48 protein-coding genes and 1 tRNA gene (2 of these 49 cut by a window edge) are annotated in these 57671 nt (G+C 29.6%); 25 read left to right on the top strand and 24 right to left on the bottom strand.

Features of this window, described 5'->3' with window-relative positions:
- The 11 genes from VJY38_RS04745 to amrB (VJY38_RS04695) form a co-directional block, all read left to right on the top strand.
- A protein-coding gene (locus VJY38_RS04745) for a fibronectin type III domain-containing protein (protein WP_353679521.1) crosses the window boundary here: on the top strand, positions 1-376 show its 3' end. It extends 2714 nt beyond the left edge of the window; only the last 376 of its 3090 coding nucleotides appear in the window; the start codon falls outside the window, past its left edge; the stop codon is at positions 374-376.
- Positions 377-389: 13 nt separating this feature from the next.
- A complete protein-coding gene (locus VJY38_RS04740; RefSeq protein WP_353679520.1) occupies positions 390-1433 on the top strand; it encodes a PorV/PorQ family protein in 1044 nt (347 codons plus the stop codon).
- Positions 1434-1810: 377 nt separating this feature from the next.
- On the top strand, positions 1811-2782 hold the full coding sequence (locus VJY38_RS04735) for an ROK family protein (protein ID WP_353679519.1): 972 nt from the start codon (positions 1811-1813) through the stop codon (positions 2780-2782).
- Positions 2775-4583, top strand: coding sequence for a glycoside hydrolase family 3 protein (locus VJY38_RS04730; RefSeq protein ID WP_353679518.1), 1809 nt, complete (start codon positions 2775-2777; stop codon positions 4581-4583). Before VJY38_RS04735 ends, VJY38_RS04730 begins: the two co-directional genes overlap by 8 nt.
- 17 nt (positions 4584-4600) lie before the next feature.
- On the top strand, positions 4601-6808 hold the full coding sequence (bglX, locus tag VJY38_RS04725) for a beta-glucosidase BglX (RefSeq protein ID WP_353679517.1): 2208 nt from the start codon (positions 4601-4603) through the stop codon (positions 6806-6808).
- Positions 6809-6815: 7 nt separating this feature from the next.
- Positions 6816-7550: a carboxylesterase family protein gene (locus VJY38_RS04720; protein WP_353679516.1), complete on the top strand. Its 735-nt coding sequence runs from the start codon at positions 6816-6818 to the stop codon at positions 7548-7550.
- Positions 7551-7598: 48 nt separating this feature from the next.
- Positions 7599-8816 carry a glycoside hydrolase family 5 protein gene (locus VJY38_RS04715; RefSeq protein ID WP_353679515.1) on the top strand — a complete coding sequence of 406 codons (1218 nt, stop codon included), beginning with the start codon at positions 7599-7601 and terminating at the stop codon, positions 8814-8816.
- 24 nt (positions 8817-8840) lie between these two features.
- Complete coding sequence (locus VJY38_RS04710) at positions 8841-11318, top strand: glycoside hydrolase family 3 C-terminal domain-containing protein (protein ID WP_353679514.1); 2478 nt, start codon at positions 8841-8843, stop codon at positions 11316-11318.
- Between the two features lie 41 nt (positions 11319-11359).
- On the top strand, positions 11360-12385 hold the full coding sequence (locus tag VJY38_RS04705) for a glycoside hydrolase family 5 protein (RefSeq protein ID WP_353679513.1): 1026 nt from the start codon (positions 11360-11362) through the stop codon (positions 12383-12385).
- A gap of 36 nt (positions 12386-12421) precedes the next feature.
- On the top strand, positions 12422-15367 hold the full coding sequence (locus tag VJY38_RS04700) for a T9SS type A sorting domain-containing protein (protein WP_353679512.1): 2946 nt from the start codon (positions 12422-12424) through the stop codon (positions 15365-15367).
- Positions 15368-15393: 26 nt separating this feature from the next.
- Positions 15394-16446, top strand: coding sequence for an AmmeMemoRadiSam system protein B (amrB, locus tag VJY38_RS04695; protein ID WP_353679511.1), 1053 nt, complete (start codon positions 15394-15396; stop codon positions 16444-16446).
- A 99-nt stretch (positions 16447-16545) separates the two neighbouring features.
- Here amrB (VJY38_RS04695) and VJY38_RS04690 read toward each other — a convergent pair whose 3' ends face one another.
- Positions 16546-17799, bottom strand: coding sequence for a hypothetical protein (locus VJY38_RS04690; protein ID WP_353679510.1), 1254 nt, complete (start codon positions 17797-17799; stop codon positions 16546-16548).
- A gap of 5 nt (positions 17800-17804) precedes the next feature.
- A complete protein-coding gene (locus VJY38_RS04685; RefSeq protein WP_353679509.1) occupies positions 17805-18254 on the bottom strand; it encodes a hypothetical protein in 450 nt (149 codons plus the stop codon).
- A gap of 137 nt (positions 18255-18391) precedes the next feature.
- On the opposite strand from VJY38_RS04685, the gene VJY38_RS04680 reads away from it, so the two are divergent.
- Positions 18392-19042, top strand: coding sequence for a cation efflux transmembrane domain-containing protein (locus VJY38_RS04680; protein ID WP_353679508.1), 651 nt, complete (start codon positions 18392-18394; stop codon positions 19040-19042).
- A gap of 6 nt (positions 19043-19048) precedes the next feature.
- On the opposite strand, the gene VJY38_RS04675 is transcribed toward VJY38_RS04680, so the two are convergent.
- A complete protein-coding gene (locus VJY38_RS04675; RefSeq protein WP_353679507.1) occupies positions 19049-19756 on the bottom strand; it encodes a hypothetical protein in 708 nt (235 codons plus the stop codon).
- A 207-nt stretch (positions 19757-19963) separates the two neighbouring features.
- Here VJY38_RS04675 and VJY38_RS04670 point away from each other — a divergent pair, with 207 nt between their 5' ends.
- From VJY38_RS04670 to VJY38_RS04660, 3 genes are all read left to right on the top strand, one after another.
- Complete coding sequence (locus VJY38_RS04670) at positions 19964-20482, top strand: hypothetical protein (protein ID WP_353679506.1); 519 nt, start codon at positions 19964-19966, stop codon at positions 20480-20482.
- Between the two features lie 29 nt (positions 20483-20511).
- Positions 20512-22698, top strand: a complete 2187-nt coding sequence (locus VJY38_RS04665; RefSeq protein ID WP_353679505.1) for a TonB-dependent receptor — start codon at positions 20512-20514, stop codon at positions 22696-22698.
- A 77-nt stretch (positions 22699-22775) separates the two neighbouring features.
- Positions 22776-22949, top strand: a complete 174-nt coding sequence (locus VJY38_RS04660; RefSeq protein ID WP_353679504.1) for a hypothetical protein — start codon at positions 22776-22778, stop codon at positions 22947-22949.
- A 67-nt stretch (positions 22950-23016) separates the two neighbouring features.
- Here the strand turns inward: VJY38_RS04660 and VJY38_RS04655 are convergent.
- Positions 23017-23088 (bottom strand) — tRNA-Arg (locus VJY38_RS04655).
- Positions 23089-23254: 166 nt separating this feature from the next.
- Here VJY38_RS04655 and VJY38_RS04650 point away from each other — a divergent pair.
- The 3 genes from VJY38_RS04650 (at position 23255) to VJY38_RS04640 (ending at position 25274) form a co-directional block, all read left to right on the top strand.
- A complete protein-coding gene (locus VJY38_RS04650; protein WP_353679503.1) occupies positions 23255-23770 on the top strand; it encodes a hypothetical protein in 516 nt (171 codons plus the stop codon).
- Complete coding sequence (locus VJY38_RS04645; protein ID WP_353679502.1) at positions 23748-24161, top strand: hypothetical protein; 414 nt, start codon at positions 23748-23750, stop codon at positions 24159-24161. Before VJY38_RS04650 ends, VJY38_RS04645 begins: the two co-directional genes overlap by 23 nt.
- 69 nt (positions 24162-24230) lie before the next feature.
- The gene (locus VJY38_RS04640) at positions 24231-25274 is read left to right on the top strand and encodes a hypothetical protein (RefSeq protein ID WP_353679501.1); all 1044 of its coding nucleotides are present in this window, start codon (positions 24231-24233) and stop codon (positions 25272-25274) included.
- 30 nt (positions 25275-25304) lie between these two features.
- Here VJY38_RS04640 and VJY38_RS04635 read toward each other — a convergent pair whose 3' ends face one another.
- From VJY38_RS04635 to VJY38_RS04605, 7 genes are all read right to left on the bottom strand, one after another.
- Positions 25305-25862 carry a DUF1579 domain-containing protein gene (locus tag VJY38_RS04635; RefSeq protein ID WP_353679500.1) on the bottom strand — a complete coding sequence of 186 codons (558 nt, stop codon included), beginning with the start codon at positions 25860-25862 and terminating at the stop codon, positions 25305-25307.
- Positions 25863-25993: 131 nt separating this feature from the next.
- The gene (locus VJY38_RS04630; RefSeq protein ID WP_353679499.1) at positions 25994-26419 is read right to left on the bottom strand and encodes a DUF5362 domain-containing protein; all 426 of its coding nucleotides are present in this window, start codon (positions 26417-26419) and stop codon (positions 25994-25996) included.
- A 3-nt stretch (positions 26420-26422) separates the two neighbouring features.
- The gene (gene can, locus VJY38_RS04625; RefSeq protein WP_353679498.1) at positions 26423-27052 is read right to left on the bottom strand and encodes a carbonate dehydratase; all 630 of its coding nucleotides are present in this window, start codon (positions 27050-27052) and stop codon (positions 26423-26425) included.
- Positions 27053-27082: 30 nt separating this feature from the next.
- The gene (amrB, locus tag VJY38_RS04620) at positions 27083-27901 is read right to left on the bottom strand and encodes an AmmeMemoRadiSam system protein B (RefSeq protein ID WP_353679497.1); all 819 of its coding nucleotides are present in this window, start codon (positions 27899-27901) and stop codon (positions 27083-27085) included.
- Entirely contained in the window at positions 27898-28461 is a 564-nt protein-coding gene (gene amrA, locus VJY38_RS04615; RefSeq protein ID WP_353679496.1) for an AmmeMemoRadiSam system protein A, read from the bottom strand. The genes amrB (VJY38_RS04620) and amrA overlap by 4 nt, the downstream gene beginning before the upstream one ends.
- Positions 28462-28465: 4 nt before the next feature.
- A complete protein-coding gene (locus VJY38_RS04610) occupies positions 28466-29278 on the bottom strand; it encodes a DUF4905 domain-containing protein (protein ID WP_353679495.1) in 813 nt (270 codons plus the stop codon).
- 11 nt (positions 29279-29289) lie between these two features.
- Positions 29290-30663: a tryptophanase gene (locus tag VJY38_RS04605; RefSeq protein ID WP_353679494.1), complete on the bottom strand. Its 1374-nt coding sequence runs from the start codon at positions 30661-30663 to the stop codon at positions 29290-29292.
- Positions 30664-30927: 264 nt separating this feature from the next.
- On the opposite strand from VJY38_RS04605, the gene VJY38_RS04600 reads away from it, so the two are divergent.
- The 4 genes from VJY38_RS04600 to VJY38_RS04585 are packed head-to-tail and all read left to right on the top strand — an operon-like array spanning position 30928 to position 35070.
- Positions 30928-33270: a TonB-dependent receptor gene (locus VJY38_RS04600; protein ID WP_353679493.1), complete on the top strand. Its 2343-nt coding sequence runs from the start codon at positions 30928-30930 to the stop codon at positions 33268-33270.
- A gap of 10 nt (positions 33271-33280) precedes the next feature.
- A complete protein-coding gene (locus VJY38_RS04595) occupies positions 33281-34174 on the top strand; it encodes a DUF4249 family protein (RefSeq protein WP_353679492.1) in 894 nt (297 codons plus the stop codon).
- Between the two features lie 33 nt (positions 34175-34207).
- Positions 34208-34528: a DMT family transporter gene (locus VJY38_RS04590; protein WP_353679491.1), complete on the top strand. Its 321-nt coding sequence runs from the start codon at positions 34208-34210 to the stop codon at positions 34526-34528.
- Positions 34529-34533: 5 nt separating this feature from the next.
- Positions 34534-35070, top strand: coding sequence for an RNA methyltransferase (locus tag VJY38_RS04585; protein WP_353679490.1), 537 nt, complete (start codon positions 34534-34536; stop codon positions 35068-35070).
- Here the strand turns inward: VJY38_RS04585 and VJY38_RS04580 are convergent.
- The 4 genes from VJY38_RS04580 to secA are packed head-to-tail and all read right to left on the bottom strand — an operon-like array spanning position 35067 to position 41411.
- Positions 35067-35705 carry an AlbA family DNA-binding domain-containing protein gene (locus VJY38_RS04580; protein WP_353679489.1) on the bottom strand — a complete coding sequence of 213 codons (639 nt, stop codon included), beginning with the start codon at positions 35703-35705 and terminating at the stop codon, positions 35067-35069. The two genes, VJY38_RS04585 and VJY38_RS04580, sit on opposite strands and share 4 nt — an antisense overlap.
- Positions 35706-35740: 35 nt before the next feature.
- Positions 35741-38011 (bottom strand): tetratricopeptide repeat protein, encoded by a 2271-nt coding sequence (locus VJY38_RS04575; RefSeq protein WP_353679488.1) that lies wholly within the window; start codon positions 38009-38011, stop codon positions 35741-35743.
- Positions 38008-38346 (bottom strand): P-II family nitrogen regulator, encoded by a 339-nt coding sequence (locus VJY38_RS04570; RefSeq protein ID WP_353679487.1) that lies wholly within the window; start codon positions 38344-38346, stop codon positions 38008-38010. The genes VJY38_RS04575 and VJY38_RS04570 overlap by 4 nt, the downstream gene beginning before the upstream one ends.
- A gap of 8 nt (positions 38347-38354) precedes the next feature.
- Positions 38355-41411, bottom strand: coding sequence for a preprotein translocase subunit SecA (gene secA, locus VJY38_RS04565; RefSeq protein ID WP_353679486.1), 3057 nt, complete (start codon positions 41409-41411; stop codon positions 38355-38357).
- A 207-nt stretch (positions 41412-41618) separates the two neighbouring features.
- Between secA and VJY38_RS04560 the strand changes: the two genes are divergently transcribed.
- Together VJY38_RS04560 and VJY38_RS04555 are read left to right on the top strand one after the other, a co-directional pair.
- Positions 41619-44390 carry a [protein-PII] uridylyltransferase family protein gene (locus tag VJY38_RS04560; protein ID WP_353679485.1) on the top strand — a complete coding sequence of 924 codons (2772 nt, stop codon included), beginning with the start codon at positions 41619-41621 and terminating at the stop codon, positions 44388-44390.
- Entirely contained in the window at positions 44374-46272 is a 1899-nt protein-coding gene (locus VJY38_RS04555) for a protein O-mannosyl-transferase family (protein WP_353679484.1), read from the top strand. The genes VJY38_RS04560 and VJY38_RS04555 overlap by 17 nt, the downstream gene beginning before the upstream one ends.
- On the opposite strand, the gene VJY38_RS04550 is transcribed toward VJY38_RS04555, so the two are convergent.
- The 7 genes from VJY38_RS04550 to greA are packed head-to-tail and all read right to left on the bottom strand — an operon-like array spanning position 46273 to position 53673.
- A complete protein-coding gene (locus VJY38_RS04550) occupies positions 46273-47367 on the bottom strand; it encodes a DUF4837 family protein (RefSeq protein WP_353679483.1) in 1095 nt (364 codons plus the stop codon).
- 53 nt (positions 47368-47420) lie between these two features.
- On the bottom strand, positions 47421-48089 hold the full coding sequence (locus VJY38_RS04545) for a diacylglycerol/polyprenol kinase family protein (protein WP_353679482.1): 669 nt from the start codon (positions 48087-48089) through the stop codon (positions 47421-47423).
- Entirely contained in the window at positions 48079-50151 is a 2073-nt protein-coding gene (ftsH, locus tag VJY38_RS04540) for an ATP-dependent zinc metalloprotease FtsH (RefSeq protein ID WP_353679481.1), read from the bottom strand. The genes VJY38_RS04545 and ftsH overlap by 11 nt, the downstream gene beginning before the upstream one ends.
- A 21-nt stretch (positions 50152-50172) precedes the next feature.
- Positions 50173-50736, bottom strand: coding sequence for a hypoxanthine phosphoribosyltransferase (hpt, locus tag VJY38_RS04535; RefSeq protein WP_353679480.1), 564 nt, complete (start codon positions 50734-50736; stop codon positions 50173-50175).
- Complete coding sequence (gene tilS / locus VJY38_RS04530; protein WP_353679479.1) at positions 50724-52082, bottom strand: tRNA lysidine(34) synthetase TilS; 1359 nt, start codon at positions 52080-52082, stop codon at positions 50724-50726. Before tilS ends, hpt begins: the two co-directional genes overlap by 13 nt.
- A gap of 27 nt (positions 52083-52109) precedes the next feature.
- Positions 52110-53210 carry a bifunctional diaminohydroxyphosphoribosylaminopyrimidine deaminase/5-amino-6-(5-phosphoribosylamino)uracil reductase RibD gene (ribD, locus tag VJY38_RS04525; protein WP_353679478.1) on the bottom strand — a complete coding sequence of 367 codons (1101 nt, stop codon included), beginning with the start codon at positions 53208-53210 and terminating at the stop codon, positions 52110-52112.
- Positions 53203-53673, bottom strand: a complete 471-nt coding sequence (greA, locus tag VJY38_RS04520; protein WP_353679477.1) for a transcription elongation factor GreA — start codon at positions 53671-53673, stop codon at positions 53203-53205. Before greA ends, ribD begins: the two co-directional genes overlap by 8 nt.
- A gap of 155 nt (positions 53674-53828) precedes the next feature.
- On the opposite strand from greA, the gene VJY38_RS04515 reads away from it, so the two are divergent.
- Positions 53829-54476 (top strand): hypothetical protein, encoded by a 648-nt coding sequence (locus tag VJY38_RS04515; protein WP_353679476.1) that lies wholly within the window; start codon positions 53829-53831, stop codon positions 54474-54476.
- A gap of 715 nt (positions 54477-55191) precedes the next feature.
- On the opposite strand, the gene VJY38_RS04510 is transcribed toward VJY38_RS04515, so the two are convergent.
- Complete coding sequence (locus VJY38_RS04510; RefSeq protein WP_353679475.1) at positions 55192-55977, bottom strand: response regulator transcription factor; 786 nt, start codon at positions 55975-55977, stop codon at positions 55192-55194.
- 169 nt (positions 55978-56146) lie between these two features.
- Positions 56147-57671: the 3' end of a PD-(D/E)XK nuclease family protein gene (locus VJY38_RS04505; protein WP_353679474.1), read on the bottom strand. 1604 nt of this gene lie beyond the right edge of the window; only the last 1525 of its 3129 coding nucleotides appear in the window; its start codon lies off the right edge, out of view; it ends in the stop codon at positions 56147-56149.

Genomic DNA, 57671 nt, shown 5'->3' with positions numbered 1-57671 from the left:
TGATTATTTTTCATTTAAAACAAAAGCAGCCACTGTTGATAAATCACTTGCAAATTCTCAGCTAAGTAAAATTCAAGTTGTACCAAATCCTTACATAAGTGCTAACATATGGGAAAGAAGAAATCTTAATCAAACAGGAAGAGGAGAACGAAGAATAGATTTCATTCATTTACCTGCAGAATGCACTATTAGAATTTATACCGTAAGTGGTGCACTTGTAAAAACCCTTTATAAAAATTCAGGTCCAGAAGATGGTTCACTTTCCTGGAATTTGATTTCCGAGGATGGTATGGAGATAGCTTATGGATTATATATTTATCATGTGGATGCACCTGGAATTGGTGAGTATATTGGCAAATTTGCGGTAATTAAATAGGTGGAGAAAAGATATGAAAAAGAATATAAAATTAATTTCGTGTTTAATAATTCTACTTTTCTTTGCAGATTTTATAATAATAAATGGGCAGAGATTTGTATCAAATGTTTCTAAAAGAGGAACAAGTGCTGCACCATTTCTTTCAATAAGTCAGGGAGCTAGAGCATCTGGAATGGGAAGTGCATTTGTTGCTCTGGCCGATGATCAAAGTGCAATTTACTGGAATCCTGCTGGACTTGCTAAATTACCCGGTGTTGGTATTCTATTCGATCATACAAGATGGATTGCAGATATCAATTACAATTTCTTCGCAGCTTCTTATAACCTTGGAAATTTTGGTACAGTTGGAGTAAGCTTTATTACTTCAGCTATGGATGAAATGAAAGTAACTACGATTGAAGAACCTGAAGGAACAGGAGAAACTTTTAGTGTTTCTGATGCGATGTTTAGTCTTGCTTATGCAATTAATCTTACAGATAACTTTGCAATTGGTTTTAATCCAAAATTTGTAATGCAAAAAATTTGGAAGATGACAGCAACTGCAATCGCAATTGATATGGGCGTTCAATATGTTACTCCATTCGATGGAGCAATTTTAGCAATGTCAATTTCAAATTTTGGTACTAAAATGAAGTTAGATGGAAATACTGCGCTTGTACTTGTTGATCTTGATCCATATAGTACTGGCAATAATGGACAAATTCCTGCTTATCTTCAAACTGAAGGATGGGAATTACCTTTAAACTTCAGAGTTGGTATAGCATATAAACCAATTGATTCTCAAATGCATAAGCTTAATCTTGCTATTGATGCAATGCATCCAAGTGATAATTATGAAAGTGTAAATGCTGGTATTGAATACATTTTCAATGATATGTTTTCTTTAAGATGTGGTTATAAATCACTTTTCCTAAAAGATTCTGAAGAATCACTAACTTTTGGATTTGGATTAAAACAATTATTTCTTGGTAATGTTGCTATAAAGGTTGATTATTCCTACGGTAGTTTTGGAAGATTAACTAATGTCCAAAAATTTTCACTCGGTATAACTTTCTAATTCAATACTCTTTTTAAAACAATTTATTAAAGAGGCAGAATTTTTTTCTGCCTCATTTTTTAATTAAGAATAATAAGTATTATTGTAATTTCTAAATTTTATTTCTATTAAATGAACTTAGTAGTAATAAGAGAAGATTAGACTTTTTTAAGTTTACATTAAAAGTGTTTTTTGTACACATAGAATTATTAATATGTCTTATTATTTTAATAACACTATTTATCAAAATAATAATCTTAAGTAGCTGATCTATCGTTTTAATTTTGTATCAATCATAAATTTTTCTGTTTTTAAATCATTGTTTATCCAATGTATAAAGGCATACTTTTTGCCTTAAAAGTTTGATTTAAAAACTGAAAATATTGCGGAGTAATCTAATGTCTAAAATTACTACAGTAGTAGGAATTGATATAGGTGGAACAAACACTGTATTTGGATTTATTGACAAACGTGGAAAATGTTATTATGAAAAATCAATTCCTACAAAAGCAGAAGAAAAAGCAGAGTTATTATTTCAAAGATTGTTTTTAGAAATAAATAAAGCACAAAAAAAATTAGAAAAAAAAATAGAAGTAGCTGGAATTGGTATTGGAGCTCCTAATGCAAATTATTACAAAGGCACAGTTGAAAACCCACCTAATTTAAAATGGGGAACGGTTGACATATTAAAACTAATTAAAAAACATACCACACTTCCTTCTGTAATAACAAATGATGCAAATGCAGCTGCTTTGGGTGAAATGTTATTCGGAACTGCAAAAGGAATGAAAAATTTTATTGTCATTACATTAGGTACAGGTTTGGGAAGTGGGATCGTTGTCGATGGCAAATTAGTTTATGGTGCGGATGGTTTTGCGGGAGAACTTGGTCATACAATTGTAGATCCAGATGGTCGTCAATGTGGATGCGGAAGAAAAGGTTGCCTTGAAACTTATGCATCGGCAAGTGGAATTAAAAGAACTGCTTTTGAATTAATGGCATCAACTTTAACTCCAAGCAGACTTAGAAAAATTCCTTTTGATAAATTATGCTCAAAAGATATTTATGATGCTGCACGTAAAGGTGATAAACTCGCTCTTGAATGTTTTGATATTACTGCACGTATTCTGGGTTATAAACTTGCAGATACTGTTGCTCACTTAAGTCCAGAAGCAATAATACTCTTTGGAGGCTTGGTCTCTGCAGGTGAATTATTAATTAAACCTGTTAAAAAGTATATGGAAGAAAATTTATTGAATATCTTTAAAAACAAAGTCAAAATCTTACCATCAGCTTTAATGGGAAAAAATGCAGCAGTATTAGGAGCTGCAGCTTTAATCTGGAACGAATTGGAGAAAAAGTATGAGTAAAAAAAATTTCTATCTCGTAATAATTTTTCTTGCATTACTTTCATGTAGAAATAGTACTATCAATTCTTTTGAAGAAGACAAATTAAAAGATATCAATAAAAGAGTTGATGAATTAATTTCTAAGATGACTATTGATGAAAAGATTGGACAGATGATTCAAGTAGATAGAAGTGCTGTAATAAATAATCCACAGGATATTAAAAATTATTATATAGGTTCAATCTTAAGTGGAGGTGGTTCTGCTCCAGCTACTAATACACCCGAAGCATGGGCAGATATGTATGATCAATTTCAATCATATGCACTTCAAACAAGATTGAAAATACCATTGATATATGGAATTGATGCTGTACATGGACATAATAATGTATATGGTGCTGTAATTTTTCCACACAATATTGGGTTGGGTTGTACCCGTAATCCAGAATTGGTGGAAAAAGTTGCAAGGGCTGCTGCCGAAGAAGTAGCTGCAACTGGAATAGATTGGACTTTTGCACCCTGCATTGCTGTTCCTCAAGATGAAAGATGGGGACGAACTTATGAAGGTTTTGGTGAAACTCCAGAATTGGCAGTTATGATGGCAGCACCAGCAGTTCGTGGATTTCAAACTGAAATTCTGGGAAGTAGTAACTCTTCAATACTTGCCTGTGCAAAACATTTTCTTGGTGATGGTGGAACTAAAGGTGGTAAAGATCAAGGAGATACACAACTTGATGAAGCAACAATTAGAAAAATTCATCTCCCTGGTTATATCTCTGCAATTAATGCTGGTGTTGGATCTATAATGGCTTCATACAGTAGCATCAACGGCTTGAAAATGCATGGAAGTAAGTATTGGCTTACAGATGTTCTAAAAGGTGAACTGAAATTTCAGGGTTTTATTGTTAGCGATTGGGGTGGAGTTGATCAATTGCCAGGTGATTATAAATCAAAACTCGAAACAGCAATTAATGCTGGTATTGATATGGTTATGTTACCTTATGATTATAAAAATTTTTTCATTACCATGAAACAACTCATTAATGAAAAAAGAATTCCTGTAAGTAGAATAGACGATGCTGTTCGAAGAATTCTGAAAGTAAAGTTTCAACTTGGTTTGTTTGAAAAACCTTATACAGATCGCTCACTTCTGTCAAAATTTGGAAGTCAGGAACACAGAATGATTGCAAGAGAAGCAGTAAGACAATCTTTAGTTTTATTGAAAAACGAAAATAAAATTTTACCATTATCTAAAAATGCAAAAAGAATTCTTGTTGCTGGAAAAGCTGCAAATGATCTTGGCATTCAATGTGGTGGATGGACAATCTCATGGCAGGGCTCATCGGGTAATATTACAATAGGAACAACTATCCTTGAAGCTATAAAGAAAGCTGTATCACCAAATACATTGGTTTCATATTCAGTTGATGGAAATGAAATTGATAATGCAGATGTAGCTATAGTTGTAATTGGAGAAGAACCTTATGCAGAAGGTCAGGGAGATCGCAGTGATCTAAATTTATCTACAAAAGATATAAACTTAATTACGAATATAAAATCAAAAGGGATTCCTGTAGTTGCAATTTTGATATCAGGAAGACCAATGATAATAACAAATCTTCTTGATTATTGTGATGCTTTTATAGCTGCATGGCTTCCAGGTTCAGAAGGAGATGGAATTGCAGATGTATTATTTGGTGATTATAAACCCACCGGAAAATTATCTCTTTCATGGCCAAAAAGTATGAATCAAGTACCAATTAACATTGGCGATGAAAATTATGACCCACTATTTCCATATGGATATGGACTAACATATTAAACACTAAAGAGGATGTAATGAAAATATTTTTATCCCTTATATTATTTTCTGTTGTTATTCACGCACAGGAAAAATCTTTAATTCCGAAAGTTGATTCTCTTCTTTCTTTAATGACGCTCGAAGAAAAAGTTGGTCAACTTGTTCAATATACTTCAGGGAGTGAGACAGGAACTAAAACTCTAAAACCTAAAGGTCACGAAGAATTAATTCGACAGGGAAAGATTGGTTCTTTTTTGAATATCTTTGGTGCAGAAGAGACAAAAAGATTACAGAAAATTGCAATCGAAGAATCAAGATTAAAAATTCCACTAATATTTGGACTCGATGTAATTCATGGATTTAAATCTACTTTTCCAGTTCCTATTGCCGAAGCAAGTTCATGGAATCCTGAATTGGTTGAATTTTCTGCAAGAATGCAGGCTATAGAAGCATCTTCTTCAGGGATTCACTGGACTTTCAGTCCAATGGTTGATATTGCAAGAGATCCACGATGGGGAAGAATTGTTGAAGGTAGTGGTGAAGATCCATATCTTGGTTCAGTAATGGCTGCTGCTCGTGTTAAAGGTTATCAAGGAAATGATTTATCTGCTGGAAATACAATTCTTGCATGTGCTAAACACTTTGCTGCATATGGTGCTGCCGAAGGTGGAAGAGATTATAATACTGTTGATATTTCAGAAAGAACTTTAAGAGAAATTTATTTGCGACCATTTAAAGCTGCAGTCGATGCTGGTGTGGGCTCTCTTATGGCTTCGTTTAATGAACTCGGTGGAATTACTTCTTCGGCTAATAAATTTTTATTAACTCAAATTTTACGAGATGAATGGAACTCCGATGCTTTTGTTGTTAGCGATTGGAATTCTATTGGTGAACTTGTGATTCATGGATTGGCTAAGGATTTGAAAGAATCAGCATATCGTGCTATTAATGCTACAGTTGATATGGATATGGAAGGCAATGCATATTTCAATCATTTAGTTGAACTTGTTAATGAAGGAAAAGTAGATTTAAAATTAGTAGATGATGCTGTTAGAAGAGTTTTGCTTGCAAAGTTTAAGCTGGGCCTATTTGATAATCCATATAAATATTGTAATTCAGAAAGAGAAAAAAATACTGTGCTCAGTAAAGAAATGATTGATGCTACTAAAAAAGTAGCTCTCGAATCAATTGTGTTATTGAAAAATCAAAATAATCTTTTGCCATTAAATAAAAATATAAAATCAATTGCAGTTGTTGGTCCACTTGCAAATTCAAAAGATGATCCACTTGGTCCATGGGCTCAAGATGGTAAACCAGAAAATGTTGTTACTGTTCTTGAAGGAATTAAAAATAAACTTGGTAATAATGTAAAAATAAATTTTGCAGAAGGTTGTTCAGTGAAGGGCAATGATAAAAGTGGTTTTACCAAAGCAATGGAATCAGTAAAGAATTCTGAAGTTGCTATTGTAGTTCTCGGTGAATCTCGAGATATGAGTGGCGAAGCTCAATCACGTGCAACACTTGATTTACCCGGTGTTCAGGAAGATCTAATTAAAGAACTTCATAAGACTGGTAAACCAATAGTAGTTGTTTTGATGAATGGTAGACCACTTACAATTAATTGGATTAATGAGAATATTCCTGCTATTCTTGAAACATGGTATTTAGGTATTCAAGCTGGAAATGCAATAGCCGATGTTTTATTTGGTGACTATAATCCAGGTGGTAAACTTCCGGTTACTTTTCCAAAACATGTTGGACAGATTCCTTATTACTACAATCATAAAAACACAGGAAGACCATACAATCCTTCTAATCCAAGATATACTTCTTTTTATAATGATTTTTCTAATGAACCATTATATCCTTTTGGTTATGGATTGAGTTATACAACATTTGAATATTCTAACTTATCTATTGATAAAAAACAAATTAGAATGAATGAGTCAATTAAAATAAGCGTTGATGTAAAAAACACTGGCAAGTATGAAGGAGCCGAAGTTGTTCAGCTCTACATAAGAGATCTTGTTGGTAGTGTTACAAGACCTGTAAAAGAATTAAAAGATTTTGTGAAAATTAATCTTAAACCCGGTGAGACTAAAAGAGTTGAATTTACATTGACCACAGATAAATTGAAATTCTATGATATCAATATGAATTATGTTGTAGAACCAGGTGATTTTAAAGTTTTCGTAGGAAAAAATTCTGTTGAGCTACTTGAAGAATCATTTACATTAATAGATTGAGGCATTAATGGAAAAATTTATAGCTATCTTATTTTCATTAATCTTTGCATTTGCATGCTCATCACAAATGGTTGTAAAAAACAAATCTGATGGACAAACACAGCACTCACTTAAAACAGAGTTCCGAAAAATTGTTAATATTAATTATCTACTTTATTTACCTGATGATTATGATTCTAAAGATAAAGTTCCTTTACTTCTTTTTCTTCATGGTGCTGGAGAACGAGGTAACGATTTACAGCTTGTAAAAAAACATGGACCACCTAAATTAATTGACGAAGGTAAAAAATTTCCTTTTATGGTTGTTAGTCCTCAATGCCCTTTAAATCAAAGATGGGATACAGACGATTTAATTGCTCTTCTTGATTACATTGTCAATAACTATAAAGTTGATAAGAATAGGATTTATGTTACAGGTTTAAGCATGGGTGGAAATGGTACATGGAGATTGGCTGCAAAAATTCCAGAAAGACTTGCTGCTATAATACCAATTTGTGGCTGGGGTGATTTATTCGAAGTTTGCATGATTGGAAAATTGCCAGTATGGGCTTTTCACGGAGCTAAAGATCCAGTAGTTCCAGTTAAGGCATCCGAAGATTTAGTTGAAAGATTAAAAGCATGTGGTGGTAATGCAAAATTAACAATTTATCCCGATGCTGAACACGATGCGTGGACAGAGACTTATAATAATCCCGAAATTTATGAATGGCTTTTAAAACAATCACTTGAAGATAGAAAGTAAAATATATAATGCTTTAATTTAATCTGGATTTATTGTGAGAGATTTTAAATGAAATTATATAGGTTGATTTATTTACTATTAATGATTGTATTTAATACTCATGTTCAATCACAAAATTTTGTAAGAGTAGAAGGTAAAAATTTTGTTGATAACAATGGTAACGAAATTTTACTTAAAGGAATTAATCTTGGTAACTGGCTTAACTCTGAAGGTTATATGTTTCATTTTAAAAATGTGAATTCTTATAGATTGATTGATGAAGTAATTAAAGAACTAATTGGACCTGAAGAAACAAAAAAATTCTGGAAATCATTTCGTGATAATTACATAACACGTGAAGATATCGCGTTTATTAAAAATTCTGGATTTAATCATATTAGAGTTCCATTCAACTTCAAATTATTTTTAATTGAAGATGAACCAGATCTTTTTCTTGAAGAAGGGTTTAAAAGATTAGATGATGTAATTTCCTGGTGTAAGGAATTTGGTTTATATGTAATTCTTGATATGCATGCTGCACCTGGTGGACAAACAGGTGATAATATTGATGATAGCTGGGGATATCCATTTTTATTTGAAAGCCATGAAGCTCAGAGAGCAACAATAAATCTCTGGAAGAAAATTGCCGAAAGATATAAAGATGAAACAATTGTTATAGGATATGATTTATTAAACGAACCAATTCCTCATTTCCTGGAGAATAAAGAAGAATTGAATAAACTATTAGAACCATTATATAAAAAAATTACAGAGACGATTCGTTCTGTAGATAAAAATCATATTATCTTTTTGGGCGGAGCTCAATGGAATACAAACTTCCAAGTATTTGGTGAACCATTTGATTCAAATCTTGCATATACTTTTCATAAATACTGGATGCCTGTAGAACAAAAGCAGATTCAAGAATATATCGATTTTAGAGATAAATATGATGTACCCATCTGGCTGGGAGAATCTGGTGAGAATGATAATGACTGGATAAAATCATTTAGAGAACTACTTGAAAAAAATAATATTGGCTGGTGTTTCTGGCCATACAAAAAAATGGAATCTACACGAGGTGTTGTATCTTTTACAAAAACAAAAGAGTGGGATGAGATAATAAAATATGCAGAAGGCTCAAGAAAAAATTTCGAAGAAATAAGAAAAAATAAACCTCCAAAAGAAATTGTAAAAAAAGCTTTGAATGATTTACTGGAAAATATAAAATTTAAGAATTGTACGATTAATGCCGATTACTTGAAAGCTCTGGGATTAATAAATTGAAGTAAAGTTATTATTGGAGGGTATATGAAATACTTTTTAATTTTATTAATGGTATCAAGTATGATAGCTCAAACAAAACTGTCTTATCAGGATGTAAATCAACCAATTGAAAAGCGTGTAGAAGATTTACTTTCACGAATGACCCTGGATGAAAAAATTGATTTACTTGGCGGTACTGGTTTTGCAACCAAACCTATCCCTCGTCTCGGTATTCCAGAATTAAGAATGACAGATGGTCCAGTAGGAGTAAGATGGGGGGCTTCTACTGCATTTCCATCTTCTATCGCAATGGCTGCAACCTGGGATCCAGAGCTAATTAGTGGTATTGGTAGTGCAATTGCAAGAGAAGTCAAAGGGAAAGGACGCCATGTAATTTTAGGTCCATGTGTAAATATTGCACGATTACCAATGTGGGGAAGAAATTTTGAAGGTTTTGGTGAAGATCCATTTCTTGCATCACGTATGACAGTTGAATATATCAAAGGTGTTCAGAAAGAAGGCGTGGCTGCTACTGTAAAACATTTTGCTGCAAATAATCAAGAACATGAAAGAATGTTTGTTGATGTTTTAGTAAGTGAAAGAGCATTGAATGAAATTTATTTTCCAGCATTTAAAGCTGCAGTAACCGAAGCAGATGTTTTATGTGTAATGAGTGCTTACAATAAAGTTAATCAATATTTCTCAAGTGAAAATAATTATCTTTTGATCGATAAATTGAAAAAAGAATGGGGATTTAAAGGATTGGTAATGAGTGATTGGGGTGCAGTTCATTCATCACTTCCTACTGCCAAAGGTGGATGCGATTTAGAAATGCCAACTGGAATTTTCATGAATAAAGAAAATCTATTACCAGCAATAGAATCAGGTGAATTATCAATTGATAAGATCGATGAAAAGGTAAGAAGAATTTTAAAAGTGATATTCAAACTTGGCTTATTTGATACACCTGAATGGAAAGAGAATCCCGCACTTGTTAATAGTGCTGAAAATAGAAAAATAGCATACGAAACTGCACTGGCATCAATTGTTTTATTAAAAAATGATAATGGTCTTTTACCATTAAATAAAAATAAACTAAAATCAATTGCTGTTATTGGTCCTTCTGCTGAAATACCAAGAACAAGTGGTGGTGGAAGTGCTTATGTTACTCCAATTAATCCTGTTTCCCCACTTACAGCATTAAAAAATAAATTACCCAAAAACATAAAAATAAATTATGCACCAGGAGTTATACTTCCTGGAGACGCAAAAGCAATTCCAGAAGAGTTTTTATTTACAGATGAAACTCAAAAAACTAATGGTGTAAATGCTGAATATTTTGATAATATTGATTTATCTGGAGAACCCAAAGTTAGAAGAATCGATAAAAATATTTCTTTCATTTGGAGTGATAATAAACCTGTAGAAGGAATAGGCAATAATTATTTTTCAATAAGATGGACTGGTTATCTCAAAGCTCCTGAAAGTGGAGAATTTATAATTAATACTTCAACAGATGATGGTGTAAGATTGTGGTTTAATGATGAATTAATTATAGATGATTGGACAGACCATGCTGTAATGACTATTTCGAGAAAAGTAAACCTTGAGAAAAATAAACTTTACAAAATTAAAATGGAATTTTATGAAAAGACCGGTAATGCTGCTGCTATTTTAGGCTGGCAAACTCCATCAGAGAATTTAATGAAAGAGGCTATTAATATTGCTAAACAATCAGATGTGGTTTTGTTATTTGTAGGGACATCAGATAAAATAGAAACAGAAGGAATGGATAGACCCGATTTAATTTTGCCAGGCGAACAGGAAGAATTAATACAAAAAATTTCAGAAGTTAATAGAAAAACAATTGTTATTTTAACAAGTGGTGCTCCAATTTTAATGGATAAATGGATTAACCAAGTTAATTCTGTAATCGAAATGTGGTTTGCTGGTACAGAAGGAGGTAATGCTATTGTTGATGTTTTATTTGGTAACTATAATCCATCTGGGAAATTACCAGTTACTTTTCCAAAGAGATGGGAAGATTGCTCTGCCTTCGATTCTTATAAAAAATATCCTGCAAGAACTTATTACACAGATGATATTTATGTAGGTTATCGTCATTTTGATAAAAATAATATTGAACCATTATTTCCATTTGGTTTTGGATTATCTTATACTACTTTTGAATATTCAAATATTATGGTTGAAGATAAAGGGGATAAATTTCAAGTAACTATCGATTTGAAAAATACAGGTACACTCGAAGGAGCAGAAGTTGTTCAACTTTATGTAAGTCAAAAAAATCCGAAGGTTGATAGACCTTTTAAAGAATTAAAAGCCTTTAAAAAAGTTTTTCTAAAACCTGGTGAAACTCAAAAAGTTTCTTTGGAACTTAAAAAAGAATCTCTGTCATACTATAATGAAAAATCTCGATCATGGCAGCTTGATAAAGATGATTATGAAATTTTAGTTGGAAGTTCTTCAAGAGATATTAAATTAAAATATTCAGTTTCTTTATAAATTAAATCCCTGCAGATTTAAAATCTGCAGGGTATAACAATATGATAACAATTAAAACTCATCAAATTATTTTTTTAGCTATTATAATTTTTGCCTTATCGTGTAATAACGATAGTGAAATAGTTTCCTCAGACTCTACACCCAAAACAGTAGTTGAATTATATGGTAATCTTCAGGTTAAGGGGAATAAAATTTATTGTAAAGATGATAGCGTTGTTGTTTTGCGGGGAATGAGTTTATTCTGGAGTCAATGGGGTGGACATTTTTATAATGAAAATGTAATTAAATGGTTAAGAGATGATTGGAAATGTACAATAGTTCGTGCTGCTATTGGAGTTGAAAGCGGTGGTTATTTAAATAATCCTCAACTTGAATTACAAAAAGCTGAGACTGTAATTAATGCTGCTATTAAATATGGCATTTATGTTATAGTTGATTGGCACGATCATAATGCACAAAATCACAAAGAGCAAGCAAAGGAATTCTTTAAAACTATTGCACAAAAATATGGCGATAAACCCAATTTAATTTATGAAATATTTAATGAACCACTTCAGGTATCGTGGACAAATGTAATTAAACCTTATGCAGAAGAAGTAATTAAAACAATTCGCCAGTATGATCCCGACAATTTAATTGTTGTAGGAACTCCCACCTGGTCACAGGATGTGGATGTTGCGGCAAATAATCCAATCAATGATAACAATGTTGCTTATGCTCTGCATTTTTATTCCAGTACACATAAACAATTTTTAAGGAATAAAGCAACAATAGCATTAAATAAAGGGATTCCTTTATTTGTTACTGAATATGGAATTAGTGAAGCAAGTGGAAATGGAAATATTGATTTGAACGAAGCAAATATCTGGATGAATTTTATGGAGATGAATAAGCTATCAAATTGTAACTGGTCAATTATGGATAAGAATGAAAGTTCAGCAGCATTAAAACCAGGTGCAAATACTCAGGGAAACTGGAAAGAAGATGAATTAACTTTATCTGGTAAAACAATAAGAAGTTATATTATTTCAAAAAACACAATTATTTTTGAACAACTCAATAAGTAATGAACAAAAATTTATTTAATAAATTGTTGATTCGAAATGATTTGCAAAAAATTACTTTTATTTATTTTCTTACTTATAATCAATTTAAATGCACAAAATTTTACTGAATATTTTAATTTTTATCTTCCTTCAAGTGATACAAGTACTCAGAAATTTCTTCCACAGTTTCCAGTTAATCGAATTAATGATAATGAATTTGTTTCAATTGATTCAGAAGGAAAATTTTCAGTTGCTGGTAAAAGAATAAGATTCTGGGGAACGAACTTTGGTGCTGATAATGCTTTCCCGCCACGCGATAAAGCTGGTTTATTAGCTGGAAGACTTCGAAAGTTTGGTTTTAATCTGGTACGTATGCATCACTTAGATAATCCCTGGTCAAGAAGAAGTCTTGTTGGTAAAAGTGATACAAGAATGATTGATCCTGCTTATCTCGATACTCTCGAATATATAATAGCAAGATTAAAAGAAAATGGAATTTATGTTAATATGAATCTCCATGTGTCGAGAACTTTTAGAATTTTTGATGGTGTTGTTGATTATGATTCACTTCCAGAGTTTGGAAAAGGTGTAAATTTTTTTGATCCATATATAAAAAAATTACATAAAGAATATGCACAACAACTTTTAAAACATATAAATCCATATACAGGCAAACCACTTGTTGATGATCCTGTAATGGCAATGGTTGAAATTACTAATGAAAATTCTTTGTATAAATTCTGGAGAGATAATCAACTAAAACCAATATCAAAAGGTGGTGTGCTTCCTTATTATTATTCTAAAATGCTTGATAGTTTATGGAATGAATTTTTATTTGATAAATATAAATCAACTCAGAATTTACAGAATGCATGGAATAAAGGAATAATTCCATTTGGTCAAAATGAACAAATTAAAAATGGTGGATTTGAAAATCCCAATCCAAGAAATTACTGGGCATTGGAAGAACATAATGGAGCAGATGCAGATACAGCACGAGACAATTCTGTTGCATTTAAAGGAGCTTATAGTTTCAAAGTTTTTGTTAATAAAGCTACTGGTACAGATTGGCATATTCAATTCAAAATGCCATCTGCAACAATTATTAAAGATTCATCTTACACTCTTTCTTTTGCTGCACGTTCAGATTCTCTAAGAGAAATTAATGTGAGTATAATGAATGATAATAGTCCATGGAATTCTTATGGCTGGTATTCAATAAATTTGAATACAAACTGGCAAACATTTTCATTTAGTATTAAAGCTCCTGAAAATAATGCTGGACATACAAGACTCTCTTTCAGTTTAGGAAAAGAAACAGGAACATTCTGGTTTGATGAAATTAGTTTTACAAAAGCAGGTGTTATTGGATTAGAAGAGAATGAATCTCTCGAATTAAAAAATATCGCAAGGATTGATTATGCAAAATGTGTTCAGTATTCTGATCAGAGAGTAAAGGATATGTCCGAATTTTATATTACACTTGAAAGAAATTATTTCAAAGAAATGATATCGTATTTAAAAGATACACTGGGAGTTAAAGTACCAGTAGTTGGTACAAACTGGAATGTTGGTGCAGCAGATTTAGCTTCGATGTCGGATGCAGATTATGTTGATAATCATGCATACTGGGATCATCCTCAATTTCCTGGTGAACCCTGGTCATCTACAAACTGGTTAATCAATAATACTCCAATGGTAAAAGATGTTAATGGTGGAACAATACCTTATCTCTATGCAGGTGTCCCTATAGCAGGAAAACCTTTTACAGTAAGCGAATATAATCATCCATTCCCAAATCGTTATCAAGTAGAATCAATTTTATTTAGTGCTGGTTATTCATCTTTTAATGATGCAGATGCATTTATGTATTTCGATTACAGTGAAGCATTTGAATGGGAAAAAGATTTCATTGGCGGATTCTTTGGTATAAATAGAAATTCTGTATTAATGTCTTTCTTTCCCACAATTTCTTATGTTTTTAGAAATGGCTTGATTAAACCTTCTGCTAATCCAATTAAAATTAACTACACAATTGATACTTTATATGTACTTCCAAAGAACGATGCATCAAACTGGTATGGTCCTTCATTTTATGATAGAAAAATTTCTCTTGTTCACTCAATCAAAACCGAAAATTATTTTTCTACAAATACAACTGATTTTAAACAGCTTCCTCAAGTTGCAGGAAATTTATATAAAACAGATACCGATGAAATTGTGTGGAACATGAGTGATGGAACACTAACTATTGCCACTCAAAAATTTAATGGAATAACAGGATATCTTTCTAAATTAAAAGGGAAAAGAATTGGCGAGATGTATATTGAAGATATTTTATCTCAGGATGATTTTGCAACTTTAACATGGCTTTCGCTCGATAATTATAATCTCTCTTCATCTAAAAAATCTTTGATTACATTAGGGACAAAAATTCAAAATACTGAAATGATATGGAATGGAACTACAACTTTGAATAATAATTGGGGACATTCACCAACTCGAATTTATCCATTTAAAATAAAACTCGATTTGATGATTTATGCAGATTCAATCAAGATTTATCCACTTGATAATAAAGGAAAAGAGATTTCATCTCAAGCATTTGTTTTAAAACCATATACAATTAATCACTTTCTATTAAATTTAGATCAAACAGTTTATAAAACATTGTGGTTTGGAATTGAATGTTATGGTGAAGGAATAAGAACAGAGCTTAAAGAGAGTCGTGCTATTCCACAAGAATATAAACTTGAACAAAATTTTCCTAATCCATTTAATAGCAGTACTGTTATAAGATATCAAATTCCAGATGAGTCAAATGTTACAATTAAACTTTATGATGTGCTTGGTAGAGAGGTGCAAACACTTGTAAATGAATTTAAACCTGCAGGCTTTTATGAATATAAACTTAATGCAGAAAATATCACAAGCGGAATATATTTTTATACATTAAATGCTGGTAATCATATAACAACTAAAAAATTAATTTTGATGAAATAAAACTCAAGTTAAGATTAATTGTAAGTATGATTAAGAAAATAATAACATTTAGTTTATTGATTCTAAGTAATTCATTTGCTCAGGATTTACGTCCAGTTCGAGATAATATTGGATTTTGCTGGGATTACAATGAAATGAAAAATTTTATTTCTTATCTGGATAGTATTTATGAAAATCCAGAGTTTGAAAAAGAAAATCTTATTGCTGCAATTTCTGTTCACGATGATTATTTGTATGCTGGAAAAGTTTATTATCCTCTTTTTAAGTTAATAAATGCAAAAGAAGTAATAATATTTGGTGTTACTCATGGAACAGTTAGAAAGGAATTAAATCCTCCTACTGATGTTCTTATATTTGATGAGTATAAAGCATGGAAAGGAATTTATAATGATGTTAAGATATCGCCGCTTAGAGACATTATAAAATCAAAACTCAATAAAAAATATTTTGTAATTAATAACAAAGCACATGAAATTGAACATTCTATCGAAGCTCTAATTCCATTTCTTCAATTTTATAATCCTGAAGTAAAAATTACTCCAATTATGGTAACACAGATGTCAATGGAAAATGTAGAAAAAATTTCTCGTGATTTATCACTGATAATTTCAGATTATATAAAAACAAACAAACTTAAATTAGGTAAAGATATTTTTATTTTAATGTCGAATGATGCTAATCACTATGGAGAAGATTTTAATAATTCACCTTATGGATTAGATTTATCTGCACATCAAAAAGCAACCGAACAGGATAAAGAGATTATTAATAATTATCTTGTTGGAATATTAAACAAAACAAAAATACAGGGTCTGGCTTCGGAAATTATTCCTGATGATAAAAATGAAAAGGCTATTCCTTTATGGTGTGGAAGATATCCAATAATTTTTGGTTTAATAACTTTAATGAATATAAATGATCATCTTAATTTAGGAAGAATTAAGGGGAGATTGTTTAATTATTCAGATACATTTTCAGAAAAAGTTTTGCCATTCAAGAAATCGTCTATGGGTTTAACCGCTCCTTTTTCTTTGAAACACTGGGTAGGATTTTTTACGCTGGGTTTCTATCTTGAATAAAGATTGTTTTTATTTCAATTAAAAATGTCCTGTAAAAAATAAATCCCGCATGAACTTGTATATAAATTCAATGCGGGATTATCTGGAATTTATTTAAAACTATGCTTCTTCTTGTTGTTCTGGAATAACTTTTTGTTTGTTTCTTGTTTTAATGTAATAAGTGACTATCAATGCAACAATAACAATACCACCTGCTAAATAATAAATCCAGTAGAATTTTGAAGGTGGAGATAGCTTTTCTTTCCACAATGCTATTTTTGCTTCTATAGAATCTTTATTCTCTTCGGTCATCAAGTTATTTTCTATAAGAATTGGAATCCATACTGGTTGAACAGTCTTGAAATAAACACTATCTGTAAAAGTGTAAAATGTTTTTAAAGATTCATCTTTATTTTTTACTCCGAGATTTTTTATTTCATCATCAATAAATGCATAAATGCTATTTACAAATTGTTCACCAGATCGGAAAGGTAAAACAGCTAAATTTTTTTCTCTGAATAATTGATTTACCTGTGTCCATATTTCATCGTTTAATCTGGAGTTCCATTCGTAAAACATACCATCGATATTTGCTATTTGTGCAACTTTATCCTGTCTTGTTAAATATACATCACTTAATCTTGGACCAATTTGTTTCCATAATTTATTAAATTCTCTATACTGCTTTTTCATTTCACGTAAATCGTTTGGAGTCATTTGTGTTACCTTCATGAACTGAATATTATCCATTATAGTTCTTTCGATGTTATAAAATAAATTACGACTATCTACTTTTGTAATAATTGCCTGTTTTTCGGCTTCGTTTAATGATGCTGGGGTTTTCACAAATTCTGTTAATAAACTATCAATAATATCTCTTACAAGCATGTCCCTTTGTTGAATATTTGCTTTTAATTGTGCTATCAATCTTTTTAAAGAAGCAATTGTTGCAGCATCTTTTTTAACCTGTAAATTCAATGCTTTAATTTGAGCCAGTAGATTCTGGTTCTCTTCGCTTAATTCGGTTACTCGTGTTTTTAATTCTCCAATTTCAGTTCTTAATTCTGTTATTTGAGTAAAATCACCTTTTCGAATTTCAAGAGCACGTTCAAGTTTTTCAAAAGCACTTTCAAAATTATCTGGATATAATGCTTTGTCTAATAATTCTTTGTCTGCAATAAATTCATTTTTAAATTTTATTATACTTTCGCCAATAACGTTGCATTCTTCGAGTGATGATGCATCTTTAATTGCATCTTCGAGAATTTTGTATTGCTTTTTGAAATTTTGTGTTTTTTCAAAATCTGATTGTGCATTGCTTACAGAAAATATTAATAGAGCAATTATAAAAGTTGTTATAATACCTGTTTTCATACTTTTTACCTCACAATACCTTTATGATTCAGTAAAAATTTTTTTGAGTTATCAATTAATTCAATATAAGGTGCTTTTTGATTAAATGCAGGTTGATTTAAAGATTCTGTTTCAGAAATCTTAATTTTATTTATTAATTTCATTCCACCTTCTACCGGGAAAAATACATATACATTTTTGAAATTAGAAGCTGTAATAAAATAATAACCATCTTTATTTCTAATTATTCTAATTACTTTACCAAGTGCTAAATTAGAATCTTTATGCTCTTCATAAAAAATTCGTTTTACGTTTATTGAAAATGTGTAGCGATCTTCTTTAATAAATCCTTTTTCGTCTACTTTGAGTGCATTTTCTATAGGCCAGGAAAAATCTGCCGGCTGTAAAATAACAGCAGCACATCCAGAAAATATTAATGATATAAAAACAATTAAATAGTACTTTGCAAATCTCATTTTGTATTCTCCTTCCAAAATTCACTGCTTAAACTTAATGAATTAGAAACATATTTAGAAGTTAAAGTTTAGTAATATGTTTTTTGAACTAAATCTAATAAAAAATTGTATTTTGGATAAAATAAAAGAGAATGATTATGGAGAGCATAAATTTAGTTTATAATAAGGAATCGTTATATAAAACTGCATTTTTGCTTTCATACATAACTATTGGTTATAATATAATTGAGGGCATAGTTTCAGTATTGTTTGGTTTTGAAGACGAAACGCTTGCACTATTTGGTTTTGGAGTCGATTCATTTGTTGAAGTAATTTCTGGAATTGGAATTCTTCATATGTTAATTAGAATAAGAAATAATAATGGTGAATCAAGAGATGCATTTGAAAATACAGCATTAAAAATTACAGGTACAGGTTTTTATATGCTTGCTGTAGGTCTGATAATTACTGCAATTTATAATTTAATTACATTTCATAAACCTGAAACAACTTTATGGGGAATTATAGTATCATCTATTTCTATTATTACAATGTCGATATTAATTTATTATAAATTGAAAGTTGGAAGATTTTTAAATTCAAATGCAATAATTGCAGATGCTAATTGTACAAAAACCTGTTTGTATTTATCCTTTGCGTTATTAATTGCAAGTTTAGGTTATGAAATAACAGGCATAGGAGGCTTGGATTCATTGGGTGCATTTGCTATTGCATGGTTTTCATTTAAAGAAGGGAAAGAAGCTTTTGAAAAAGTTAAAACAGGTAAAAGCTGTAGCTGCGAGCACTAATTTTAATTAATCAAAAATTTTCTCAAGATTTTGATATTTTGAATGAACTTCTTCAACTGCATTAATGATTTCTTTCTTTAAATCTTTTTTCTTTACTATTGTATTTAATTTTATTACGGCGTTATTTAATTCAACTTTACATCTGTCAAATTCTTCTTTCTTGCTTTTAAGACGTGCAGGTAATGTTGCATTCATTAATTCATGCATTTTTGCTTTTAGAATTTTTGCAGACTCTTTTATTTTATCGTAATTGTAGTTTGGAGTATAATAGTGATAAAGTAAATACAATTCTTGATGAAAAGTATCAAGTTCTTTAATAACTGGTTTGATTAATCTAACAAGATATTCATATTGTGAGTGAAGTTGTTCTGCAGCTTTTAGTATAGCAGTTGTATCATTTTTGACGAGTGCAACTCTATATCTTTCAATTATTGCATCAAGTTTTTTTACTCCTTCGTCCCACTTTTCTTGTTTATCTCTTAAAATTCCTGGAAGTTCAGCATATTTTATTTTTTCAAAACCCTCATCAATTGGGCGCATTAATGATTTCATCATATCAATATTTTTTTCAGGCCAGGCGGTATGCCATAATTGATATATTACTTCATGGAACTCTGTTAGTTCTTTTACTTCTGATTTTGTTTCGTTGAGTTTTAATTCCTGTGCAAAACAATTGAAGGCAATTATTGCGAATAAGAGAAATACTCGTTTCATAATATTCCATATTTAGTTTCACAAATATAAATTAAAGTAAGAATTTATTTTTTAATAAAAAGTTAATATGTTTTTGAAAAAGGTTATTATATCTTTATAATATAATGTTTTATTTCCAGAAAATGTGTAATACTTTTTGTTTTTGTGAAACCGTAGATTTTTGTTTTAGTAATTTCTACTTTATTTAATAATGAAGAAGAGTAAACTATGCTAAAAAAAATATTAATTGTTATTTCAATATTTGCTATAGCGATTTTTAATGGTTGTGATAAAGGAATTGAACCCGAACCAGAAATTCCATCTGGTCCAATGGGTTTTTCGGGTAAGGTTACATTTATAGGTAAGTGGCCTGAAGGTATAAAAAGAACTCACATCGTTGTTTTTAAAAATCCAATAGAAAAAAGTGAGGATTTTTTTCCACCTAATCTTTCTTTTGTTTCAGATTCTATTCCATATAATTCAACAGAATTTGTATATAATTCAATTGAAAATAATTTTCTTCCAATTTTACAATTAGATGAAGGCGTGTATTCATATGTAGTTGTGGCACAATCGAGAACTCCCGAAATTTCTCTTGACAGAAAAGATTGGTTTGTAGTTGGAGTTTATTGTGTAAATGGAAATCAATCAAATCCAGCAAAGTTAATAATCCAGCGAGGTAAAATTACTCCCAATGTAAATATTATTGTTGATTTTAATAATCCACCACCTCAACCACCAATGTAATTTTATTTTTAAGTCATTGAGGAGTTAGTATGAAAAAAATATTTGTACTATTGATTGTAATACTATCGTTAGATGTGTATGCACAAACAGGTAATATTAAAGGGAGAGTTATAAATGAGAGTGCTCAACCTGTAATTGGTGCTAATGTTATAATCGAAGGGACTTTTTATGGCGCAGCGACAGATGAAAATGGAAATTTTGAAATAAAAAATATTCCTTTTGGAAATTATGTATTGAGAATTTCTTCGATAGGTTATGAAAAAAGAAGTATTAAAATAAACTTTAATCAGAATTTTAAACCTCTTACAATTATATTAAAAACATCGGTAATAGAAACACAACAAATAGTTGTAAGTGCAGGTAAATATGAACAGAAAAAAGAAGATCTAACAGTTAGTACAACTGTCATTCAACCGGAATTTATAAATAGAAAAAATTATAAAACATTTGATGAGCTTTTGAGAGATATTCCAGGCATTCAAATGAATCTTGAACAGGTGAGTATTCGTGGTTCGAGTGGATATAGTAAAGGTGTAGGAGCAAGAGTACTGGCAGCTATAAACGGGATTCCTTTTTTTTCTGGTGATAACGGTGATGTCGTCTGGGAAATGATACCTTTAGCCGATATTGAAAGAGTTGAAATTATTAAAGGTCCTGCAAGTTCATTATATGGAACTTCTGCAATTGGGGGAGTAATAAATATTATAACTAGTCAACCAGTAAAATCGCCGATAACAAATATTAACTCATATTATGGTATTTATGATAAACCTAAATATGAATCGTGGCGATGGAATAAGAATTATAGAAGTTTTTATGGTATCGAAGTTACACATTCAAACTCAATTGAAAATTTAGGCTATACTTTTTCATTAAAAAAATTTGATGACCTCAGTTATAAAAGAGATAACTTCAGTAAAAAGTATCTGGGCTATCTAAAAATGAATTATAAACTTAATAATAAAAGTGAATTAACATTATTCACTGATTATCTCAATATGAACAGAGGAAATTTTTTATACTGGAAAGATTCAAGACATGCATTGGTTCCTAAAGATGAGGATACAAATAAAATTGTTAAATCTAATAGAGTTTTCTCTGGATTAATTTATCATAATAAATTGAGTGATAATTTAACAGGGGATTTTAAATTTAGTTATTATTACACAAGATTTGATGGCTATGGATTAGAAGTTACAACTTCTGAAGCAAATTTATTCCGTAGCGAAGCTTTGTTTAATTATAACGTATCAGAAAAATTATTGATTGTTGGTGGAGTTGAAGCTTCTTATTCTAATGTTAAATCAAATATTTTTTCTAACACAAAATTCAGAGGTTTTGCTACATATTTTCAAACAGAATATAAAGCTTTCAAAAATTTTATTGCCACACTTGGCATTCGTTATGATTACATAGATTTAATTCCTGCTGGTTCTAAAGATACAATATCAGGGAAAAATGCAATTACACCTCGCGCTGGTTTGAATTATAAATTGAGTGATAAACTTATATTGAGAGCATCAATTGGTACTGGATTTAGAGCTCCAACACCAGCAGAAGTTTTTACAACAGCTGGAGTAGGAGGTGGTATCGATATTAAAGAAAATCCAAATTTAAAATCTGAAACAAGCTTTTCTATAGAAACAGGTGCTTTGTATAATTATTCTTCAAATCTATCTTTCGATGTTGCTTTATATAGAACAGAATATAATAATTTCATTGAACCTAATTTAAATAAAGAAGGTAAGATTCAATTTGTTAATCTTACAAAAGCAAGAATACTGGGAGTTGAAATTATAACCGATTTACATATAATACCATCATTATTAAAAGTTATGCTTGGTTATAATTATATGTGGGCAAGAGATATTGAAAAGAAAAAAGCAATGAAATATCGTCCACGAAACTCATTTAATTTACAATTAAGATTGACTCCATTGCCTTATGAATTTGGAATTGATTTTAGATATGCAAGTAAAGTTGAAGAGATTGATTTTGAAATTACTCAACCTCCATTAGCACTTGTAATTGATGGCGATAAAAGAGTTCCAGTATATGTTACCGACATTACAGCAGGATATAATTTTATAGTAATGAAAATGCCTGCTAAAATTTATTTGAATGCAAAAAATATTTTTAATTATTATTATGTTGAATTCATTGGCAATCTTGCACCGCTTAGAAATATATCACTTAATTTTCAGTTATATTTATAAAAGGAGAAATTATAAATTTTGAATTTGGAAATTCAGTTGCAGTTACAGTGTGTGATGAAGAAAGGGAAATAATTTATATGAATAAAAAATCTGCTGATATGTACCAGGGTGGATATAATTTGTTGGGAGAAAATTTATATAATTGTCATAATGAAAAAAAAATTATTGAGTTAATTGAAAATCAAAAAAATATTTATTCAATTGAAAAGCAATGGGAAGAAGAAATTGATTTATCAATCACACCATTATGAAAATAACAAAATGAAAAGATTATTTGTAATTGAATTACCTGATAATTTATTACATTAAAGATAACTGTACCCCCGGCGGGAATCGAACCCACATTTCAAGCTCCGGAGGCTTGCGTTCTATCCATTGAACTACGGGGGCAAAAAATATTACACAATATTTTATAATAAAATAAAAATTATCTGTAACAAATTCTTGATTAATATCAATAATCATAAAATTAATAAAGATTAATTTAGATTATATATTGACTTTAAAAAGTTTTTACTAATTTATCATTGAGAATATTTTTATAAGGAGATAAAAAGTGTCTTACAAAATGAAAAAAGCTGTCGAAGAAATAATTACTTCATTAAAAAAATTACCAGAGCCAGGTAAAAAAACTGGTTCGTTCTGGAATTTTATGAAAAACCAGCTTACCGAAGAAACTCAATGGGATCCTCAACATATTAAAATTATTGAGGATGAAATTGATAAGTACCTGAGCAAATTAGATAAAAAATCTTTAGCAGAAATGTGGAAAGAAACTCCCAACGGTGTCGATAAATATGATATGGTTGAAAAAACAGATATAAAAGAAATGAAAGCTGATGTTTTAGATGAATTGATAGGAAGAGTAATGGATAGAATGGATGAAAAATATTCATCTCGAGATCCTTTCTTCCTTGAACCTGAAGAATCATCCTATTCCGGTAAAAAGAAAAATGTTGATGATGATATGGAAGATGACTTAGAAGAACCTGAAGATTTTACAGAAGATGATTTTGGTTTTGATGACGATATTTTTAACGATGATGGTGATGATGAAGACTATAAATTTTAAAACTATTTTATTTGCACTCTGTTCTTTCTCATTTATATATTCTCAAGATTCGGATTCATTAAAAACATTTAATAGAAATATTTTGTATGAACTGAGAGAAATTCAATCTTTGAATGATCTTTCATTAGGGAACAGAGAAGGATTTAATAATATATTACTGAAAGATCCCGAATTATTATGGATTAAAACAAAATATTATGTTGATAATATAAAGTTTCAACAAGAGCCTTCCTTAAATTCACAGGAATTGACAACCACGTTATACAATAATTATTTATTTTCTCAAAAGTATGCTACTTACAAATCACTTCTTGGATATGTTCAGGTTGGTGCTACTGCATATTTAGCATATCAACATTTTAAAAAACATAAAATTCTTAAAAAGAAATAGAATTTAGATGTAACTCATTTGTGGATATGTTCGTCTAAATTGGTGCACAAATTAAGGAGTTATAAAAAAATGAAGCGATTGCTATTAATATTATTTTTTATTGCTATAACTATTAATAATGCACAGTTTGAAATTTTGGACGAAGATTCAACTGAAGTAAAATGTTCTCATTCTAGTATTGATATTGGAATAAAATCAATCGGGATAAGCTTTGGTAATTCAGAATACTGGAATGGGATAAGACTAAATGTTACTGATTGTGATGTAAAAAAAGTTAGTGGTATTAATATCACATTATGGAATCCTAAAAATACTCTGGATTTATCAATTAATGGAATAGCTTTAGGTCTTGCACCTGCTGGTAGAAGTATTAATGGTATATCGATTGGTCTTGCAGCTGTTCTCGGTAAAAAACATCTAAGAGGAATAAATATTGGCGGCATTGCGACTGTAGGTGGTAATATGGAAGGATTTAATTTTGGAGGTTTAGCTACAGTTGCAAAAGAGAATATTTCGGGAATTAATTTTGCAGGACTTGCTACCATTGCAAAAGGAAATATTATTGGTTTCAGCTTTGGAGGAATGGCTCTGATCAGTAATCAAAATATTAGAGGAATAAATATTGGTGGTTTAGCAACAGTGTCAAAAGGTAAAATTCAGGGATTGAATATTGGAGGTCTTGCAATTGTATCAAAAGATAAAGTTGAAGGAATAAATGTTGGTGGCCTGGCAATAGTTGCAAAAGAAAATATATGCGGAATTAATATAGGTGGTCTGGCACTGGTTAGCAGTGGAAACATATATGGATTGAATCAAGCTGTACTTGCAAGCGTATCAAGAGGCTCAATTAAAGGAATTAATATCTCAGGTTATAAATTGGAAGCAGATAGTTTTTATGGATTAAATATTACTCCAGGCTGGGTTGAATTAAATGATTTACATGGTGTATCTATTTCTTCATTCCATAAAATTGATGGTATTCAGAAAGGTGTTGTAATTGGTGTAGTAAATATTGCAGAAGAATTATATGGATTTCAATTTGGACTTATAAATATAGCAAAAAATAATACTGGTGTTACAAAAGTATTACCATTATTGAATTGTCATTTCTAAATAAAAAGCCCGGTGATACCCGGGCTTTGTTTATTTTCTTGTATAAACTGCATCAAACATTTTGTATTCTTTATCTTCAAAGATAGAAAACATTTCATTTGAAAATTTATTCTCGTCTATAATTTTTGTTACTGAACGTATTTTTAGTTGTTTACCAGTCATAGGATCAAATGATTCTCCGGTATATGTAAAAGTTTTTGTTGCATTGTCAAAATCGCCTTTCATAATTAGCATTCCAGTTCCCATGTTATCAATCCAGTAACTGTAAAATTTTTTTTCTTTATTATCGTAACCATCTATTGCAATCCCTTCAAAAGGCATTCCCATCATATCTGCACTGTAAGTAGTTTTAAAATATCTTCCACCGAGAATAGATTCTGTAACCGAAGTTCCTTCTATTTTGTTTTCTGAACCTGTGTATATATCATACATTGTCATATCTACTTTCCAGGTTCCAACATTCTTTGAAAGTAATTCATGCATGGGACCAGGAGTCATATATTCCATCCATGCTTTCATCATATCTTGCTGATCTTGTGCATAAATTACAACACAAGATAAAAAGAGAGCTAAAAAAGTTTTTTTCATAAAAACTCCATTTAATTAAAAAAATTTTATAAATGCTTTAACAATTTAGTAATAATTATTACAGTAACCACTGTAATTGAGAAATTATTTTGTAATTAGATTTAGATAAAAAATTAGTCTTCAGGTGTAAGTTATATTGTATTGTATTCAAAATTTTTCATTTCCCATAATGTACTTAATCCTGAAGCAATAAAAATTATTATTAAAGCAATCCATATAATTGTTAAAATTATACCAACAATAATTAAGATTTTTGTTATACGGAAAAATTTGCCCTGCAGTTCAAATCCCGTTCTTAATGCACCTGCCTGGTTAGTTGCTTTAAAGATTTCAAATTGTTCAGCAGCTTCTCTAATTCTTAGACCAATTAAAATAATAGGTACTCCAATTATCGCTCCAATTATTGAAAGACATGTTATTGCTCCATAAATTATTGTAAATAGACCAACAAAACGCATATCTTTAATCATTTTACCAAATGTTATTTGAAAAGGAGAGAATGTTTGTGATTGTTCTGTAGAATTTTGCTCTAAATTAATATTATTAGTTTGTTCCATTTTTTACTCCTTTTTATTAAAAGTATTTCTCTGGTCTAAGTTAGATATGCTTACGTTTAAATCTTTAAGCAATCCATCCTTAATACTATAAATCCATCCATGAACAGTAAGTTCTTTATTTGATTTCCATGCATTTTGAACAATAGTTGTATTGCATACATTATTAACCTGTTCGATTACATTTAATTCACATAATAAACTGAGTTTATGTTCTTCATCTGTAATATCATTAAACTTATCTTTATGAATTCTATAAACATCTTTTATATGACGTAGCCAGTTATCAATTAATCCATGATCTTTATTTTCTAAAGCTGCTTTAATTCCTCCACAACCATAATGCCCGCACACAATAATATGTTTAACTTCAAGTACTTCAACGGCATACTGGATTACTGAAAGGCAATTCAAATCTGTATGTACAACTACATTTGCAATATTACGATGAACAAATATTTCACCAGGCATTAAATCAACTATTTGATTAGCAGGTACTCTGCTATCAGAGCAACCTATCCATAAGTATTCTGGTTTTTGTTGTTGTGAGAGCCTGGTAAAAAAATCAGGATTATGTTTTTTAATATTTGTAGCCCAATTCTGGTTTTTTATAAATAAGTGCTGGAGTTTATTCATATAATATCCTTTAATGTTTTGTAAATTGTATTAATTATAAATTGCAGCGGAAAGATAACCAACAACTTCTGAAAAGTCCCCTGAAACATCTCCCGAATCTGAACGATGAAGAACTTTAGATTTTCTTTTGTTTATTAAGTCGGCTGTTCTCATTAATGCAACGATAGCACCGCCTCCGCATGCTTCGCATTTATTATTTTCTAAATCTTTTTGAAGTCCATCGTAATCGAAGTTTGAAATATGTTTTTCTACAATTGAATCTAATTCATCAGCTGTTCTTTTTGAATAGTAATGTGATAAATCTGAACTGGCTACAATTAATGTATTTTCATCCACTACTTTTGAAAGCGAGTTTGCAAGTTCATAAACAAATACACGATTTTGATCGCCAAGAACAATTGGAACAATCGAAAAGTTTTCAAGAACAGTTTGAAGAAAAGGTATTTGAACTTCAACTGCATGTTCAGCACGATGCCCCTGAATCCCTTCAAAAATAATTTTGCTACCAGCTGTTAATTGCGAAGAGATATTTTTATTGATTGGCACTTCTCCTAAAGGAGTTTTATATGCGTCTCCATTATATATAGAAATTCCTGCAAAATATTCACGATGACTTGGTGAAATAATAATTACAGTATTATAATTTTTACCTTTAATTGCATTATAAGCATATGCGGCAGTTTTTCCTGAATATATATATCCTGCATGTGGTGCTATAATTCCCAGAATATTATCTATATTTTCTGATAGCTTTGATGTATCTAAAAGAATTTGAATCTCTTCTCTTAATTTTGAAGGAGAAGAAGGATAGAACATTCCTGCAACAGATGGCTCTCTTACTTGTTTCATTTTTCCTCCAGTTCTTTTTCATTAAATACAAGTGCTGTAAAACCACTTAATTTTAATTGTTTAGTTCTCCAGTAGCCAGCAGGAAAACCTGTTTTTTGACAGATAGCATCAAGATATTGTTCTTTGTTCATATTGTGTTCAATTGGAACTTGAGGAAGAAGTAAGCCCCGTCTCCCTTTTTCTTCTAATATCAAACCATGCTTTCCTATAATGATATCGTCATAACTGTTGAGAGGAAAAGGCTCAGATAGAATTGAGATTTCAATCTCGATATCATCAAGTTCAGATTCTCTTACAGGGGGAAAGCGTGGATCATTTATAGCAGCACTTATAGCTGCATCACAAACTGTTTCGTAAAGAGGTTTATCAGAAGTTATATATCCAATGCATCCACGCAGTCGACCATGTTCTGTTAATGTAACAAATGCTCCTGCATGTGATTTTAATGCTGGATATTTTTCATAATCGACTTGCGGTAACTTTTCATCAGTAAAAATTGAACTTATTGAAGTGCGTGCAGCTTTAAGAAGGATTTTTTTCTCTTCTTGTGAGAGTTCCATTTTTTTATTCCAGTTTATATATAATCAATCCATTTTTTTCTTTTAATAATATTAAAAAATTTTTATACATAAAAAATGAATCTGTCATGAATGATTTAGTGTTTTTATTTAATATTTCTGAAATTATAATTTTTTCTTTTTCTAAATCAAAGGCTATAAAATGATTGCTTAAGTTGTTGTCATTATTAGTTAAGTGGAAACTTAGTAATAAGATTTTTTTATAGAGATTGAATTCTATGTTTCCTGTGATATTCTTTTTAATTAAGTAATCTATTATTTCTGAAATCTGGTTATCATCTTTATAATATACTTGAGGAAAAATATAATTGCTGTAATCTTTTTGTTCTTCTGCTTTCTTTCTTAAAGAATTTATTTTTAAATAATCATTACCAAAATCATCAACTAAATTACCATCAAAATAATTCAATGCATAAAAATATCTTTCTTCAAATCCTTGTTTGAAAGCAAATATTTTATCTTCGAAAGCAAAGAGAAAAGAAAGTTCATCATTTATCCATAATATTTTTTGAGAATTTATGTCGAAAGCAATTATTTCTTTGTGATTTGGTAAATCAGGTTTTGGAAATTTATGAAAATATATGATTTCGTTATGTACAGTTTCTATTCCAACATAATATTTTTCTTCTAATTGAAAATTGTCGAATAAAACTTTTTTATTATTGATGTCGAAGCAATTAAAGAAAGCTTCTTTTGTTTCAGGATTACGAGTTTCGATTATTAATTTATCTTTGTCTGATATTAATAATCTCCAGATTTGATTTGGATAATCTACTTTATAATACTTTTTTGCTTTCATTCAATGTGTCCTTAAATTGGTTGAAATCTTGCTGTGAAATGTCTTAACACTGGAGCTTCATAAATAATTTTATAACCTTTTAAAAGTTCACGATGATTAAAAACTTCGGTGACTACTTCAGCAACATAATCAATATGACTTTGAGTATAAACTCGTCGAGGAATAGCCAGACGAACAAGTTCCATCATTGCAGGAATTAATTTCCCAGTTTGTTTATCATATTTTCCAAACATAACCGAACCAATTTCAACTGTTCTTAAGCCACCTTCAATGTAAAGTTCGCACACAATTGATTGTCCAGGATATTGTTCTGGTGGAATATGGGGAGCAAATCTTTTTGCATCAATATAAATAGCATGTCCACCTGGTGGTTCAATAATTGGCACACCAGCAGCTAAAAGTTTTTCGCCGAGATATTCAATACTTCTAATTCTGTATTTTAAATAATGTTCATCAATAACTTCTTCGAGTCCCTGAGCAATTGCTTCGAGATCTCTTCCTGCTAAACCACCATAAGTGGGAAAGCCTTCTGTAACAATTAATAAGTTTCTACATTTTGTTGCTAATTCTTCATCATTTAAAGAAAGCCATCCACCAATATTTACAAGTGCATCTTTTTTTGCACTCATTGTAGAGCCATCAACATATGAAAACATTTCCTGAACAATTTCTAAAACTGTTTTGTTTTGATAACCTTTTTCTCTAAGTTTTATGAAGTAAGCATTTTCTGCAAAACGGCATGCATCGAAGTAAAAGCGTATATTATATTTATCGCATATTTTTCTTACCTCTCTTATGTTTTCCATAGAAACAGGTTGACCTCCACCTGAATTATTAGTTATTGTAAGCATTACGAGAGGGATATTTTCTTTACCAACTTTGTTAATAAAATTTTCAAGTGCATTTATGTCTATGTTTCCTTTGAAAGGAGCTCTCTGTTCTGGATGCTTACCAATTTCACAAAGTAAATCTATTGCTTCTGCTCCTGTAAATTCAATATTTGCTCTTGTTGTATCAAAGAAAGTGTTGCTGACAAAATATTTTCCTTTACCACCCAGAATAGAGAAAAGAATTTTTTCTGCAGCTCTTCCCTGATGTGTTGGAATTATAAATTTATGATTTGTGATTTTTTTTACCGCAGCTTCGAACCTGTAAAAACTTTTTGCTCCTGCGTAAGATTCATCGCCTCTCATTATACCACTCCATTGTTCTGAACTCATTGCTGATGTACCACTATCAGTTAATAAATCAATTAAAACATCATCTGCATGAATTAAAAATGTATTGTAGCCAGCTTCTTTCAGTATTTTAATTCTCTCTTCTTTAGTGGTAAATTTTATAGGTTCAACGGTTTTTATTTTGAAAGGTTCGATGATGGTTTTCATGAAAACCTCTGTAATTATTTTTTATTCTAAATTATGTTTAGAGATAGAATTTTATTATTAACCTTTGTTAAATTACAAATATTTTTTTCATAACTCGAAACAAATCATCATTTGCTTTTAATAATCTGTGATTGCTACATTAATGTTTTTCTGTCATGATTATGAAAAGAATCGGGAAATATTAATGTTTTTCTTTGTTCATAAAATGATTTTAATTTTGTATAGTTAATTTTATAGCTTTACATATCAAATAAATTCAATTCTATGGTGAAGAAAATATTTACGTGCTTAACAATAGTTTTATTGTACATTAATTCATACTCACAAAATAAAAATGCATCACTGAGTGGATTTGTATATGATTCTTCAACTGGAGAAGGATTAATTGGGGCTAATGTTTATCTTAAAGGAATAAATTTAGGGGCAAGCACAAATTTAAGTGGTTATTATGTTATTCCAAATATAACGCCTGGTAAATATGAATTGATAGTTAGCTATGTTGGTTATAAAACTTTTAGTAAAGAAATAGTTTTTCAAAGTGACGAAAAGAAAAGGCTGGATATAAAATTAGAGCCAACAGAAATTGTAAGCGAAGAGATAGTTGTTTCTGCTGATTCAATTAGTTTAGTAGATAAATTATTTAATAAACCAGTATCAAAAATTGAAATTACACCCATTCAAATAAGTAAAGTTCCACAGGTGGTGGAATCAGATTTATTGAGGACACTTCAGAGTTTACCAGGTATTTTGCCAGTATCCGATTTTTCATCTGCAATTTATGTAAGAGGCGGAACTCCCGATCAAAATCTTTTTCTTGTAGATGGTACAGATGTTTATAATCCTCAACATGCTTTTGGATTGTTTTCAACTTTTAATACAGATGCGATAAAAAAAGTGGAAGTATATAAAGGAGGATTTGGAGCAGAATATGGAGGTAGATTATCCTCTGTGATCAATATTATTAATAATGATGGTAATAGAAATAATTTTGAAGGGAAAGCATCTTTAAGTTTACTTTCATTTAATACAACATTACAAATGCCAATTGGAAAAATTGGTTCTTTATCTGGCTCGTTAAGAAGAACTTATCTCGATCAAACTGTTGCAAAATTTATTGATGATATTCCCGATTATTATTTTCTTGATGGTAACTTCAAAGCATTTTTCGATTTGAATAATTCTAACAAACTAAGCATTAGCTTTTATGGTGGCATTGATGATTTGAATTATATATTTGATAAGGACAGATCTCAATCTTTTGGATTTAACTACAAGTGGGGAAATCAAACAGGTAGCATTAACTGGCGTAGTGTAATTACTCCTAAATTATTTGGTAACTTCTGGTTTACTGCAAGTGGCTTTTTTTCTGAATTTGTATTTAATGAAGCTGAGTTCGAAGAAAGAAATAGAATTGAAGATTTTACTTTGAAAGGTGCACTGGAATATTTTTATAATGAATCTTTCAGTTTTAAATTTGGTTTGGAATGGAAAAATGTAAACGGTGGTTTGAAAGAAGAACTTCCTGGAGGGAAAGTTGATGTAACGAAACATCCCAAACTCTACTCAGCATATTTTTCATCAAACTGGAAACCCAATGTATTGTGGGATATTGAAGCAGGTATTCGTGGCGACTATCTTGAATCAGATAAAAATTATAGCAGTATCGATCCACGTCTTACAATTAAATATCGTTTGAGTGAAAAAAGTAACTTAAAACTATCTACTGGAATTGTACATCAATACGCTCATCAAATACCAAGAGTATTTATGGTAAGTATATGGACAGCTTCTGATAAATATGTTAAAGGCTCAAGTGCTCTTCATTCAATAATTGGATACCAGAGACAAATACAGGAAAATATTACACTGGAACTTGAAACATATTATAAGAAATACAATAACATTTATTCATACAATTACAATATGCATGTTGATGTTGAAAATGTTGGTTATACAGAGGAAGGTAAACCTATTTATGGTTCAACAAAAGGTATTTTTAACAGTGGTAATGGAAAATCTTATGGCATAGAATTATTAATTAGAAAAGATGCAGGTGCAATAACAGGCTGGTTTGCTTATTCACTGGCACGCACAGAATTTACAATTGAAAATATTAATAATGGAAAACCATTTAATCCACGACACGATAGAACTCATGCAATCAATATTGTAACAAACTTTGATCTTAATAATATTATAAATGAAATTAAAGGAAAACCATTTATTAACTCGGATAAGAAATGGACTGCTGGTTTGAGTTTTACTTACTTTTCTGGACAACCAATTACATTACCATCTTCTGTTTATCTTTTTAATTCTGCACCAGACTGGGAATATGGGCTGCCGAGTATTTCACTTTATCCTTCGTCTATTAATCAATATAGATTACCTTATTATGCAAGGTTAGACTTCAACTTGAATTACGAAATTCATTATAAAGGATGGTCTCTTACACCATACTTACAAATTTTCAATCTATTAAATCGTAAGAATGTATGGTTTATTAGATACGAAGAAGAAATTAAAGGAGGCATAATAAAGATTAAAACCGATAATGTCTCAATGTTTCCAATTCTGCCAAGTATTGGTGTGAGTATAAAATTTTAGTGAGGAAAGTATGAGAGTATTTTTGTCGATAGTTTTTATAGTTATGTTAATTTCTTGTGGAGAACCAACTGTAAATATTGGTCCAGATATATATTCACCTAAAATTGTTATTGAAGGATATTTAATTCCAGAGAAAAAAGTTGAGAACATTAGAATAACACGAAATTTTCCTTTGAATACAACACCTAATCCTGGTAGCATTATTCTATCAAATGCTGTTGTTAAACTAATTGATCTTCAAACAAATAAAGAATATCAATTGGAATATAATCCTTCAAAATATTCTTTTGAGTACAATAAAAATGATTTGGTAATTGATTATGATAAATCTTATAAGCTTATCGTATCAGCATATGTGGATTCAAAAAAATTAGAAGCAAGTTCTATAACTAAAACTCCTAAGAAAGGTTTTAAAATTTTGAGAGAAGAAAGCATTCTTGATTCACTGAAATATCGTGAAACAGATGATAAAGGAGAAATAAAAAATTTTGAAATCACTTTTTCTCCATCAAACGGAACAACTTTCTATTTATTTTCAATAGTTGCATTAGATGCAGATACATCAACATTTATTTTTGATAATCCATATTTTGAAATTGATAAGAATGATTTGAAAAAAAATTTCGACTATTATAAATATCAATTAAAATGGTTGCAGAATATAAACTCGTCCATAGAAAAGATTAACTTTAAAATAGACTGGCTTGATACATGGTTCTATGGTAATTATAGAGTTATAGTTTATGCTGGTGACGAAAACTTCAGACAATTTGTTTTAACTTACAGAAATGTACAGGAAATAGATGGAAATTTTCATGATCCAAGACTAAATATAAATGGTGATGGAATAGGAGTTTTCGGTTCTTACATTGCTGATACAGTTTATTTTAAAATACTCAAATAACTTTATATATTTTGAAAATAATAAAAGAATTTTATGGGCTGGTTATACATTATCATAGCATCAATATTTGAAATAAGCTGGGCAATTGGATTAAAGTATAGTAACGGACTAACTCAATTAAAGGAAAGTGTTTTTACAATTATTACAATGTTGCTCAGTTTTTATTTTTTGTCATTAGGTGTTAAATATATTCCAGTAGGAACTGCTTATGCTATATGGACAGGCATTGGTGCTGTTGGTACTGCTACTTATGGGATTTTATTTTTTAATGAATCAAAAGATTTGCTTCGCATTGGATTTATTCTTTTAATTATTATTGGAATAGTTGGCTTAAGACTCACTTACAAATCTTAATATTTATGAAAAAACTTACACACGAAGAAATTTCTAAAAATAGAAGTACACTTGAAACACTTCATCAAGTAAAAAAATTGCCAGTCTATGTAGTTCTAAATAGTATTCGTAGTAGTTATAATGTTGGTTCGATTTTTCGTACCTCTGATGGAGCAATGATTGAGAAACTATATTTATGTGGTTATACGCCTCATCCACCAAAAAAAGAAGTATTAAAAACTGCACTTGGCTCGCAAGAAAGTGTTACTTGGGAGTATGTTAAAGATCCTAAAGAAGTAATAATAGATCTTAAGAACAAAGGAATTAAAATTTGTGCACTTGAATTAACAGATTCGAGCATTCCTTATTATAATGTTACCAAAAATGATTTTCCATTATGTCTTTTAATTGGAAACGAAATTAGTGGTGTTTCTCAAGACTTACTTGATTTGTGTGATTTTTCTATTGAAATTCCTCAATATGGAATTAAACAATCATTAAATGTTGCAGTGGCTTATGGCATTGCAATATTTGATTTGAGAAGAATTTATGATACAAATTAACCAGCATAGGTGAAATAACTTTCTCCATTTTCTTTCAAATGAATGAAAAGAATATTTGCTCTTACAAGTTTAATTAAAGTTCTCGAAGCCCTTCTTTCTGAAATGTTTGCAATTCTGCTTAACTCTTTAACTGTTATTTTTTCATGTTTATCAAGATAGTCAAAAACAATTTTTTCATTTTTACCTACAGTGTAATTAACAAGTGATTTATCGCTATTTTGAGTCTGCAATATTTTTATCATTTCCTTGCTGGCTAATACACTTTTATCGTTAATACGCAAATAAACCTGAGCAGTATTGATGTCTAAATGCTTTTTATAATCCTGAATGCGATGGGGTTTATTTTGAGATTCTTCAACTTCAATAACCATTATTTCTTTATTTTCAATTTCATAAAGATAAGTTTTGAATTTGATAGGTGGTTCGCAATATTTTTCAGCAGTTTCTTTAATTAATTCATAATCTGACTTTTCGCTTTCAATTCCATAAATTGATTTATCATCATCTACTCCAAGTATTAAATAGCCACCACTTGTATTTGCAAATGCAATTAATTCTTTAGCAATTTTTTCAAAGGTAGAAAATCTCTGTTTGAATTCAATATGAACACCTTCTCCTTCTTCAATAAGTTCCAAAACTTTCCTGCGGTTCATAATATTTATTGAACCAATTATTCTAATCTAATTTTTTGCTTTTTAGTAGTATCAATTTTTGATGTGTCTGTATTTTCTGATTTTATTTTTAATTGTTGATAATTATTTCCCTTAATAGAATCTGTTTTTATTTTTTCATCTGCAGGTTTTTCGTCACCACTTACTTTATTTTTATTAACTGGTCTTTCATCGTTTGGAATTTCAGCATTTACTTGTTTTAATTTCAATTCTTCTGCTTTTTTCTTTTCGGCTTCTTCTTTCTCTTTAGCTTCTTTTTCCATTCTTTCTTTTTCATTTTTATATTCTGTGTACTTTGCAATTACAGCTTTACCATAAGGAGTAGAAGCATATTCTTTTGAAGATAAGATGCTGTAGAAGAAAGCCGCAGAATCGTTTTGATTTAGTTCTTCGTAAATCATACCAATAAAAAGTATCGATTTAGGTGCAAACGGTGAGCGGGGGTAATTTAAATAAATGTTTTTAAAACCATTAATAGCTTCGTTGTATTTTTTATTATAATATTTTTCTTCTGATTCAATATAAAGTTTTTCTGCAGGATCGTTTACAACCAGTTTTTTATCTTCACTTTTTATTAAGCCTAATTTTTTACCTGCTTCTGTAAATAATTTATGATTAGGATAATTTTCATAAATAATTCTGTAAAGACTATCTGCTTGCTCTTTCTGATTATTGGTTTCATAATAAGTTCCCAGTGCAAAAAGTGCATCAACTTTATATGGTTTATCTGAATAATTATTTATTATTTCATTAAAATAAAATTTAGCAGAGTCTATTACTTCTAATTCTGTTAAGAATAAATTACCAATGTTATAAAGGTTTTGTGAAATGGTTGTTCTGAGTGAATCCACAGATATTTTAGGTCTTGTTGGTTTTTTAGCTTTTCCCTGTGCAATTAATTCTACAAGAGTTAGTTTCTTATCGATGTATAAACTTGAATCAGTAGATTTTTTTTGTTGTGCTTGCTGGGGTGTTTCAATACCTCGTTGCTGTAATCTTTGAGAAATACTGAGATCACTTTGTTGAGAACTTTGTTCTTGTTTTTTTCTTGTTTCTTCGAGATACTGATTGTAAGCAATATCGAAATCAATTGAATCTCTAATAAATCTATTATTATCATTTAAATAGGTTAATTGCAAATAAAGATCGGAAAGAATTTTTTTGTAAGTAAAATATTTATCAATTATTCTATAACGGGAAGATGCTTGGTTTTTAATTTCTCGACTTAAATTTGAAGATGCAGTTTTGTTGTAATATTTGAATGAACTATCATAATCTCTTATTTTGTTTTCGTAGATTTTTGCAAGCATTAAATCTGCAAATGCTGCAGTTGGTTTTTGTTTATAAGTAGAATCAATAGTCATAAAAATGTTTATGGCTTTATCGAGTTCGTTTTTCTCGTCATAAATTTGTCCAAGTTCTAATAGAATTCTATCTTCTTGATTTTTAAATTTTCCTCGATAGAGTAATTCGTTCAAAGTATTTTCACTTTCTTCTATCCTTCCCATATCCTTTAATAATCTTGAATATTCGAGACGACTTTCAAACTCAATTTCAAATGTGGGTGAATGTTCAATAACAGATGCAAAAGATTTTAAAGCATTTTCTTTATCCCCAAGTAAATTATAAATTTTACCCATCTGATAAAGGACAAGTGCAGTTGTTTCATCATTATTTTTAATATTATTTAAAAAATTATTGCATTCATTTACAGCTGTTTGATATTCCTGTCTGAATAAATAAAATCCAATTTTAAAAATTGATGCTTCTATAAATATATTTTCTTCATCTTTGTTTAATGCTTCTGACTGTACTTCTTCTAATAGTTTAAGACCTTCTTCAAAGTTTCTTAATTGGAGATGAGTTTTAGCGAGCCAAAATTTATTTTCGAGTGCAAATTCAGATTCTGGAAAGTTTGCAAGTTCTAAAAATTTTCTTTGAGCTCTTGCATATTCCTGTTGATAATAAAATGCTTTACCTGTAAGAAAAAGAGCATCGTCAAAAAAAGAAGATTCTTTATTGAATTGAAGAATTTTTGAACATTTTTCAATTACTTTAGTAAGATCATTTTTTTGTTGTGGTGTAATAGCATCAAGTCTGAATGCAAATAAATCTGTTCTTTTCTTTAAAATTTCTTCTTCGGTTCTATCGAATATAGTTTTTGCGTTATAATATGTATTGAAATAAGTTGTGAAATCTTTCCATAGGCTACAGCCAGATAAAGAAAAAATAAGAGGTAAAACCAGGATTTTTATTTTAAAATTTTTCATAATGCATCTGGTCCAGATTCATCTGTTCTGATACGAATTGCGTCAGTTATATCAGAAATAAATATTTTACCATCTCCAACCTGTCCAGTTTTAGCAGTGTTTAAAATTGCATCAACAACTTTTTCTAATAAAGAATCATCAACCACAATTTCAATTTTTAATTTAGGAACAAATTCGATTTGATATTCACTTCCACGATAAGTTTCTTTATGACCTTTTTGTCTTCCATAACCACGTACTTCAGTAATTGTCATTCCATGAACGCCAATTTCAAGAAGGGCTTCTTTTACTTCGTCGAGTTTAAAAGGACGAATTATTGCTTCAATTTTTTTCATAATAGCCTCTAAGCATTTTTTCCATGACAATTTTTATATTTCTTACCGCTTCCGCATGGACAGGGATCATTTCTACCAACTTTTTCTTCTACACGAATTGGTCTTTGCTTTACCTGTGCAACTTTTTCTTGTGGCTGAGTACGAAGGCCAAGATTATCTGCACTATCCTTAATTGTATGTAATCTTTGCTGAGGAGTTGGTTTTCTACCCTGTACTTCGACTGGTGCCTGTGGCCAGAATTTAAATGTAAATGAAATTACTTCATTTCTAATTTGTTCCAGAAGTTGAACAAACAAATTATATGCTTCTGCTTTATACTCAAGTAAAGGATCTTTTTGACCGTAAGCTCGTAAACCAATTCCTTCTTTTAAGTCGTCCATTTCACGAAGGTGATCTTTCCATTTTTCATCGATAACACTCAACACAGCATATCTTTCAAGTCTTGCCATTAATTCTGAACCAAGCATCTCTTCTTTGCGATTATAAAATTCTTTTGCAGCTTCAAGGATTTTATTTATAAGTCCATCTTTACCAATTTTATCAATAACATCTGATTCTATTTTAAGGTCAATTAATGTATGCTGGAAAATTTCTTCTTTAATTTTTTCGATGTTTCCGTCGTCAAAATATTTATCCACTACATCGTGGACAAATTCTTCGAGATATTCAAAAATTTCTCCTTTGAGTCTTTCACCTTCAAGAGCCTGTCTTCTTCTTGAATAAATTACTTCTCGTTGTTGATTCATTACGTTGTCGAATTCAAGAAGTCTTTTACGAATAGCAAAATTATTTTCTTCAACTTTCTTTTGAGCTCTTTCAACAGAGCGACTAATTAAAGGATGTTGAATTGCTTCACCATCCTTCATACCAAGACGGCTCATAATTGATGTTATGCGGTCGCCACCAAATAATCGCATTAAATCATCTTCGAGTGAGATGAAGAATTTAGATGTACCTGGGTCTCCCTGACGTCCGGCTCTTCCTCTTAATTGTCTATCAATTCTTCTTGCTTCATGTCTTTCTGTTCCAAGTATGTATAATCCACCAAGCTCTTTTACACCTGCACCCAATTTTATATCAGTACCACGACCAGCCATGTTTGTTGCTATAGTAACAGCTCCAGGTTGCCCTGCATAAGCAATAATTTCTGCTTCTCTTTGATGTTGTTTTGCATTTAATACATTGTGAGGAATGCCCTGGCGTTTTAACATTCTGCTTAGTGTTTCTGAAACTTCGACACTGGTTGTTCCAACAAGTACTGGTCTTCTCTGTTCTCTTAATTGTTTAATCTTTTCAATAATTGCATTATACTTTTCTCTTTTTGTTCTGAAGATAGCATCATCCTCATCAACTCTGATTACAGGTTTATTTGTTGGAATTACTACAACTTCGAGTTTATAGATTTCATAGAATTCAGCTTCTTCAGTTTCGGCTGTACCGGTCATTCCTGCTAATTTTTTATACAGGCGGAAATAGTTTTGAAGTGTAATTGTAGCAAGTGTTTGTGTATCGCGTTCAACTTTTACATTCTCTTTAGCTTCAATTGCTTGATGTAATCCATCGGAATATCTTCTGCCGGGGAGAATTCTTCCTGTGAATTCATCTACAATTGCAATTTTTCCATCTTCTGTAACTACATATTCTACATCTTTTTCAAAAAGTGCATAAGCTTTTAGTAATTGATTTATTGTGTGAATTCTATCTGATCTTTCTGAATATAAATGATATAACTCTTCTTTTTTTCGTAGTTTTTCTTCCGGTGTAAGAGATGGATCATTTTCAATTTTACTGATTTCTGTTCCTAAATCTGGTATTACAAAAAATTCTTTCCCTTCAGATGAACCTTGAGCTAATTCTTCTCTTCCTTTTTCTGTTAAATCAATTTGATTAAGTTTTTCATCTATAGCAAAATAAAGTTCTTCATCAATTTCGGGCATTCGTTTTGCATTTTCTTTTAAGAATTCAAGTTCTGTTTGATGAAGAAGTTTTTTATTCTCTGGTTCAGCTAATAATTTCATCAAAGCTTTATTTTTTGGAAAACCTCTATATGCACGAAGTAATAAAATGCCAGCTTTTTCTCTATCCTTTGGATCATTTGATTGGAGAAGTTGTTCAGCTTCTTTTACAATTGATGCAACAAGGTTGGCTTGTTTTCTAAAAAGTCGCTCGACTTTTGGTTTCATTTCATCAAATTTATGCTCGGTTTTTTCAACTGGTCCTGAAATTATAAGAGGAGTTCTTGCTTCATCAATTAAAACAGAGTCAACTTCATCAACAATAGCATAATTATGACCTCTTTGAACACATTGATCTTTAGAAACAGCCATATTATCGCGAAGGTAATCAAATCCGAATTCATTATTGGTTCCGTAAGTAATATCACACTGGTATTGTTTGATTCTTTCTTCTGTATCCATAGAATTTAGAATACAACCAACTGTAAGTCCATGGAATTTGAAAATTTCTCCCATCCATTGACTATCTCGTTTTGCGAGATAATCGTTAACAGTTACAAGATGAACACCACGACCAGTCAATGCATTCAGATATAGTGGTAAAGTGGCTACAAGAGTTTTACCTTCACCAGTTGCCATTTCTGCAATTTTGCCCTGATGCAATACAATACCACCAAGTAATTGTACATCATACGGAACCATATCCCATGTAATTTTATTACCAGCTACTTCCCATGATTTACCAACAAGTCTACGACATGTTTCTTTAACTACAGCAAATGCCTGTGGTAATAGTTCATTCAAAATTTCTTCATATTTATCGTCCAGTTCTTTTTCAAGTTCTTCTATTTCATCATATATTTTATGCTTTTCTTCTGCAGATTGTATTTGGGTTAGTTGTTTTTTTAAATCATCAATTTTATTTCTTAATTCTTCAGTTTCTTTCTGAATATATTCTTTAAATTGTGTTGTTTTAGCTTTGAGTTCTTCGTCTGTAAGATCTTTTAATTTTTCAAATTCTTCATTAATCTGGTGAACAATAGGCCATAATTCTTTAAGTGCTCGGGTATTTTTGTCACCAAATATTTTCTTTAGCAATGTGCTAAACATTAATCTCTCCTGTTTTTCTCATTTTGAAAGTTAAATAATGGGGTTCTGAAATGCAATGAACTCCATTTTGCTGTGCTTTATAAAGCTACATTATTTAATAGTTTCATTAATTTTACTTTACAAATATACCAATAATAATATTGTGCTATTTATGTTTTGATGGATTATTTTTGTTATACAAACAACGAAAATAATTAAGTATTTAAAATGAATTTTTCTTTTTCAGAAAATTTTATAAACAAGCTTATTGACTATACACAGGGATTAATATCTTCAGATGTTTTTGATAGAGTCTTAAAATTAATGGAACAAGAAGCAGGGAAGTATTACTTTACAGCTTCATCAGAAGCTAATCTTTTAAGAATATTTAATTCCCTTTACGATAAACATACTTTTTTTAATGAACTTGAACGGTATCCTCATCATAGCGAGATTATAATTGCTATTGCTGCAAGCAGTAACTATTTAACAGATATTGTTGTAAGGAATCCAGAATACCTGTACCAGTTGTTTGATCAGGATTATCTTACAAAAAGAATAACTTTAGAAGATTTAATCAGTGAACTCAAAATAGGTATAAATAAATATTCTACTTTTAATGCTAAACTCAATTATATTCGTCAATTTAAGAAAAGATATATTTTAAAAATTGGTTTAACAGACATACTCCATCTAAACGATCTTTTCACAATAACCGAACAATTAAGTGCACTGGCTAATTCAATTCTCAATGTTTTATTTGAATTGTGTTACAACGAGATTCTTTCAAAATATAATATTCAGACAGAGAGAAAATATTGTTTATGCTCTCTTGGTAAACTTGGTGGTAATGAGTTGAATTATAGTTCAGATGTAGATTTAATTTTATTTTATGATGAAAATGAGTTTATTGATGTAATTAAGAAAGAATATCACGAGATCCTTTCCGAAGCTGCATTGTTATTTATAAAATCTTCAACTGAAATTACTGATAGAGGTTATATTTATAGAATTGATTTCAGGTTGAGACCTGATGGGAAATATTCACCTTTGTGTAAAGCTTATAGTGATTACACAAAATATTATGAGACAAGAGGCGAAGACTGGGAACGACAGATGCTGATTAAATTGGCTTATGTTTGTGGTAATTACGATTTATATAATAAATTCTATTCTTTTCTTCAACCATATATTTTCCCATCTTCTTTTACAACATCTCTAACTGAACAGATAAAAAAGATGAAGCATAATATCGAGTTGCATAATAAGGATAGAGAAAATGTTAAGTTATTTCAGGGAGGAATTAGAGATATTGAATTTTCTATACAGGCACTGCAGCTTTTAAATGGAGGTCGTTTTAAAGAATTAAGAACTGGCAATACTCTTAAAGCAATTGAATTGTTATATCAAAAAAATCTTATTAAAAAAGATGAAAAGGAAATTCTTGTTAAAGCATATATACTTTATAGGAAAATAGAACATTTCTTACAACTTATGAATGATACACAAACTCATTTAATTCCATCAGAAGGTGAATTACTTTATAAATTATGTAAATATCTTCAATATGCGGATGAAAAAATTTTTCAAAAAGAACTTAGCTATTTCAGAAAAAGTGTTAGAAATATTTACAATAATATTCTTGGTGATGATATTAAAGAAGAAAAATTCAATTTGGAGAACATTCGTTTTAAGGATTTAAATAGAGCAGAAAAAAATTTTAAATACCTAAGTAGTGGTCTTGGCTATTTTGATCAGAAAGAATTTGATTTTAAAACAATCGATTTGTTTAAACAGATTGAACCTTTATTACTAAATTACCTTGAAAAATGTACTTCACCAGATATTACACTTGATAATTTTGTTAAAGTAATTAGAGCAACAAAATTTCCTTCAATCTGGTATTCACAACTTAGTAATAAAAAGTATTTAAATAACTTTCTTAAGATATGTGAATATTGTTCAAAAGCAATTGAAATATTGGTATTAGATAAATCAGTTGAAGAATTATTTTTATCGAATGAAGCATTGATAAAAAATCTTAAAGATTATATTGCTAATTATAATACAAATCAACTGCTTTTTATCTTATTAGTTCAGTTTACACTCGGATTGATTTCAACTGAAAAAGTATCGGATTTTATATGTAGATATATTGATTTTAAAATTATCAAACTATCGTATGAATATAGCACAAAGTATAATTTTTTTATAGGAGCACTTGGTAGCTATGGTGCTTCTGTACCAAATTTTTCTTCTGATATTGATTTAATAATTGTTACTGATGACGTAATTAAGTATCCAGAAATTCATAATGATTTTCAAAAGTTTCTTCAACATCTTAAGAATGAATTAAAATATTTCGATGTTGATTTTCGTTTACGTCCCGAAGGGAAAAGTTCACCACTTGTCTGGGATATTGAAAATTATAAGCACTATTTAAAATCAAGAGCTCGAGTATGGGAATTTCAGGCTCTATCAAAACTTCGATTTGTAGCTGGTAATAAAAAGTTATTTAATAAATTCAAAATTACTTTAGTTAATCACATAAAGTTGCTGGATAAAAATCAAGTTAATAAAGAAATGATTCAGATGTACAAATCAATAACTAAAAGCATTCCTTCATTTGTTGATTCTTCATTTAATATAAAGAAACAGAATGGTGGTTTAATTACAATAGATTTTATTTTACAATCACAATTTTTTAATAGACCACAGTTAATAGGTCGAAACACATTTGGTTTTATAAAAACCTTGAAAAAGTTTTTACCTTTAGAAGATTGTACTTTAATATATGAGAATTATACATTCTTAAGAAAATTGGAGTTTGCAATTCAATGTATCTTTGCAACTACAAATGTGATATTTCCTGCAAGTGAAGAAAAAAAATCTTTGATAGCATCTTTCTTTAATTTGAGCAATGAAGAATTAAATCAAAAATTAATTTCCGTTATAAAATCTAACATATTACTGTTTGAAAAATATGTTGGCAAAGTCTAAGATTATTGGAAAATACTACGCTGAATTAGCAGGACTTGTTGTATTTCTTTTTTATTTATTAACATTAGCTCCGAGTGTTATTCAGATTGATTCTGGTGAATTAGCAGCAGTTCAAGCTACTCTTGGTATTGCTCATCCAACAGGTTATCCAATTTTTACAATACTGGGATATATGTTTCTTAAAATTCCATTACCATTTACAAAAATCTATCTGGCAAATTTATTTGCATCGATATGGTGTGCTGCTGGAATTATATTTTTTATAAAATCCATAAAACTAATTTTGAGTAATTCTAATTTTAATCGGCTTGAAGTATTAAAACGCAAGAAGAAAAAAGAAAATAAGAACGATAAGAACATTAATAATATAGTTATTATCATATCTTTAATAAGTGGATTATTTTTAGCTTTCAGTAAAACATACTGGTTTCAATCAACATCTGTTGAAGTTTATTCATTGCAAATCTTTCTCTTTAATTTAATTATTTATCTAACATTAAAATCATTTTATAAAAGTGAAAATAATTTGTATGGATGGATTGGAGCTGGAATTGCAATTGCATTTGGTTTTGCCAATCATATGACTACATTGCTTGTGCTACCATTTCCAGGAATTCTTTTTTTGATTAAAGAAAAAAATAATGGACTTAAGAAGTTTGGTGTAACTCTTATCATATCGGTTGTAATATTATCTTTGTTGTATCTTTATCTTCCAGTGCGAGCATCAAATAATCCAGAATTGAATTGGGGGAATCCCATTAATTTTGAAAATTTCTGGCGACACTTTACAGGTAAGCAATATCAGGTGTGGTTATTTTCTTCGTTTGATTCTGCAAAAAAGCAGTTAAGTTATTATATTCAGAATTTACCAGATGAATTTGCATACGTTGGATTGGTTCTTATTTTTTTAGGTCTTTATGAATTCTTCTTATCTAATAAAAAACTTTTTTATGTCTATTTAATAACATTTTTATTTGCACTTTTATACACAATAAATTATGATATAGTTGATATTGATTCATATTTTTTATTGACATATATAATTTTAATATCAATAGCCGCTTATGGAATAAAATTTATTTTTGAAAAACTTAATAATATCAATTACTCAATTGTCATTTCTGTTGTTTTCATTATCATATTGTTTGTAAAGAATTACTCGAAGGTAAACCAATCGGATGTTTACACATTTGAAGATTATACTCGATCAATTTTAAATAGTGTGGGGAAAAATTCTATTATATTAACTTATCAATGGGATTATTTTGTTTCTCCATCATACTACTTTCAATACGTAGAGAATGAAAGAAAAGATGTAGTTGTAATTGATAAAGAATTGTTAAGAAGGTCTTGGTACTATAATCAAATAGAAAGGAATAATCCAGATGTATTAAAAAATCTTAAGAGTGATATTAACAATTTTCTTTTGGCATTAAAGCCATTTGAACGCTCCGAAAGTTATGATTCGCAATTATTAGAAAAATATTATCAAAGAATATTGACTGGATTAATTTCTCAAAATATTGATAGAAGAGATTTTTACATAGGATTAGAACTTATTCAAAATGAAATGCAAAGAGGAGAATTTAAGTTGCCAGATGGTTATCAAGTTATTCCGCATTTATTTTTATTTAAAGTTGTAAAGGGAAATGAATATGTGCCTGCTCCACTACCAGAATTTAAAATAAGATTTCCAGAAAATAGAAATAAATACATAAATTTTATTGAAAATATAGTTGGAACAATGCTAACATTAAGAGCAATGTATGAAATACAATATGGTAAATATGAACTGGCAAAAATTTATCTTTCTAAAATTAGAAATGAATTGAAAAATTTTGAAATACCATCAAATATTTTGAAACTAATTGAAAATAAATAACTACTCAAGTTCTTCCATTAATTCTTCATATCTTTCTTTATCAACTTCTCTTTTTGTTAAGAATGATCTCAGCAGAACATCAAGTTGTTGTATTAATTTTTTCTTGTAGTACTTAGGTGCATAAATTGAACCATCGAGCATATAAATTCTTTTTGTAGGTTCATCATAGAAAGTATAATTAATGAATGGTCCGCCCATTGAACCATCTTTCATTCGCCATAATCCCTGTGTCATTAAAGCGTAACGATTAAGGAAGTTAACTTCTTTGGTTGTTCTAAAATCATCAGATATCTCTACATAACTTGAATCGTCTGTAGTTCTGTAGAATTTTTCTGTTAATTTATTTCTGATAGAGTAAATAGAGTCGCGATTTAAAAGAATAGGAGATGCATTATCGATCCAGTGGACAAATATCCATCTTTCCATATCGGTTCCAGGAGCTCGTCTTAACCACACAAATCTTTCTTTAGGATTTTCAATTGCAAGAATAAAATCTGTTTGAACATAAATCATCCAGCCATAATCTCTAAGGAATCTTGCTTCTACATCTTTTTGTTCATAACGTGAGTTATACAAACTTTTGAATAATCTATCGTTTGATATTTTCTGAAAGTAATAAAGTAGGTTTTCATTCTCTTTAAGAATATTTTTATTTAATTGTTCAATTGTAGGTGAAGTTAGAATCATTACAAGTTGATTATCTGCCCAGAGATTATATTTGTTTATTACACAAACTGAATCTGCATAAACCATTTTTTTAACATCATCACTTAGAAGTTGATTAATATATTTTGAAGTTTCTGAATTGGAATTAAGGGGAGCTATTATAATTATATTTTTTTTGTTTTTATATTTTTCAAGAGTTGTAATATCTTTTCTTATTAAATTAAAAAGATTTTCAGGTTGAGGAGTGTAAATTATTTTGTTGAATACGGTGAGTAATGAACCTTCAAGTTCGTAATATTCGGTGGAATCTGCAAAAACATAAATATCGTCTTCGTTTCCAGTAGCAGGTTTCTTAACATTACATGAAGCAAGAAAAAAAAATATTGGTAAAGACATTAATATGCTAAAGAAATATTTTTTCGATTTCATTTTTCTTATCATAATTTTTAGGTCTTATACTTTAATTAAATTATTTTGTTTCATTAATTTGGGACGTTAGGAAGAATTAAGGGCATATGTGGGAATAAAATTGAGTATAAAATCCACATGGTTAATCCAACAGTAATAGGAATTGTAAGATTATCGTCTGCCCAGCCAATAGATATATTTTCTGCGATGGCTCCAACTGCAACGGAAATAAATCCTATAATAAATTCAAGAATATTTCCTTCTATTTTGGGAGTAAAAAGAATAACTATACACGAAAAAAAGAAAAATGCTAAAGTACCTTCCAGACTTTTTAATAAAAATTTTCTTCTACCATATTTTCTGCCAATCAGAGCTGCTGCAATATCGCCAATTATGAGCACGGAAAAAGAAGTAACAACAAATACTTTTGGAAATATAAGAATAACCAGAACAGCGGAAATTAAAACGTAAGTAGCACCATTAAGATTTTTCTTTTGATGATCTTTTTCGTGTCTTCTTAGAAGGAATCCAAACAGGTTATAAAAAAAATCTTGTATTGGTTTGAAATAATATCTACCGAGATCAATAATAAGTGATAAAATTAAGAGAGGGATTAATATTTTTAATGCCAGTTCTTTTGTAATAAAATAATAAATAACTGGAATAGAAAGTGAACAAAGATGAATTGTTTTTCTTAGAACTTCACTTTGATAATCGATAGTTGCGTGTTCACTAGCTACCATTTGCCTTATCAGAATTTTTGGAGGATTCTCTTTTTTCCCTTTCTTCTAATAGTTTTTTTACATGTTCAGGGATTTCCTGATTTTTTTCAGCATTATTTTCCCCGCCATTTTTCTTAATCGGTGGTAATTCTTCTCCTTTCATAATTTTATCTATTTCTTCAGAATCAAGAATTTCTCTTTCGAGTAGTTCTTTTGAGAGTTTATGTAATAATTCGATATTTTCCTGAAGAATTTTTTCTGCTCTTTCCATACATGTCATAACAATCTTTTTAACTTCTTCATCAATTTCCTGTGCGGTCTTTTCGCTATAATCTTTGTGTTTTGTTATTTCTCTACCAAGGAAGATCTCTTCTTCTTTAGCGCCATAAGCCAGTGGACCTAATTTTTCGCTCATTCCCCATTCACAAACCATTTTGCGAGCAATACTGGTTGCTTTTTCTATATCATTACCTGCACCTGTAGTAAATCTCTTAAATACAATTTTTTCTGCTGCTCTTCCGCCAAGTGCATATGTAATCATTGCTTCGAGATATTCTTTTGAATAAGTGTGTTTTTCGTCTACAGGTAAATAAGTAGTAACACCAAGAGCTCTTCCACGAGGAATGATTGTAACTTTATGAACCGGATCGGCTTCGGGAAGCATTTTAGCAACAAGTACATGACCAATTTCGTGATAAGCAGTGATTTTTTTCTCTTCTTCTGAAATTATTAAACTCTTTCTTTCTATTCCCATCATTACTTTATCTTTAGCTTCTTCAAAGTCTTCCATCGAAACTTTCTTTTTATTTTTTCTTGCTGCAAGTAAAGCAGCTTCGTTAACCATATTTGCCAATTCTGCACCAGCAAGTCCAGGTGTAGCTTTGGCAAGTACAGCTAAATCTACATCAGAATCGAGAGGTATTTTTCTTGTATGAACTTTAAGAATTCCTTCTCTACCTTTAACATCAGGGCGGTCGACTACAATTTGTCTATCAAATCTTCCTGGTCTTAACAAAGCAGGATCAAGAACATCCGGGCGATTTGTAGCAGCAATTATAATTACACCACTATTTTGTTCGAAGCCGTCCATTTCAACAAGTAATTGATTTAAGGTTTGTTCACGTTCATCGTGTCCACCACCTAATCCGGCTCCACGATGTCTTCCGACAGCATCAATCTCGTCAATGAAGATTATGCATGGGGCATTCTTTTTACCTTGTTCAAAAAGATCGCGAACACGACTTGCACCAACACCGACAAACATTTCAACAAAGTCTGCTCCCGAGATTGAAAAGAAAGGAACTCCAGCCTCGCCAGCAACAGCTCTTGCTAATAAAGTTTTTCCTGTTCCAGGAGGTCCTAATAATAAAACACCACGTGGAATTTTACCACCAAGTCTTTGAAATTTAGCAGGTTCCTTAAGGAATTCAATTATTTCTTCTAATTCTAATTTTGCTTCGTCAGCACCAGCAACATCTTTAAATGTTACTTTAATTGATGATTCTGTTATTAATTTGGCTCTACTTTTACCAAAGTTAAAGATTCCTTTTGTTCCACCGGCTCCAGCTTGCATTCTTCTAAAGATTAAGATCCAGATACCAAAAATTATAATCCATGGTATAAGCCCAAAGAGTATAGAAGTCCATTCATTTGATTCTTTGACAAAAGTAAATTTAATATTCTTTTCTTTCCATATCTTAACCTGATCCTGAAGAACAGGTTCAATTAATGTTACGCTAAAGTTTTGAACATCAACATAAGCACCATTTAAGAATATTTTTTCTTTTTGAATTAATTTACCTTCAAATCTATAATCGTTTACATCAGTTTTTATGATTTTAGCGCTTGCAATTTTTCCACTTTCCAGGAACTTTTCGTAAACATCGTAGGGAACATCAATCATATTAGGGGTTCCGGATTTCATAAATTGCATAATAATAACTGCAGCAATTATTACCGTACCCCAGCTGATTACAGTTCTAATAATTTTTGACCAATCAAAATCACCTTCAGGTTTTTGAGAACCATTACCAAAAGGAGGTTTTGATTTGTTATTCTTATGTCGATTGTCGTTATTTGCCATAATTTAAATTTACACCTTTATTTATTCACTTAACACATAAATAGATTTTAAATTTCTGTATTTCTGAGCATAATCCAATCCGTATCCAATTACAAATTTGTTCTGAATTTTGAATCCAATATAATCAATTTTCACATCATATTTTATACTATCTTCTTTCACCAGTAGCGATGCAACTTTCATGCTTGCAGGGCTATGGCTTTCCATTAATTTTTCTATGTATTTAATAGATAATCCAGTATCAACAATATCTTCAACTATTATTAGATGTCTGTCTGTAATATCGGCATTTAAGTCTTTAATAAGTTTTACTTTTCCAGAGCTTATTTTTGCATCGCCATAACTGGAAAGTTTAAAAAAATCAATTTCGCAATTAATGGTTATATGTTTCATTAAATCGGCCATGAACATAAAAGAGCCGTTCAAAACTCCAATGAATATAGGTAATTTAGCTTTATAGTCGTTTGATATTTCTTTACCTAATTCTGCTATTCTTTTTTGAATTTGTTCTTCTGTTATAAAAGGAACAAATTTTTCAGTTCCAATCCACAATTCTTTTGCACTTTGAATATCTATTTTATCCACAGTTTTAATATCCTTTTAGTTTGTGAAGTAATTTTTACTCGGTCATCTATTCTATGACCTACAACCCAGACAATTAAATTATTGTTCACTAATACAAATTTATCTTTTTTTTCTGAAGATTTTATTTTTTCATCAGTTAAAAAATCAGAAACCTTTTTCAGTTTCTTCATGCCTAATGGTATGAATTTATCGCCAGCTTCCCATTTTCGTAAAATAAAATCGTTACTCAATTTATCGGCAGAAATATATTCAATATTTTTTCTTTTTATTAATTTTATTTTGTTTTTATCAACTTCTTCAATACCCAAAGTTTTATTGTTAATTTTTATTTTCTCTCCAACTTTTAAATTAAAGAACGAATTGCTTTCTTCTTTTTTCAAAGAAATACTTATGTAATTTCTTTCTCTAATTGCCTTAATTTTTTTAGATATATTAATTTCTTTTCCTGTTTGTTTATCGAATAATGATTTGATTTTCATTAAATCATCATATTCAATAGAATAATTAAAATTATCTTTTAATATTCTTTTAAGAATTTCACCTAAGATACCATCATCAATTTTTTGAGCGGATAATTTGATGAATATGTTCCCTCTGGAGATTCTGATATATTTTTCAGTAAGTTCATTTATGTGTTTTTCTATAATAGAATTAAAATTTTCGAGAAGTTTTGATGATCTGAAAATTGCACTATCAACTTTTGGATTTAAATTTTTTCTTATCAAAGGCAAGATTTCGTTTCTTATGATATTTCTTTTAAAATCATTTTGAAGATTAGAAGAATCAATCCTATAGTTGATGTTGTTTTGATTGAGATATTCCAGAATCTCATCTTTTGATATACAAAGTAATGGACGAATAATTTTACCACGTTTAATTGGTATACCCGATAAACCTGAAAAACCTGTTCCACTGAATAAATTTAATAAAATTGTTTCTGTGTTATCGTTTAGATTGTGAGCAGTAAGAATTTTATTATAATTTTCTTCTATGGAAAATTTATCGAGAAAATTATAGCGGAGTTCTCTTGCTGCTTCTTCGATTGAAAGTTTATTTTTCTTTGCATAATCTTTAACATTAAGTCTGAATGAGTAGAAAGGAATATCTAATTTCTTGCAAAACTCCGAGCAAAACATTTCGTCTTCGTCAGATTCTTTACCTCTTAGTTGATGATTAAAATGAATTGCAGCAATTTTAATCTTGTATTTCTTTTTGAACTTATTGAAAAAGTATAAAGCAAAAACAGAATCGGGACCTCCGCTAAATGATATTAATAAGTTATCATTTTTTTCAATTAAATTATACCTTGCAATAAAGTTAATTATTTTTTGTTCTAAACTTTTCATGAAATTAATTGGTAGCTTTTAAAAAGATTATCTTCTCATTAATTTAATTAAAGCATCATCACCTATTTTTTCGACTTCTTTTATAGAATAATTTATAGCTTCTGATAAACTTTTTATTCCAAGATTAGAGCAGAGTGGTAAGCCACGTCCAAGTATTTTAGGTGATATAAAAATTAAAATCTCATCTTCGAGTTTTTGTTTTATAAAACTGGTGAAAACTTTGCTACCACCCTCAACAAGTACAGATGTGATTTTCTCTTCAGAGAGAATGGAAAGAGTTTTCAGCAGGTCTAATTTGCCATTACTTTTTTCTGGAACAAATAAAATCTTTATCCCTCTTTTAAGATAAGCATTAATTTTTTTCTTCTTGTTTTGATTTTTTTGTGAAGTAACAATTATCAAATTTTTATCAAGATTCTTTTTTACAAGATTTGATTCTAAGCTTAACTGAAGTTTAGAATCGAGTATGATTCTTTTGGGATTTCTACCTTCAACAAGTCTAACGGTTAGTTCAGGATTATCAATTTTTACACTTTTAAAACCAACCATAACTGCATCATATTCTGAACGGAGTTCATGAACCAGACATCTCGATTCAACGGATGTTAACCATTTAGAATTACCAGAAGTATCTGCTATTTTTCCATCAATAGTAATTGCCATTTTTAATGTGATGTAAGGAAGTGAAGTTGAGATATATTTAAAATAAAATTTATTTATATCGATACATTCATTTTCAAGTATGCCAGTTTTAACTTCAATACCAGCTTTCCTTAATTTTTTAATAGATTGACCCTTGTAGTCTGGTCTTGGATTTAATGAACCAATGACAACTTTCTTAATTCCAGATTGAATAATGAAATCGATGCAATCCTGTGTATCGGTTGAAAGTGTACATGGTTCTAAGTTAGTATAAAGAGTTGCACCTTCAGTATTCTCTTTTGATTTTTTTATAGCTAAAATTTCTGTACTTATTTCTGAAGGAGAATTTCTATAAGCTGCTCCTATTATTTTATCATTTTTTACGAGTAAAGCTCCAACAAGAGGAGATGGACTTACTTTGCCTTTCCCCTTCTTAGCTAATTCCAGAGCAATTTGTAAATATGATTCGTCCAGCAAATTATTCAATTCCCAAGATTTCGAATTTTATAATACCGGCCGGTACTTTTGCTTCGACTATCTGACCAGCTTTAGCACCCATTAATGCCTGACCAACAGGAGAAGAAATAGAAATTTTACCTTTTTCTAAATCTGCTTCTTCTGGAGATACAAGTATATATTCAAATATTTTATTATTGTTAAGATTTTTCACTTTAACTTTTGAGAGAATATGAACCTGATCCTTTGGCATATTTGAAGTATCAATAACTCTTGCTCTTGAGAGCAGGTCTTCGAGTTTACTAATTTTTAATTCAAGTAATCCCTGTTCTTCTTTTGCAGCATCATATTCAGCATTTTCTGAAAGATCGCCATGAGATCTGGCTTCTGCAATCCGTTCTGCCATTTGTTTTCTGCCATGATTCTTAAGTTCAGCTAATTCTTTTTCTAATTCTCTTATACGTTCTTTACTTAGATAAACAAAATTTGACACCGTCTTACTCCTTTTTTGTTGCTAAAAAAACAAAATTATAATGAGTGGTATGAACTCAAAAAAAATTGCCACCGCGTTTTGCAGTGGCATTGAAAAAATAAAAATTATATATGAAGTTTTCAATAGTTATTTACTAATAATATGAGGGTTTCAAAATGAAATTACATCACAAGTTAATTCTATTATTTGTATTTAGCCTTTTTATGGCAAATCTTGAAGCTGTTATTGTTGTATATTTGAGAGAATTATACTATCCAGAGGGTTTTCATTTTCCTTTGAAATTAATTCCTACAAAAATTTTTATAATAGAATTAATAAGAGAATTTTCGACTATTGTAATGTTACTTTCAATAGGTATTTTGTGTGGAAAATTTTTTATAGAAAGATTTTTCTATTTCATTTTTTGTTTTGGAGTGTGGGATATTTTTTATTATGTGTGGCTCAAGTTGTTTTTAAACTGGCCTGAATCGTTGATGACTGATGATATTTTATTTTTAATTCCTGTACCATGGATTGCACCTGTTTATGCTCCAGTTACAATTGCAATAAGTATGATTATTTTTTCTTTAATAAGTTTTTACCTGCAACAAAAAGGATATGTATTAAAGACTGATAAATTTAGTACATTGACAGCTTTTGTAGGTGTTGTATTAATTCTCTTTTCTTTTACTTATGATTTTCAAAAGAGGGTTGCTTCAATAAGTCCAGTAGAATTTCCTTTATTAATATTTTTGATTGGTGAGATATTATTAATTTTAAGTTACTTGCTTTTCTTAAGAAATATGAAAAAACTCACAGGTTAATTTATGAAAGGTTAATATCTGAATAAGTGTTTTTTGTTTTAAAGTAAAGAATTAGAGAAATCAAATAGAAGAATAAATAGATTAAAAATTTTATTACTTTCTGGTGATTAATAATTGTTATTTGGTTTATATATTCAAAAGGTGGTACTATTTCTATTGAGGGCAAAAACTCAATAAAGGCTAAAATTGCAAATATTATAGCAGAAATGAGTAATATTGGCTTAATATGTAATCTTAACATCATAAGTAATGCAATTGTGATTTGTATCAGTGAAATACATGTGGTAAGTAAGATTAATAAATTATCATATATTTTGAATGAAGCCTGGAATTCATCCACCAATGTTTTTGGATAAATTATATTATAAATACCTAAATAAGTTGAGAAAATAATTAATGACCAGTATCCCACAGTGTAAATGAGATTAATAAACATTAGATGTTTATAAAAAAAATATCTTAAATTTTTATACATTAATAGCTTTAACCAATTATTGACCGGTTTACTTGCATTAGCTTTCAACCGGTCAATTGGTGCCCTCAAAACTTTATCGCAAAAATAGTATAATAATGAAGTCTACGCATTAGGATTTAGTACTAATTTTTGTGATAGAAATACTAAAAAAATACTAATTGAGCAATTATTAGCAATTAATAAGGATAATTTATTTGACAGGTAATTTTTTTTAAAAATTAAGGAAATGTTTAGAAGAGATTATTTTGTCTGATAAATTTCATTCGGTTCAGAAATAAAGTTTCTCTCTTTTAAGAATCGTATAATTTCTGATTTTTTTGAAAGATTGAGTTTTGCACGAATATTGCTACGATAATAATCAATAGTTTTTTTCGAAAGATATAACTTTTCTGCAATTTCCTTAGATGTATAACCTTGACTTATTAATTTTAGTACCTCAATTTCTCTCTCGGTTAATCCATATTTTATTAGGTCACTTAAATCAAATGTCTGGTTTCCATTGCCATAAACTATAATTTTTCTTCTTCCTGTTAATTTATCTAACCATTTGATATTTAATGAGAATCCTTTATGGGGACCCAGTATAACTATAATGAAAGTATAAAATATATCAAGAAGCAGGAAATATGTATAAAAATTTAAATAGGTATTTATATCTGTATAAAATAAGTATCTTTTAATAATTAAAAATAGATGCTGGATTATAAGTATGACCATAAAAAATTTTATATCTTTATCGTTCCACCACTCATTAATAATATTATTAATAAAATAAAGCATTATAAAGAATTGTAAAAGATTAAATATTAACAATATTTTAATGTGGTATGGGTCTAATATGAAATATGTCATTATACTCAAAAGAACTGCAAGTTTATATTTTATATTTAATTTGGGAAGTGAAAAAACTAACAATACTGAAATTATAGAAAAGTAATATACATCAAAGTTATTACTTTTTATGATGTAAGATCTTAATAAATTTACAGGATCAGCTGCAGCGAGTATATAGAAATAATAAAACATTTCATGCTTTCTAAATCTATAAGCCTGAAAGAAACAGGCAATAATCGAGGTTAATAGTAATAATCGTAACAATGTCATAATAAAAATTAAATTTATTTTGATATGAAATTATAAAAGCTAAGTGTTGTTATCAAGAAAGTAATGATTTTTTTTATCTGGTACTTGACTTTTATAAAGTTTCCTGTATTCTACAAATGGGCTTAAATTGACAGTATCGACAGATAATTTTTTCTCTATCGTCATGGGGTGATAAATTAAATCTTCCTTTTGATATTGAAGTTACATAGTTTTTAATATGTAAAATGGTATTGTCAATTAATTCCTGCATACTCTGAAATTCTTTACTTCTTCCTAAAGAAATTTTTTGTTTGCCAAATTCTTCTTCTGAGTATTTCAATGAATAGATTATCATTTCGTTTGGGGTGAAATTGTATCCATACTTATCTTTCAGTAATTCTGAAGCAGCATATAAGTAAACTGGCAGTTGTAAAGAGATTCCATGTTTGAGTTCTCGTGTTTTGGGTTTGTCTCCACTTAATTTATAATCAACAATATTAAAAGAGTTATCATTATTAGATAATTCTATTCTGTCAATCTTTCCACGTAATTTAAGTTGATCAATTTTAATTGGTTCCAGTGTACTTAGTTCATTATCTGCTTCTTCAACATTCATTGCTCCAAACTGCACTTCAAAAAATCTGGGTTCATACTCATCGTGTAAAGATGATTCATATTCAATAAATTTTCCTAAAATTGAATCATCTAAATTTCCATCTATTCCTGTGAGTAATTCTTTTTCATAAAATGTTAATGGTGATTTAAAAAGTGATTGTTCTATTTTTTTATTTGCAATATTAAGAATTAATTCCTTTGCATTTTCAAGTTCTGCATTACTGCAATTTCTTAAATCTATTTTTACTTTTTTAATTTTTGTATAGAACTCAAACAAAATGGAATGTAAAATTCTACCAAGCTCAATTGCTTCGATTTCTTCTTTTGGTTCTTCAATTATTTTAATTCCCAATACTCTTTCAATGAAAAATTTGAATGGACATAAAGCGTAAGTTTCGAGTTGTGATATTGAATATTGTTTCTGGGTAAATGAATTTAATATTTCTTCAATATTTATCTTATAATCTACGTCTGTCAATAAAAAGCCATTATAAATTGATTCGGATAAAATGTTTTCTTCTCTTTGTTTTTCTACATCAATTGATTTCTGAAGATGATCTTTATCAACATTAAAATTTTTTTGAAGTAAGTTTAATGCCCAGAGATTTTTGCCTGCATATACTTGTAATTCTTCAAGTGAATAAATTTTCGTAAATAATTCATTTTCTTTTATTTCACTGGTAATAAATATTTTATCAAACTCTTTTAAAAATGCAGAGGCAACAGTTTCTCTTCCATTATCTGTAAGTGGATAACTCAAAAATAATTTTTTATTCCAGCAATTAAGAGCTTGATAAAAAAGATTTCTTTCTTCGGTTTGATGAATAAAAGCTTGCTTTCTAAATTTTCCAGTTGAAAAAATTTCGGGATTATATCTTGTTGGAATATCACCATCGCACAATCCACCAATAAATAAATAATCGAAGTTAAGTCCACGTATTTCTTCTAAGTTTGTAATTAGAACTCCATAACTGGATTTTTCTTTGATATTAAATCTTGCCCAGCTGCATGCTGTTCTAATT

The sequence above is a fragment of the Rosettibacter firmus genome (genome assembly GCF_036860695.1).
In the GTDB taxonomy this organism is placed as follows: Bacteria; Bacteroidota; Ignavibacteria; order Ignavibacteriales; family Melioribacteraceae; genus Rosettibacter; species Rosettibacter firmus.
The sequence above is the reverse complement of the archived record's forward strand: the minus strand, read 5'-3'. Positions and strand labels throughout refer to the sequence as shown.

What these genes read in the sequence shown, in the direction of transcription:
- VJY38_RS04665 (WP_353679505.1), top strand. Translation starts at nt 20,512, where the DNA reads ATGAAAAAAATATTTGTACTATTGATTGTAATACTATCGTTAGATGTG.
- VJY38_RS04585 (WP_353679490.1), top strand. Translation starts at nt 34,534, where the DNA reads ATGAAAAAACTTACACACGAAGAAATTTCTAAAAATAGAAGTACACTT.
- VJY38_RS04645 (WP_353679502.1), top strand. Translation starts at nt 23,748, where the DNA reads ATGATGAAGACTATAAATTTTAAAACTATTTTATTTGCACTCTGTTCT.
- VJY38_RS04550 (WP_353679483.1), bottom strand. Translation starts at nt 47,367, where the DNA reads ATGAAATCGAAAAAATATTTCTTTAGCATATTAATGTCTTTACCAATA.
- VJY38_RS04570 (WP_353679487.1), bottom strand. Translation starts at nt 38,346, where the DNA reads ATGAAAAAAATTGAAGCAATAATTCGTCCTTTTAAACTCGACGAAGTA.
- VJY38_RS04720 (WP_353679516.1), top strand. Translation starts at nt 6,816, where the DNA reads ATGGAAAAATTTATAGCTATCTTATTTTCATTAATCTTTGCATTTGCA.
- ftsH (WP_353679481.1), bottom strand. Translation starts at nt 50,151, where the DNA reads ATGGCAAATAACGACAATCGACATAAGAATAACAAATCAAAACCTCCT.
- VJY38_RS04740 (WP_353679520.1), top strand. Translation starts at nt 390, where the DNA reads ATGAAAAAGAATATAAAATTAATTTCGTGTTTAATAATTCTACTTTTC.
- VJY38_RS04660 (WP_353679504.1), top strand. Translation starts at nt 22,776, where the DNA reads ATGAATAAAAAATCTGCTGATATGTACCAGGGTGGATATAATTTGTTG.
- amrB (WP_353679511.1), top strand. Translation starts at nt 15,394, where the DNA reads ATGATTAAGAAAATAATAACATTTAGTTTATTGATTCTAAGTAATTCA.
- VJY38_RS04705 (WP_353679513.1), top strand. Translation starts at nt 11,360, where the DNA reads ATGATAACAATTAAAACTCATCAAATTATTTTTTTAGCTATTATAATT.
- VJY38_RS04545 (WP_353679482.1), bottom strand. Translation starts at nt 48,089, where the DNA reads ATGGTAGCTAGTGAACACGCAACTATCGATTATCAAAGTGAAGTTCTA.
- VJY38_RS04630 (WP_353679499.1), bottom strand. Translation starts at nt 26,419, where the DNA reads ATGGAACAAACTAATAATATTAATTTAGAGCAAAATTCTACAGAACAA.
- can (WP_353679498.1), bottom strand. Translation starts at nt 27,052, where the DNA reads ATGAATAAACTCCAGCACTTATTTATAAAAAACCAGAATTGGGCTACA.
- VJY38_RS04670 (WP_353679506.1), top strand. Translation starts at nt 19,964, where the DNA reads ATGCTAAAAAAAATATTAATTGTTATTTCAATATTTGCTATAGCGATT.
- VJY38_RS04685 (WP_353679509.1), bottom strand. Translation starts at nt 18,254, where the DNA reads ATGAGATTTGCAAAGTACTATTTAATTGTTTTTATATCATTAATATTT.
- secA (WP_353679486.1), bottom strand. Translation starts at nt 41,411, where the DNA reads ATGTTTAGCACATTGCTAAAGAAAATATTTGGTGACAAAAATACCCGA.
- VJY38_RS04575 (WP_353679488.1), bottom strand. Translation starts at nt 38,011, where the DNA reads ATGAAAAATTTTAAAATAAAAATCCTGGTTTTACCTCTTATTTTTTCT.
- VJY38_RS04710 (WP_353679514.1), top strand. Translation starts at nt 8,841, where the DNA reads ATGAAATACTTTTTAATTTTATTAATGGTATCAAGTATGATAGCTCAA.
- bglX (WP_353679517.1), top strand. Translation starts at nt 4,601, where the DNA reads ATGAAAATATTTTTATCCCTTATATTATTTTCTGTTGTTATTCACGCA.
- VJY38_RS04635 (WP_353679500.1), bottom strand. Translation starts at nt 25,862, where the DNA reads ATGAAAAAAACTTTTTTAGCTCTCTTTTTATCTTGTGTTGTAATTTAT.
- VJY38_RS04690 (WP_353679510.1), bottom strand. Translation starts at nt 17,799, where the DNA reads ATGAAAACAGGTATTATAACAACTTTTATAATTGCTCTATTAATATTT.
- VJY38_RS04555 (WP_353679484.1), top strand. Translation starts at nt 44,374, where the DNA reads ATGTTGGCAAAGTCTAAGATTATTGGAAAATACTACGCTGAATTAGCA.
- VJY38_RS04675 (WP_353679507.1), bottom strand. Translation starts at nt 19,756, where the DNA reads ATGAAACGAGTATTTCTCTTATTCGCAATAATTGCCTTCAATTGTTTT.
- VJY38_RS04510 (WP_353679475.1), bottom strand. Translation starts at nt 55,977, where the DNA reads ATGTTTTATTATTTCTATATACTCGCTGCAGCTGATCCTGTAAATTTA.
- VJY38_RS04715 (WP_353679515.1), top strand. Translation starts at nt 7,599, where the DNA reads ATGAAATTATATAGGTTGATTTATTTACTATTAATGATTGTATTTAAT.
- amrA (WP_353679496.1), bottom strand. Translation starts at nt 28,461, where the DNA reads ATGGAACTCTCACAAGAAGAGAAAAAAATCCTTCTTAAAGCTGCACGC.
- tilS (WP_353679479.1), bottom strand. Translation starts at nt 52,082, where the DNA reads ATGAAAAGTTTAGAACAAAAAATAATTAACTTTATTGCAAGGTATAAT.
- amrB (WP_353679497.1), bottom strand. Translation starts at nt 27,901, where the DNA reads ATGAAACAAGTAAGAGAGCCATCTGTTGCAGGAATGTTCTATCCTTCT.
- VJY38_RS04610 (WP_353679495.1), bottom strand. Translation starts at nt 29,278, where the DNA reads ATGAAAGCAAAAAAGTATTATAAAGTAGATTATCCAAATCAAATCTGG.
- VJY38_RS04515 (WP_353679476.1), top strand. Translation starts at nt 53,829, where the DNA reads ATGAAATTACATCACAAGTTAATTCTATTATTTGTATTTAGCCTTTTT.
- VJY38_RS04700 (WP_353679512.1), top strand. Translation starts at nt 12,422, where the DNA reads ATGATTTGCAAAAAATTACTTTTATTTATTTTCTTACTTATAATCAAT.
- VJY38_RS04560 (WP_353679485.1), top strand. Translation starts at nt 41,619, where the DNA reads ATGAATTTTTCTTTTTCAGAAAATTTTATAAACAAGCTTATTGACTAT.
- VJY38_RS04640 (WP_353679501.1), top strand. Translation starts at nt 24,231, where the DNA reads ATGAAGCGATTGCTATTAATATTATTTTTTATTGCTATAACTATTAAT.
- VJY38_RS04600 (WP_353679493.1), top strand. Translation starts at nt 30,928, where the DNA reads ATGGTGAAGAAAATATTTACGTGCTTAACAATAGTTTTATTGTACATT.
- VJY38_RS04605 (WP_353679494.1), bottom strand. Translation starts at nt 30,663, where the DNA reads ATGAAAACCATCATCGAACCTTTCAAAATAAAAACCGTTGAACCTATA.
- VJY38_RS04680 (WP_353679508.1), top strand. Translation starts at nt 18,392, where the DNA reads ATGGAGAGCATAAATTTAGTTTATAATAAGGAATCGTTATATAAAACT.
- VJY38_RS04730 (WP_353679518.1), top strand. Translation starts at nt 2,775, where the DNA reads ATGAGTAAAAAAAATTTCTATCTCGTAATAATTTTTCTTGCATTACTT.
- VJY38_RS04595 (WP_353679492.1), top strand. Translation starts at nt 33,281, where the DNA reads ATGAGAGTATTTTTGTCGATAGTTTTTATAGTTATGTTAATTTCTTGT.
- VJY38_RS04735 (WP_353679519.1), top strand. Translation starts at nt 1,811, where the DNA reads ATGTCTAAAATTACTACAGTAGTAGGAATTGATATAGGTGGAACAAAC.
- VJY38_RS04590 (WP_353679491.1), top strand. Translation starts at nt 34,208, where the DNA reads ATGGGCTGGTTATACATTATCATAGCATCAATATTTGAAATAAGCTGG.